This is a genomic window from Sporosarcina cyprini (assembly GCF_022048975.1).
Classification (GTDB): domain Bacteria; phylum Bacillota; class Bacilli; order Bacillales_A; family Planococcaceae; genus Sporosarcina; species Sporosarcina cyprini.
On record NZ_JAKMHX010000020.1, the window covers coordinates 1 to 43,483 of the forward strand.

The following is a 43,483-nucleotide window of genomic DNA, read 5'->3' on the forward strand; positions in this document are numbered from 1 at the left end:
GCAGGAAGAAACGAGAGGTTACAGGAATAAATGAGCGGTTGGCTGGTTATACGAGCGGTTAGCGAATGGATATGAGAGGTTGTGGAAATATACGAGCGGTTCGCCGCGATATACGAGCGGTTGACAGGGGTGCTTCTGGTTGGAAGAAGACAGGGGAGATCAGGGGCATGGTTGATTACAGGAAAAGAGGTTGATCGGATAAACGAGCGGTTTACAAGCAGATACGAGCGGTTAGCAGGAAGAAACGAGAGGTTACAGGAATAAATGAGCGGTTGGCTGGTTATACGAGCGGTTAGCGAATGGATATGAGAGGTTGTGGAAATATATGAGCGGTTAACCGGGATATACGAGCGGTTCCCGTCAATATGAAACTCGGTGAAATTGCGAGTGGCCAGAAGAGGCCGATTGAAGAAATACACAAGCGGTCAAATAAGATAACCAGGACAAATTAAAGTACAAAAAAATCAGGTGGAGAAAAACAATTCGTTTTTCTCCGCCTGATGTGATTTGACTTGGTTGATTAACTAGAAAATGATCTATCTAGCGAGAACCCCAGTTAAGGGATCATTCACCGCTATCCGTTCCATCCTCGGTACCTGGATTCCCTCCAGTTTCGTCAGTGCCTCCTGTATTCGAGTCGCTGCCGCCTTGATTGCCACCGGGATTTACATTCCCTCCGGTGTTGGATCCGGAATTTCCGCCGCCACCGGTATTGCCGTTTGTGCCGCCGTTATTTCCGGAGTTTCCGTTATTGCCGTTGTTGCCATTATTTCCGTTGTTCCAATTATTGTCGCTTCCGTTGTTTTCTCCTTCACCATTTCCTTGGTTGTCGGAGCCGTCTTGATTTTCATTGTAGTTTTCATCAGGGTTTTCGGTATTATCTTCTACTTGCTCTTGAATAAAGAGGGAAGTGGAAGCTGGATCACTTACTAGTTCACCCGCGATCGCCACTACAGAAAATTCATACGTTCTTCCAGCCTCTACACCCGTTAATGTGATAGAGTGATCCGATATCGTTTTCAATTCCTCCGCTTGGCTTCCATCTACGGAAACAGATACTTTAAATTGAACAGGCACATCGAGCAGCTCTGGGTCTGGCGGATTATGTGACCAGCTGAGAGCGATGGAATTGGAATTTGCATCATAATCTGCAGTCAACCCGTTTGGCGTTTCGAGTTCAGTCACTTGTTCTTCCACGACTTCTGTCGGCTTCGTGCCTTTGACGAACAGTTCCCGACTCGTCAAACTACTTGGCGTAGAAGCGGCTGCAAGCACAATCGGATTGGAGCCTTTGACAATGGTTGCTTCCTCAACAGAATTCGGCTGTTTGAAACGTGCTGTCTCTTTGCCGGATGACAATTCACCCATAACTGTACGGAAAAGATTTTGCGGTACATATCGCCCTTTATCGTACGTCTTGATCGGTGTATTGTAATTTTTGTAACCGCCCCAAACGGCGATCGTATAATTTGTCGTATAACCTGCAAACCAGGAATCAGGAACGTCTGTATTCTTCAGGTTATGCTTATTTTTCGTATCAGACGAATAGTTGGTTGTACCGGATTTACCCGCGATATCGAGTCCGCTGACATTTGCAGTTTTACCTGTACCTTGAGTAAGAACATCCCGCAACATATCCGTTACCATGTAAGCAGTCGAATCTTTCATTGCATTGACCGGATCCGGTGTCATGTTACGTTCTGTCTTGCCGTCACGCATAATGATTTTCTTCACGGCATGTGGTTTTGTATAAATCCCGCCATTGCCGAACGCTGAATAAGCACCTGCAATTTGAACTGTTGAAAAATCATATTCTCCGCCGCCGATTGAATGAGCGGAATTCAATTTTTCATAAGGGAGACCCAGCTTGCGGGCGAAATCTCCACTCTTTTGTGTTCCGACTTCTTCAAAGATTTTAACGGCCGGTATGTTCCGGGAGCGATAGAGCGCTTCGCGGATGGTAATCGGTCCCGCGTATTTTCCGTCCACATTTCGGATCTGTTTGTTAGTTCCTTTGTATGTGTACGGTTCGTCAACAACGATTGTACCCGTCGACCAGCTGAAGTTTTCGATAGCCGGGCCATAGGACAAAATCGGTTTGATAACGGATCCTGGTTGTCTCGGATTATCAGAAGTTGCAAAGTTCATATTTCGTCCAGAATAATTACGACCGCCGCCAACAGCAACAATTGCGCCTGTCTTTGTATCCAATACTGTCATGGCCGCCTGCATCTCTTCCGATTCATAAATGCTGTTGTTATTGATCGCATTTTCTACCGTTTCTTGCGCTTTCGGATCGAGAGCAGTCTGGATTTTAACGCCTTCGGAGAGCAGGCTCATCATGCCGGCAGATTCCAACTCATCTAAAACTAGATCGACGTAAGCCGGATACTTTGATTCGGCATAATCCTGGCGCTGGTCATCCGGCAAAAGGTTCGCAGTGACAGGAACCGCTTTTGCCGCTTCCATTTCTTCTTTTGTAATCTTTTTGTGCTTATACATAAGATGAAGCACGGTGTTGCGCCGTTTTTCCGCACGCTCTGGATTTTTGAGCGGGTTGTACCCATTTGGAGATTGCGGCATACCGGCTAGCAAGGCCATATCCGAGAGCTCTAATTCATTGAGATCTTTGCCGTAGAAATATTCGGCTGCTGTACCGATCCCATAAATACGGCCGGACATCAGGATTTTATTGAAATACATTTCAAAGATTTCTTCCTTGGAATATTCACGTTCTAATTTAAATGCGAGCCATGCTTCCTGCGCTTTCCGTTTTAATGTCTTTTCATCGGAAAGGAAAGAGTTTTTAATGACTTGCTGGGTTAAAGTGGAGGCGCCTTGTGATCCAAACCCGCCTCTGAAGTTAGCAAGAATCGCTCCGCCCAGCCGGTAAAAATCCATTCCGTGATGTTTGAAGAACCGGACATCTTCTGTTGCAAGAATGGCATCCCGCAGCTCAGCCGGAATTTCGTCGTAAGGAACAAATTCCCTCTTTTCCGCCCCAAACTTCAGAAAGACATTTCCGTCTTTATCAAGCAGTTCAGACGTCAAAGGATCCTTTAATAGAGCCTCATCGAGTTCCGGGGCAGTGCTTGCATAGTACGCGAACAACACAGCGCCTCCAAGGAACATGGCAAGCCCTACTGCGATCACAGCCAGAAAGATCTTTTTAATAATATGTTTTGGTCCTTTCGAAGGACCTTTTTTTCTGCCTTTTCTTTTTTCAGCAGATTGCTGCTGTCGTCGAGCAGATCTTGAATTCACATTCTCACTCATTCTATTTCCTGCCTTTCAGTTGCTTCCTTTTGAAGTCGATTTAACCACAGACGGACAGCTTGCAAATAATCAAGCCTAGGATTAAAACCTGCTTGAATTTCTATGGATATCTCTTCCATTTCTCCAAGCGTTATAGATTTTCTTCCGCCTGCTATCTTCCTTTCCCATTTTTCTACGAAATACTCATAGGGGACGACAAAATATCGATCAAGTGAGCTGAAATGAATGAGCAAAAAGGCAATTCCGCCTTGTTCATGCACTCTTTTCATATGTTCAACTTGATGTTCATGGATATTTTGCAGCGGGAAGGAAGTCAAACTCTTTGTTTCCTTCGCTTCGAAATCGATATGTTTTCCGTTCCAAACACCATTGTAATCGGTAGTGGATGGAGTACGAAAATAGGCTTCCGTAATAACAGCTGCGCTTCTCGCAGGATAGTTCACGTTGACGACTTGGATGGGCACCGGTTTTTTATGGATGACAGCAATGCCGTGGCTTACATAATATTCATTTGTCTCATTCAACTCATCCTCCAGCGTTTTACCGCGGTTCCCGAAAGAATGATTCACTTTCCGTGGTCCATTTGATTGGCTGGAAGGCGTATATTTTCTTCCATTCGGATAGCGTATTGTCAAACTTACCACCTCGCATTTCCTATCATACCACAATGATTGGACGGTTTTGTCGTTGAAAAGTTGCTGTTAAGTTCTAACTGTCGTGGAAAAAAGAATATGTGTTCGTTAGGAGTGGTGAATCGAACATGTTTTTGATAGACTGGAAGAAAAGGCTCAGATAGGATGAAAGCACATGACAAGTATCAAATCAAGGACTGAACAGCTCCTCACCGTATGTGAAGAATGTTTGGAGCGGCATGCCGAAATGAGAAGGCTGGACCTGGAGCCAGATTTTTTTAATGAAGTTAAACCTTATGCGGACAAGCAATTTGAGTTGCTTGATACGTGGAAAGAAGAAATTTTATCGTGGATTCGGCGAGATAGACCGAAATATATTCATTTGCAGCAAATCATTGCACTTGATGATATGATGAGGCAATTTATTGTCCAATCGTTTTATCAGAAGACAGGGAAAAAGCGTTTCGTCCAATCCATTCAATCGGCTCGTTATACATTGCAGACCGTAATGAATGCATTAGAAGAACGAGAGGAAGACCCATCATGAGGACGGAGAACAAGACAATTGCAAATGTTATAGAAGAGTTGAGGAAAGATCCGTCTTTCGGTGAAAATATCATTCATTACCGGAAGATTGAAGGGAAAGATGCCACGTATGCTGAATTTCCGGCGGATCTGCATCCTTCCATCGTAAAGGCGCTCGAAACAAGAGGCATTCGCAAATTATACAGCCATCAGAGGGAGGCGTTCGATATTGCTGCTGGCGGCCGCTCGATCACTGCCGTCACGCCGACCGCTTCGGGCAAATCATTATGTTATCACTTGCCTGTGCTCCAAAGCATTTTGGAAGATGAAGCATCACGGGCGCTTTACCTGTTCCCGACAAAAGCGCTGGCACAAGACCAATTAGCAGAATTGCACTCTTTAATTGAAGCGAGCGGCGAAACGATTTTAAGTTACACGTTTGACGGCGACACAGCGCCCGGTCTACGGACCAAGGTACGTAAGTCCGGCCATATCGTCTTGACCAATCCGGACATGCTGCATTCCGGCATTCTTCCTCATCATACGAAGTGGGTTTCCCTCTTTGAAAACTTAAAGTATATCATTATCGATGAATTGCACACATATAAAGGAGTGTTCGGCAGCCATGTGGCACATGTACTCCGCAGATTAAAACGGATATGCAACTATTATGGAGCGGACCCTGTTTTCATTTGCACTTCTGCAACGATTGCGAACCCGAAGGAACTGGCAGAAACATTGACAAACACCGAGATGAAACTCATTGGGAACAACGGTGCGCCTTCCGGGACGAAGCATTTTGTTTTTTATAACCCGCCTGTCATCCATCCGACGTTCGGGATTCGGAGAAGCGCCGTTTTGGAAGTGAGGGATTTGGGTGCCTTTTTATACAGAGAAGGAATCCAAACAATCATTTTCGCTAAAAGCAGGGTGCGTGTCGAAATGCTCGTCACCTATATGAAGGAATTAACAAAGAAAAAGCTGTTTGACGAAACAGTGATGGGCTACCGGGGCGGTTATTTGCCGTCCGAAAGGCGAAAAATTGAAAAAGGGCTGCGCAACGGGGATATCCGGACAGTCGTCAGCACGAATGCGTTGGAGCTCGGTATTAATATCGGCCAATTGCAGGCTTGTATCATGACCGGTTATCCGGGAAATATTGCGAGTGCTTTCCAGCAAGCAGGAAGGGCGGGGAGAAGGCAGGACGATGCGTTGATCCTTTATGTAGCGCAATCAATAGCGCTCGATCAGTACATCATTGATCACCCGGACTATCTCCTCGGTCAGACGCCGGAGGAGGCGCTCATCCATCCGGACAATATGCTCATCCTAATCGATCACTTGAAATGCGCCTCTTTTGAGCTTCCGTTCTCTTTGACGGAAACGTATGGAGAATTCGAAGTGCAGGACTTGCTCGCGTTTTTGGAGAGCGAAGGAATTCTTGTCCGGACGTCAGACAAGTGGCACTGGATGACCGACCGTTTTCCTGCCAGTGAAATCAGTCTCCGGTCTGCTTCCCAGGAAAATGTCGTCATCATTGATAAGACTGTGCCGAAAGGGACCAAAGTAATTGGAGAAATGGACCGCTATAGCGCCATGACATTGCTTCATGAGGAAGCGATTTATATTCACCAGGGGACCCAGTATCAAGTAGAGAAACTGGATTGGGAGGAAAAAAAGGCTTACGTGACTGAAGTAGATGTCGATTATTTTACGGATGCGAATTTGGCGGTCGAATTAAAAGTGATGAATGAGGATAAAACCGAAGCGGCCGGTGAACTGGTGACTTCATACGGGGATATCGCCGTGCTTGCGATACCGACCATTTTCAAGAAGATTCGTTTTGACACCCACGACAACATCGGTTCCGGTCCCATCTCATTGCCGGCGGAGGAACTACACACTTCATCTACATGGCTTTCGTTTGACGCACCGGAAGGATGGAAAGAATCCGATTTGACAGATGCCATGACGGGCGCTGCCCAAGCGATTCATTCTTTTATCCCGATTTTCGTCAGATGCGACCGAACGGACATTCATGTCGTCCCGCAAGTGAAAGCGACGCATACAGGAAAACCAACGTTTTTCATTTACGACAGCTATCCTGGTGGCATCGGACTGAGTGAAAAGCTCTATGATCGATGGGACGAGTTGCTGGATTTAGCTGCAAATCATGTCTCGTCTTGCCGTTGCGAAGCAGGGTGTCCGATTTGTATCGGAGCACAGGAGGCCGGTGTGAAATCAGGGAAGAGGCGTGTCGTTGGTTTGCTCGAGGAGCTGGCGCGTAAAGAGGAAGGGAAAAGTGGATTACGGCAGCATTGAGCAACTGGACAGCCATGTTCAGGGAATGGGGGATGTAGTTGAAGCAAATGATTATCACTATAGTATTTATGATGTTCTTCATCCCGTATGTTTACCTTTATCTTCGGCAGATCATTAAAATGAACCAAACGGCCGTTTTTCCTGTCACGGAAGAAGATGTTAAGGCTATTCGGAGACAACCGAAAGCTCCCATCGGTTTGATGGGCATCTCTCATCAAAAAATAGGTCTGTATTTAAATGGTAGTCTTATTGCTCTTGCTTTCCTATTAGAGATTTCCAAAAAACTTGGATATTTTATAGATTGGACTTCCCTCAGCTTTATTCTTCCTGGGCTGATTAACTATAACCAAACGTGGAACGTGTTTGCCATCATGGATGATGGGGTGTTATGTGGTGGTCGATTTGTTCCGTGGAAGAGGATGCAATCATATGAATTTGAGCCGATCAACAAGGATCATCGTTATTATGGATATGTTTCTGAAGTAAACAGCGGCTATGAGCTGGAAATTAAAACAAAGTTGACTTATGTCAATTGTATTGTGACTTCGGAAGAAGCTAAAGAAAAGTTATCAGCTCTATTGGATGCTCATTTAGTAAGCAAAAATAATTAATTCACTTAAAGAGTTTAATAAGAGGAAATCATGTTCACAAGACAAACATGATTTCCTCTTTTGTTGTATTTAAGCAATAACCTACTTTATTCCCGTTAAGATCGTATGGGGGAGTTGTCACTAGGCAAAATACTGGGCAAGGGCAGTTTTGCTTCGTTAGAAAGGTATTGGACAATGACGTAGAAGAGTTTCTCATATTGCCTACTATATAAGTACACTAATGCCGAAATAAAATTAGTCTTACATAACAGATGGAAACAATTTCTAAATAGTATCGTTCTATCTAATAGTGGGAGATCCAATCAAATAATAGGAAGCAGGTCATGTCCTTGGAATTTATTTCTTCACAATTACTCGTGATTGCATTATTTATCTTAATCATTCATTCAATTGAAACCTTAGCCTATTCCGTCCGTTTATCGGGAGCAAGAGTGAAACTGTTAGCCTCTGCACTTTCCTTATTTAATGTGATGATAATGGTATCCAGGCTGGCGAATATGATGCAGCAACCTTTTACAGGCAGCTTGATTGATAAGGCCCCGAAGGAAAATGCCCTAGAATTTGTTGAAAGTCAATACCGGCTGCTAATTGGTTCTGCCACCGTTGGCACGGTCATTGGTTTACTTTTGCTACCGACATTCATCGCTGTTTTTTCGAGAGCCATTATTCATTTAGCTGAAGAACGAGGTTCGATTCCAGCTTTGTTAAAAAAGGGATTTACATTTTCGTATATCAATCGTGCAAAAAAGCATATTCATTTCCCCAGGTTAGCTTATTTGAAAGATATGAGTTGGCGAGATATACCTATTCAATTATTTTGCGTTAATGTCTTGATCACGGCCATTTATACAATTGGTGTTTTGTCCGCCCTCTATGCAGCATTGCTGGCACCTGAACGGGCAACAACTGCTGTGATGGCATCTGGTTTAATTAATGGGATTGCTACCATCTTACTTATCGTGTTTATAGATCCGAAAATATCAATCCTGGCCGATGATGTCATCAATAAAAAAGGGAACTATGTTACTTTGAAAAGTGCCTCCGTTATGATGGTGACATCAAGATTGGCAGGAACCCTTTTAGCGCAAGTCTTATTCATACCGGGGGCAAAGTATATTGCCTGGTTTACGCAGTTTCTGATGTAGATTAAGAGTTATTGCATAGATTCTTCAACTACGAAATTAATTGGGTCTACAAAGTAAAACTCACCTTCATCACTGCAATAAGGAAGTAGGCACATTGAACATAAATGAGAATCATCTTAGCCGTTAGTGCTTGAAAAGATCCAAACAGTCTTTCCCCATAACTAACCTCACGAATAGAACCCATTAAAAACGATTCAATCTGCTCCTCTGATTTCAGTTTCGAATCAATACAAACAACCTGTCATTCCAATAGATTTGTCTCCAACATCCCTCTACTTTATAATAAATGATAATGTCCAATGCAATTTGGGCATTTATTAGAGGTGGTACTATTAAAATTCTACAAACTTTCATACGATATAGAGTTCCTTATGATCCTGGCTTTCAGATGGATGGCGCAGTTAGGGGGGAGATTTCATGTCATACGAACAAAAGTTGATGCAGATGAAGAAGCTGTTGAAAAAAAATGAGGTGGTTAAGGAGGAAGCACCCGCCAAGCCAATGCGGATCGTGCCCCCAGCCCCTGCATATGAAGATCAATGGCTGTCAGCAGGACTTGAAAAAGAACAAAATGACTTTGGAATCGTCTATAAACGTGTCGTCACATATGGAGCGCATCATTTGCATGGCAGTTACAAGCTTTCTGATTTGAGGCAGACGATGGCGCAATGGGGTACAGAGACCGCAAATCATCCGCTTTGTCCGGACCCTTCGAAACCGATTGTCTTTTTTGATACGGAAACGACGGGGTTGAAAGGGGCAGGAACGCTCATTTTCCTTCTTGGCTTTATGGAGGAGGCGGGGGACGGGTTCCGTTTGACGCAGTACGTGCTGCCGGGACCCGATCATGAAGCGGCCTTCCTTTACGCTTCCGGTCTTTGGGACAGAAAGCTTTCACTCGTTATGTATAACGGGAAGAGCTTCGACATGCCTCAAGTCGAGACGAGATGGACGATGAACCGGACTCATCTTCCGCCTCTTGTAAAGCACGATGCCATCGACCTTTTGCACGGATCGAGACGAATTTGGAAAGATGAGCTGGATTCCTTTAAGCTGACGGCGATAGAACAGTCGCAGCTCGGTTTTTTCCGGAAAGGGGACATTCCGGGCCATATGGCGCCGATCATTTATCAAGATGCGGTGAAAAGCGGCAATGCCGAGTTGTTGATGAAAATTCTTGCCCATAATGAATGGGATATTCTCTCGCTCGTCACGCTGTATATCCGCTCGACGGATCTCTTGCTTCAAGATTCACTATCCGAGAGCGCTATTTCTGCAACGAATATCGGGAAATGGTATGCCGATCTGAAGTCGTTCAGCAGAAGCAGGGATTTTCTTGAGCGAGTTGTGGCTGAGCATGGACTGCGCCATCCGCTAGCCCATTACCATTTCGGCTTTGCATTAAAAAGGGACGGCCACTTCGAAGATGCAGTGAAAGCATTTGAAGTCGCTGCGGAACATTTGCGAGGGCGGGAGCGAATTATTGCACTCGGCGAAATGGCGAAATTATTTGAACATCAAATACGAGATTTTGAGAGAGCACTGGCAAGTACAGAACGGGCTCAGCTATTATTAAATAAAGATCCGGAGCTCAGCAGGCGCTTTCGTGAACGCATGAAAGAGGATTTTGGGAAAAGGGAAATAAGATTGCTCGGGAAAATATTTCCCGGGCAAGCGCAGTAACCGACAAAATACGGACAACCATTACTTCTTCTTAGGACATGGATGTACAAATTATGCTATAATGTCCGTACGTAATCATGAATGGAAGGGCGTCGTCGCATGGAAATAAAATTGGATTCCAAAACGATTCTTGAAAAAGAATTCAAAACAGGAATGCGTGGTTATAATCAGGAAGAGGTCGATCTGTTCCTGGATCAAGTCATACAAGACTATGAAGCATTCAAGAAAACAATTTCCGAATTGCGTGTGGAAAATGAAAGATTAAAAGAGGAACTGGCATCGCAGCAAAAACGGCCTGCCACACAAAACACGGGTACGACAAATTTCGATATCCTGAAGCGGATTTCCAATTTGGAAAAGCATGTGTTTGGCAGCAAATTGTATGATCATGAGTAATCCCAGACAATGACATTGAAAAATAATGAGAAATGAAGTATACTAACGATACCATATGAAGAATTCAGGTAATCGCTGCAACATTTGTTGTAGAGGAAAGTCCATGCTCGCACGGTTCTGAGATGACCGTAGTGTTCGTGCTCGGCGAAAAAATAAGCCGGGGCAGCGTTTTTACGCTGACGGCGGGAAGAAATCCTAAGTTCCCTTTGGGAATATGGATGACATTTCCTGAAAAGTGCCACAGTGACGTAGCCGGCTTGGAAACAAGCCGGGTGGAACGAGGTAAACCCCGCGAGTGAGAAACCCAAATTATGGTAGGGGCGCTCTTCGAAAGGAATTGAACGGACGAAGGGACAGACCAGGTCTGTAGATAGATGATTACCACCCTAAGTACGAGGCGAGAGCCGTTTGAGTACACGGGAACAAAACATGGCTTATCGGATATTCTATGGGATTAGTTGTATACTCAATGCCCTCCTGTACTGGAGGGCATTTTCATTTTTCATGAAATGTTTCGGCCATATGCCAGCATTCAGTTTTTTATTCAGGTGAATGAAATCGTTGGCAATACATAATCACGGACATGCTATAATAGATAATTGGCGTAACGTGTATAATAATGACGAAGACGCTTTTGCGTCGGGAATGGAGCTGAACATGAATGAGTTTATATAATCTTGTCGCCACTTCTGCAATGGGACTTGAATCCATTGTTGCGGATGAAGTGAAGGCACTTGGATATGATACAAAAACGGAAAATGGAAAAATTTATTTTTCGGGTGACGCGACAGCGATCGCCAAGACCAATATGTGGCTTCGGGTAGCGGACCGCGTCCGTGTTATTGCCGGAGAGTTTACAGCCACAACGTTTGACGAGCTTTTTGAGAAGACGAAGTCAATTGCGTGGGAACAGTTCCTGCCGGTGGATGCTGCGTTTCCTGTTGCAGGGAAATCAGTAAAATCGACGCTGTATAGTGTGCCGGACTGCCAAGCGATTGTGAAAAAAGCAGTGGTGGAACGGTTGAAAACGGCTTATAAGCGTATCGGTTTTCTAGATGAATCGGGTCCGCTTTTCAAATTGGAAGTTTCCATTTTAAAGGATAAGGTGACGATCACCATCGACTCGAGCGGGGCAGGTCTTCATAAACGGGGTTATCGTGTTGGACAAGGGGAAGCTCCACTGAAAGAAACAATGGCTGCTGCGCTCGTTAAACTAACACGCTGGAATCCAGATCGTCCGTTTGTCGATCCATTTTGCGGTTCTGGGACTATCGCTATTGAAGCTGCAATGATTGGGCAGCAAATTGCTCCTGGATATAACCGAGAATTCAGCAGTGAACAATGGCCATGGATTGATTCAGCCATTTGGGACCGCATCAAGGAAGAAGCCGAAGACTTAGCCAAGTATGACCAGCCTTTATCCATAACTGGCTCAGACGTTGATCCGAAGATGGTCAAAATCGCAAAGCAAAATGCGATGGAAGCTGGATTTATGGACATTATCGAGTGGAAACACCGAGACGTAAAAGACTTGGAAGTTGAAGGATTGAATGGTGTTCTTGTGGGGAACCCTCCATATGGAGAGCGACTTGGCGAAATTGAGGAAGCGGAAGAATTGGCTCGCGTTGTCGGTCATTTAATGGAACGGTATCCGTCCTGGTCGGTCTATATGCTGTCATCACTCGAAAACTTCGAGGAGATGTATGGCAAGAAGGCGACGAAAAAACGGAAACTGTTTAACGGATTTATCCGTACTGATTTTTATCAATTTTGGGGTCAGCGCCAATAATGAAACATGTCTGGAAGGGGCCGTGCCTCTTCCTTTTCCTTGTACACGGAAAGGGGAAATCGAATGAACCGGAAAATACCGTTTTCATTAACAAAAGATAAATCTTTTTATGAATCACTGAATGACTGGATGGGCGACGTCCTGTACGACGAATTGACGGAAAAAGGTTTCGAATGCCGGGACGAACAAATTTTCATGGCATTTCAGATCGAGCAGGCATTAAAAGCGAAAAAAGTGCTTCTTGCTGAAGCGGGCGTCGGAACAGGAAAGACGATTGCCTATTTGCTACCGGCTCTTGCCTATGCCCGCTATACAGGAAAGCCGGCGCTCATTTCCTGTGCGGATGAAACATTGATCGACCAGCTCGTCAAAGAAGAAGGGGATATTCGCAAGATCAGCGATGCCCTGCAGGTGGAAATTGATGTCCGCCTCGCTAAAGCCCGGGATCAATATTTATGTTTGAAACGACTGGATGAAACCGTGAATACGTCTCTCGAAGATTATCCGGACGAAGTGGATGAAAGCTTGCCTTCCTTTGTTAGAGGCAATGCCTCCTTACAATCGGTTCATCCATATGGGGAACGTTCTTCATTTCCAGAGCTGGATGATGCGCAATGGAGCACGATCAATTTCCATCCGACTCAGCAATGCGAAGCGTGTGATATGCGGAATCGCTGCGGACAGATCATCCATCGGAACCATTACCGGGAAGCTACGGATCTGATCATTTGCTCGCATGACTTTTTCATGGAGCATATTTGGACGAAAGAGTCCCGAAAGCGACAAGGCCAGCTGCCGTTGCTTCCTGAAGTCTCTATGGTTGTGTTTGACGAGGGCCATCTATTGGAATATTCCGCACAGCGAGCTCTCACATACGAAGTACAAAAAAGTACGTTGCTTTCCTTGCTGGAACGGATTATGGTTGATGGCATTCGGGAGGAGACGCTCCAGTTGATGGAGAGGCTCTTTTCCACCCATGAGGAATTCTTTGACCTTCTGGAGCAGCATGCTTCATATGAAGGAGAACGAAAAAAGATCATCAAATCGAATCGTTTGCTGCAATCCGGCAAAGAGGCCATTGCCATTTCCAACAGCTTGCTGGAGGAATTCGTTTTTGAAGGTGAACTCTATGTTATCCCTGAATATGACCTGAAAATGGTAGAGGAATATTTGGAGCAATACATCTACTCGATGGGCTTGTTCCTTGAAGAGAGCGACGCGGTCGATTGGATGGAAGAGCGCAATGGTGAACCGACGCTTGTCATCATGCCGCGGCTTGTTACAGATATCTTGAGAGAGAACCTGTTCAGCTCACCGATGCCGATGGTCTTCTCCTCGGCAACCTTATCGGTCGGCCAGGACTTTACGTATTTATTGGATAGCTTAGGGATCGAGGATTTTCTATCGTTCTCTGTAGAATCTCCATTTGATTATGAGGAATCTATGAAAATTGAGGCCACGGAATTGTCTGCAAAGGACAAAGCAGAAACAGCCATGAAGATCCTCGACGATGAAGAACAAACCCTCATATTATTTAAATCGGAGCAATCAATGCTTCGGTTCAGGGAACAGCTGCCGGCATCCTATCGCGAATTCATCGAATTTGAAGGAGATCGTGAGCTGTCGGCTATGGTCCAAGACTTCCAGCAAAAACGGGCCCGTGTCCTTTGTTCCTATCATCTGTGGGAAGGTCTTGATATTCCTGGTGATGCGTTGACACGCGTCATTATTTATGATTTGCCTTTTCCTCCATCTGATCCGTTGTTTGATGCAAGGAGGCAGCACGCGGAAGATCCATTCAAAGAGGTCGACCTGCCTTTCATGTTACTCCGCTTGCGGCAAGGAGCCGGCCGGTTAATTCGTACCTCTGAAGATTACGGTACCGTTCATGTATTCATGGAGACGGAAGAAAAGCCGTTGCTGGAGGAAATCAGTAAAGTGTTCCCCGTTCAAGTTGAATTGGCTGTTAGATAAAAAAATGCTGTCCTGACTATCAAAGATACTTGATAGCAGGGCAGCATTTTTTATTCATTATCCACTGTCAAAATTACGTTGAGCGTGGTTTCGTCTTCAAATCGGACGGGCAGTTTGAAGGCGTGTTTGAACCCATAGAATTTTGTTTCCCCACGCATGACAGTCGGGGTGGAGATATCGATGATATAATCATCCTTTTCTAATGCCGTGCACAAGTTGCCGGCGATCATGTTGCCCAGTTCTCCCGTGAAGGATTCGATCATTTCCCCTTCGATGATCATGCCGAACATCGAGAGGCCGATTGAGCCGATCACATCAGATGTGGTGTCAATAATTAAACGTCCTTTGACTGCTCCAACGAGACCGATCAACACGCTTAGTTCTTTCTGTTCATAGGGCTGAACGGTCATCGCTGGAGCCAGTACATCAAATTTCATCGGCAAAACGGTTGTTAAAGATGAAATGGTTCCATTCAGGATCTTTTGTATATCACTTGCTGTATCCATATAAATTCCTACCTCTCACTACGGTGTATGTATAGTGCAATAATACCATAACAAAACAAGATGATATAGTACATTTTTCAATATTACAGATAATTAATTTATACTTTAAAGTAGACCTGCTATTTTACCGTTTCGCCAAAGTCTTCTGAAAAATCGTCATTGGACGGAAAAATGGTATGATAGGGAGAGACTTTAAGGAAGGATCGAAAACGAAATGTCACAGATGAATAAATACATACAACAAACTGCGTTATACGGGGAAATTTTTAAAAGAGATGAAGATGAGGAGCGTTATAAAAAAGCGAAGCTCCTAGCACATAAGTTGGACAAAGGCGAATTTACAATAGGCTTTGCCGGCCACTTCTCGGCAGGCAAGTCCTCAATGATCAATGCGCTCGTAGGCAATGATTTATTGCCATCCGGACCTATACCGACAAGTGCGAATATCGTAAAAGTCAGCAAAGCGGACACTGACCATGCCATTATCCATCAGACAGATGGCAAGGCGTACTTATATGAGGGACAGCATTTTGCAGAAGCTATCAAATCATTTAGCAAAGACGGACGATCTGTCGCACAGGTTGAAATCGGGTATACCGGCTCTCAGCTGCCGGAAGGGATAACCGTCATGGATACACCGGGAGTCGATTCAACGGATGATGCACATAAGCTGTCGACCGACTCCGCATTGCATCTTGCAGACCTTGTCTTCTATACGATGGACTATAACCATGTGCAATCCGAACTGAATTTCACCTTTACAAAAGAGCTGTTGAAATACAATGAAAATATGTACTTGATCATTAATCAAATCGATAAGCATCGCGATTCGGAGCTACCTTTCGCCGCTTTCAAAAAGTCTGTAGAGGATTCCTTCGCACTATGGGGTGTGAAGCCAAAAGGGATTTTCTACACATCATTGCGTACACAAGATATGCCGGATAATGATTTTTCAAAAGTGCAGGAGATTGTTAAAGGATCCATTGAGAATCGCCAGGATCGCATGGCAGACAATGCGTCTCACGCGCTACGCAAATTAATGGATGAGCATATTCTATTTCTGAAAGAGGAAATGGAAGAGCGTAAGGAAACGTATCGAGATATCGTCCTGGATGACGAGTGGAACCAACTGGGGGAACTCGAAAAGGAAGTACGCGAACAAGAGAAGGAATTGCATCTCTTATCAGGTGATGAGTTTGCCGCCAATTTCGAACAGGAACGCAAGAAACTGCTAGAAAGTGCAGCCATCACACCGTTTGAAACGAGGGAACTGTTGAAATCCTACTTGGAATCGAAATCTTCCCGTTTTAAAGTCGGGCTTTTATTCGGCGCAAAAAAGACTGCTGAAGAGAAGGCGCGACGGAAGGAAGCATTCTTTGAAAATCTGGATACGCTCGTACAGCCTCAGATCGGGGTTCATTTGAAATCGTTAATGAAAAAATCGTTGAAAGAGACCGGGTTGCTGAATGATGAGCGTTCGATCGAAATCGATACGATGGATTTCCAGCTGCCGATTGATGAGATTGATGCACAGCTGATTGCAACGGATGTCGTAACTGGAGAAACCGTCCTCAATGTGACAGAACATTTGAAAACAGCGATCTACTCGGCATTCCGGAAGATGACAGAGAGCTGGAAAAACGAGATGGCTGCACTCGCCTCCTCAAGAGGAAACGAAAAGGCCGAATCGATGATGCATTCAATTCGCGTCTTAGATGAGAAAGTGGCAGCCATCCAGCACGTGCAAAAATTGCAGAATGCCTTAGACCGCTTGGATGATGAACTTGCTACCCCTTCAGCTGAGATGGTGAAGGCGGCAGAGGCTCTGCTAAGTCAATGGAATCAACCGGAAGAACTTCGTACAATCGACTTTACGGAAGAGGGAAAAGTAGAGGCATCGGCAGCCACTGAACAGCAGGCAGTCGATTCGCCTGCTGAAGAGCAAGTGTTGGCAGATGGCACGCAAGTAATCAGCCGTGCCCTTGAAGTCGCAAACGCTGTAGAATCCATTCCCGGATTTTCTGAAACCGTTTCGTACTTGCGCCATAAAGCGGATCGGCTGGATGGACAGGAATTCACCGTGGCATTATTCGGTGCGTTCAGTGCGGGGAAATCTTCGTTCTCGAATGCGTTGATGGGGGATTCCATTTTACCGGTGTCGCCTAACCCGACAACGGCGGCGATCAATCGAATCCGTCCAGTCTCGGCAACAAAGAAGAACCGGACGGCTGATGTCCATTTGAAATCAGTACAGGAGATGTTCGAAGACATTTCATTTTCATACCAGGCGTTGGATATGCCTGTGAAGGATTTGGATGATGCCTACGCCAAAACGTCAGATATCCTGGCGAAGGAATTGCAAGAGGAAAGTCTGCATATCCATAAGACATTCATCAAGGCCTTTGCGAAAGGCTATGAGACCTTCCGGAATTCACTCGGTACTACACTGACTGTTGAAGAAGAGGAATTCACCCGCTATGTGGCGGAGGAGGAACGCAGCTGTTTCGTCCAATCTATCGATTTTTATTATGATTGCCCGCTCACAAGGGAAGGAATCACGCTCGTTGACACGCCAGGAGCGGATTCCATTAATGCTAGACATACGGATGTGGCATTTGAATATATTCGAAATGCGGATGCCATTTTGTTCATCACGTACTATAATCACGCGTTCGCTCGGGCGGACCGTGAGTTTCTCATTCAGCTTGGCCGTGTCAAAGATGCATTTGAACTCGATAAGATGTTCTTCGTTGTCAACGCGATCGATTTGGCAGCGAATGTGGAAGAAGCAGAGGCTGTCAAAACATATGTTGCCGAGCAGCTGACGACGTTCGGCATCCGTCACCCGAGGGTGCATGGCATATCGAGCTTGCGCGCACTGGAGTCTAAACTAGCTGGACAGACGGATGAAGAGATGGCTGAATTCGAATCGAATTTCCATCATTTCCTCCAGCATGATTTGCGGGGCATTGCCATCCAAGCCTTGCAAGAGGAAACATCCAAAACGGTTCAGCGCGTTGCGAACCTGATCGAACGTGTCGAGTCCAACCGTACGCGGAAAGCGGAACGGATGCAGGAATTGGATAAGCTAGAGCAGGAAGTCCGTATCCAATTTGCGGACGGCTTCACAGAAGTGATCGAACGTGCCTCCCGCAATGAATTGAATGAACTCATCTATTATCTATTGCAACGTGTGTTTTTGCGATTTGGCGATTTCTTCAAAGAAGGGTACAGCCCATCGACTTTCGCCAAATATCCAACCGATCGCGCTTTGAAGCTCGCGCTGGATGAAACCGTTCAAATGCTCGGCTTCGATATTACGCAAGAGCTGAAAGTCACCAACTTGAGAATGTTAAACTTCTTGAAAAAGCAGCTGACGGATCGGGAACGGGTCGAAAAACGCAAGTTGACTGAAAAGGACGCAGCTCTCAGCTTGTCTCCTTATGAGTCGAGCGAAGCGGACATGCTTACTTTCACAGCTCCTTTCGAAACGTCTGAGAAATACAAAGTGGTAAACAAATACTTTAAAAACCAAAAGGCCTTCTTCGAAAAAGGCGATCGCGATAAATTGCGCGCGGCTCTTGAAGAACTGCTCAAAACCGATGCATCCGATTACTTGGGGAATGAAAAGGAAAAGTTGGATCAATGGGCAGAGCGATGGATCGAATCGGAGGCGGAAGGATTGCGTCAGCATCTATTATCCGGAAGCTTGGAACAAATCCGTTCAGAACGATCCTTGCTAGATGACACGGAACAATTGGAAGAATGGCGCGCCATCTACACGGAAATCAAATAAGGGGTGAAGTAATAATGACAGCTGTTTTTGTGACAGGCGAAAGCTTGAAAGGTCAATCTGTAAAATGGATTGATACTCGGTTTTCTTTGCAAGATCCTAAAAAAGGACGAGGGGATTACGAAGCAGGACATATTAGCGGAGCCGTCTATTGGGATTTGGAGAAGGATCTCTCCGACATGTCCAAGCCTTCAGGAAGACACCCATTGCCGGATCAACAAGACCTGACGGAGTTATTCCGCAAGTCAGGTCTTTCGCTGGACGATCAAATTGTCATTTATGATGAGGGCGGCAGCCCATTTGCATCACGAGCTTGGTGGATTCTGCAATATGCGGGCTTCACCAATGCCTCGATCTGTTTAGATGGATTTAACAAACTGAAGGAAGACGGATTCCCGATCGATCAGGAGATTCCGGAGCCAGGCCGGACAGATGTGGAGCCGATTTGGCAAGATCAATTGTATGCTTCCAAGGATTTTGTGAAAGATACAGTCACTGGAAACACTGGTTATACATTGCTAGACGCCCGTTCGGCTGAACGGTACAGAGGAGAAATGGAACCGATTGATCCTGTGGCGGGCCATATTCCAGGTGCTTTAAATTTCGATTGGGAGAAATTAAAGCAAAACGGAATGTTCAACATACATGCAGACGTGAAAGAGCAGCTCAATACAGTAGCTGAAGCTGGCCAGCCTGTCATTGCCTATTGCGGAAGCGGCGTAACGGCTGCCCCTCTGTTCGCCATGCTGAAGCATAACGGCTATACAGATGCCCGGCTTTATGTCGGCAGCTATAGTGACTGGATTACGACAGAAGAGGTAGACAAAGAGGTGAAGTAAGTTTTGCGTTATGCAATCGTAGGTGATATCCATTCCTCCACGAAAGACTTAGAAGCCGTTCTAAAACAAGTGGCAGAAGTTGCCCCCGACGCCAAATTGGTCGGTACGGGGGATTTATTTGAATGTACGATAAGCAAAAGGAATATTACCGATTTCAAATATGAAAAAATGGAAGACGTCATGCAGTTACCGGAAGGCTTCCGTGATTTGTTAACTTTTCCGTCCATTCGTGGGAACCAGGAAGAACGGATAGTGTTTATTACAAATACTGATGACCCGCTGCGCATGGAACTGGAGAAGCTGCCGGAAACGATGCAAATCGGAGAGGCGGTTGTCATTCATGGCCATCAATGGCATTACGGGGACAATCCGTGGCAGAAACTCTCGCCAACCTGGAAGCTCGTCTTTTTCGGCCATACCCATCGCTCGGAAATCTTCCGAAACGGCCATTCCGAATGCATTCGGTTTGGTGAGGAGTATGAAGTTGGAAAAGAGCGTGTCATCGTCAATGTCGGATCTGTTATTGAGAATAGGGAATGGGTTCTTTACGACGAGTATAATGCGGTGATTCGTTTCATGAAAGCATAAAAAAGAGCTGCCAGGATGGCTAAAAACCATCAGGCAGCTTTTTTGTCACATCAAAAAATTAACGGGTGGCATACTAGCGTTGGATAGCCTGCCGGGCCAGTTCATCAGCCGCCCGATTTTCACTATCTGGTATCCATTTGATGAAAAAGTAATCAAAGGAATCTGCGATTTTTAGTATTTGTGCCAAGTAGCCTTTATGCAGATCGTTTTTAACGAATTGATTTTCAACTGCTGTCACGACAATTTTGGAGTCAGAACGGGCCGAGACGATTCCGGTTGTCAGCTTGGCTGCTTCCTCCATCCCGCGGAGAAGCGCTAAAAATTCTGCTGTATGATTATTCGTCGGTTCAATCGGTTCCGAAATCTTCAGGGCATGCCCTTCTCCTTTAATAAAGATCCCAATTCCACTCATCCCGGGATTCCCGGCACTCGCTCCATCCACGTATAATTCAATCATCGGCTCACCTCTTTACAATAGTTGCAATTGCTTGTGATGCGTACTAAAATATAGGAACCCATTCGGTTTCAAGTGAATATCGTATGGGCAGGCGACAGTTTTGTTGTCGCAATAAAGCTGGAGGTTCTTTATGAATAAATTAACTGTCATGACTGAAATAAATGAAATGCTGGATACGTATTGCGAAGGCTGCTTCATCAAAAAACAACTCGTAAAAGATTGTGGAAAGACAGGTGCCCATCAATTTTGCATTCAGACCTGCACGATCGGTGAACAACTGAAGTTTCTAGGAAACGAAATGAATAAATACACAGAATAAATCCCGCTGAAAGCACCTCAGCGGGATGATTGTTTTTATTCTTCGATTTTTAAGACATTCGCCGCTTGAGGCCCTCGGTTTCCTTCAATGATCTCGAAAGAAACAGATTGTCCTTCGTCCAAGGTTTTAAAACCTTCCGCAACTATACCTGTATAGTGGACAAACACGTCTTCTCCAGAATCCGTTTCGATAAAACCATACCCTTTGTCATTGCTGAACCATTTTACTTTACCTTGGTACATGATTTTTCCTCCCTAGGCGTTTCGATGTCTTTACCATTATATACATGGATGACCTAACTATACATGATTCGACAGACAACGTCAATGAATTGTCTGACACCATTGAAAACTCTTTGGATGTCCAACCCTTTCCCATGTTATGATTAAAAATAGGTTGGCATTCATTGGAAAGACCAAATTGCCCAGAAATAATGCCGGCTTGTTAAAATCATTTGAAAAAGGGGATTTGAATGGATCGGTTAATGGGGATCTTATTAATTTGTTTAACCATGCTGACGGCTGCTATTATGTTCGGACTGGATTGGTTACTGTTAATTGTTTTCCTAATCGGCGTATTATTAGTCGTGTTCGGCGGAGAGCGAAAAGAACAAAAACAAGAGATTGTTTCGGATGAAGAGATTGAGTCTGAATTAGTGGATTCTACTAAAGACTAACACTAATACAGATTGGGTGAATAAGAGCCATTAATAAGTTAAAAAAATTACTTTATTAGTTGAAATAAATAACATTTACCGTTGATTTCCGTTCCGAGCGGACGCTTTCGGCGGGCAGGGCTTAAGCCAATCGAACAACGAAGGGTTCGATTTGCCATATTTCTGGGTTTTGCAGAAATTAAGGCAGCCTTCACTTCCTGCTCGTAACGCTACGCTTTTACTCGCAAACACCGTTCTTCGTAACATAGTTCGCTGGAGTCGCCCCTTAGCACTCCAATCAACTTAGTGAATGGGTGGAATAATCAGTTCAACTTATATAAATTGTAAATGAAGATAGTTATGGTGATTTCAATTAGGAGGAAAACGTTGCGAAAATTAATAACCGATGGCTTGTTACTGTTAATAGCCTTGCTGCTGACTGGCTGTGCAGATAACAAAGCGAGATTAACGATTACACCTTATACGATGAGTGAAAAAGAACTCGAGCTCATAAGTAAAACAGATGTGGAGAAAATTGATTTCTTTCATTTGAATGGCAGTTTGGCGAAGGATCATGATCTTCGTTTTTCAGTAGAGGTATACAAAAACGGGGAACTCGCAGGTGAATTGTTGTCAACTCACAGTGAAGCTAAAACCGAATTTGATGATACTCTACTTTCATTTGCGATTGAAAGGTTTGAGGAAGATGAACAGCGTTTCCTAAAGCTTATTGCTGGCATTCCTTCGGGCAAAGTTACAACGAATTACGATAATACGATGACAGCCACAACTTCCACTAGCCTCATAAAGGAAAAAGTGCAATTGGAATTAGGTAAGCCGGTTTATTTGTCTGCATGGGCTGGAACGACAAAAAATGAACTTGAAGTAATTGGCAGCTGGAATGGCGGTTTTCCAAAGGGTATGGAAGATAAAGAACTCGCTTTTTTATATAAAGTGGTTTGGACTGATGAAATGACTGAATAACCACAGTATCATTGCATCTGTAAAGTTAACAACATACACATCTTTTTACTGTCATGTTCATTCAAAAAGGGGAATCAGTTGGATTGGATATTTACAAGCAATTTAACCGTTTGCTGCAAGATGATAAATTAGAAGAGATTGTTGAGTTACTTTATGATTTTAAGCATTCCAGAAGATTAACGACAGATGAAATGGGCTGGGTGTATTGGAATATTTCTGACGCTTATGCTGTTCAGAGAAAACCGCAGATGGTTTATGACAATCACATTCAATTTGTCAAATGGGGGGAAGAGGCGTTATTTCCCGATCGGCTCCATTGGTTTGTTTCAGACACAACGCAAGCTTTGACTCTTTCTTTAGGAAACTATTTCGAAGAATGGTTTGATTGGTATGTATATGCCTGTCAGCATTCTACCCGAACTGCAGAAAACAGGGCAGTTCGGTTTGAGAGTCATCGGGCTGCCATTGGGTCACTATTAAAACTGAAAAAGATTACACCGATTGAAGTTCCATTCAGCCATATGGACCAATTGTTACAAGAGGATCATGACTGGGAGAATCAAACCTTTGCTACGTTCACTTATTACACTCTATTGATAGAGAAAGCTTTTTTAGTGAATGAAGAGTATCTGCTACATGATGTGTCAATCAAGATAAAAGAGCTGCTTGAAAAAGAAGTAAAGGCGGTTCTTTTAAGTTCAATGGAAAACCAAAACTACTTTGCTTTAGGAAGCTGGGGTGATTTGAATAGCTCCCGGCAGGCGAAAGACTCTATGGCTGTCCTTCTGTACAACTTGGGATGCATGTACCATACAATTGGCAAGTATGAAGAAAGCATTGAAATGTTTCGGACAGCCCTCGGTTACAACACTACGGTTACAAAATACGGTTTGGCTTTATTCCTCTCATCCATTTGGAAAGTTGGCGGAACAAGTCGAGAGGTGATTGACACATTTGATATCTATTCATCAGATGGCACTGCACTCGTTGATTTATTTCAATACGCTCCGGATTTAAGAAGCGTCGTATCTCTTTCGTAGTCGGACAGGAAAATTTAGCTGAAAGAGAGGAGACAAGAGGATGGTATTCAACCATAAAATGAAGCAATCCATAGAATCGATGCAATCCACGCTTCGTAAACTAGAAAATTCGAAGAACCAAATGATGCAAAAAGGAGCCAGCACCACGTTGGTTTCAAAAAGACTTCAAGCAATCGAAATCGGCCTTGCCTTGCTCGAGTACAGGTGGGATTCCAAGCCTTTTCAAAGTTCCCGAGAAGAAATAATGGCTGCCCGGGAAGTGTTGGATGGTTTAATGCCATCACTTGAAAACATGTATGAGAAATCAAAACCGGGCAGTCCCCAAAGAACTCTTTTAGAACGAAGAATAAGAGCAATCGAACTATCGATAGAGGTAATGAAAGTAATTCTTAATGACTCAACTATCGACAAGTTCATAGATAATACTGAAGAATAATAAAAACGGCATCTCAGAAATGAAAGGTGATAATATATGGAACAGTTACTACTACAATGTGAACAACAAGTACGATCTATTTACGAGGAATTTGATGCAAGTCACGATTTTGATCATATCGAACGAGTAAGGAGAAATGCGGAAACGATCTGTAAAACGATGCCTGAGGCGGACACGACGATTGTTCAGCTCGCCGTTCTTTTGCATGATATTGATATCCGAAATATCGGACTGACGAATCTAGATCGCCACAAGATGTTTTGACAAGCATCGGCGCAAGTCCTGATACCATCCAGCGAGTCGTCGAAACGATTGAAAGTGTTTCATTCAGCGGAGGCCAGTCAAAAGAGTTGAAGTCAATCGAAGGGGCCATTGTCCGCGACGCCGACCGTCTTGATGCGATAGGAGCCATCGGTATTGCCCGGACATTTGCCTACGGCGGAGCGAAAGGGCGGAAGCTGTATGACAAAGCAGAATCAGCACGCCTTTCCATGACGGAAGAGGAATATAGAACAAAAAGCACCGCGTCTGTCACTCATTTCTATGAGAAGTTACTCTTGTTGAAAGATCTGATGGTGACGGGAGAAGGGAAGCGGCTGGCAGAAGAGCGACATGCCTTGATGGTGGAATTTTTAGCCCAACTTGATCGAGAAGTGGGATTACGATAATTTTAACTTGCAGGAAGGAGAGGATAAAGTGACTTCGACAAATACCATTTTTCATTTTGGAGATATCTTTTTTACAATTGTATTTTTATTGTTAGTCATTCTGTTCTTTGTATCGCTGACACTCTTCCTCAAGTCACGATCCGGAAATCAAAAAAAGCAAATCGTGCAAACCCAACAGATTGAACAAAAATTAGATCGAATCATCGATTTGCTTGAAAATGAGAAGAAGCTAAAATAGTAATGTACTATGGTTTAGAGATAAATCCTTTTCCAATTACGGTCTTTTTATCTGCACCAACAAATACGGAGAGTTCTTCTGAATCCGTTTCTTTATTGTGAAATGTTATGATATAAACTTCATCTTGCTCATAGTCTTCTGCAATAAATGGCTCAATTTCTTCTGTTACCGTAACTTTCCGCACGGTCGAATCTTTCGGGCTGGTAGGGATAAGCTGTTGTTCTTCTTCTGTTAGGCTCCCAAAGGCCACCATTTCAATCGGAACTTCATTTTTAGTACCTGCCAACTGGCAACCGGTTAACATGCTAACAAGGAAAATTAAAAGTAAGGGTTTTCTTAGGTGAAACAAAACATTCCTCCTCCTCTGAAATGGAAAGTCTTTGTAGATATATTCAACGTAAAAAAGCGGAAATCCTTCATTCCACGAGGATTCCCGCTTTTTTTAACTCCGCCATAGCATCCGCAATTTGTTCTTTCCGATCTGCGATGACAGTATGCAGATGGATACCGTCTTCAGATAGATTGGATAAGTAAGAGGCATTTGATTCTTCGATCCGCTGAAGGAACTCTTTAACGTCCCGCCGGTTGCTCACCATGATCGATGCACTCAAGTCACCGTAGACAGGGTGTTCCACTTTTACATCTTTCACTGTAATCCCGTGGTCGACAAGGATGTATAATTCCTCTTGCGTCTGTTCGGGTGCATGCCTACAGACAAGCACTTGCTCGATTTTTTGCCCTTCATGCGATTCCTGCATGTATATGTATCCTTGGCTCGTTGCCACAATGGGCTCGTTTTTTGCTTTCAACAACGTCATATCGCCTACGATGACTTGTCGGCTGACATTCGTCAACTCGCCGAGCTCTTTGCCCGTCAATGGCTTTTTAGATTTTTGCAGGGTCTCCAGTAGAAATTGCCGTCTTTCATCCCCGGTCATTTTATCATTTTGATTCATCGTTTTCCCTCCTTGCCCCATAGTGTAGCATAAAAGGGATGCATCCATCACTGGGAACTTTCATGATTTGACGTCTCGGCATTGCTTAGCCATACGTTTGCTGGTGAGCTTTCTTTCTCTTCAAATAGTCTTCGTCTTTCCGGATTTTGTCCCAGTAGACTTTGAATATGTCAGCCGATTTTGCTTTTTCCGGATCGATCTGCCGCTCTTTTATTGTACCATCCTCATTATATTTGCGACCGCCTTTATAATTGGTATACCGCCGAGCCCGTGTATATCCCATTTGGATGAATTTCCTCGCCATGTCCATCCCGACAAAATCATCATGTTTCCGGTAATTTTCGAACAGCTCCATAATTTTCTCAGCTGATTCTTGGGCAATTGGGGGTGTTTTAAATCGCCAAAAGGGCAAGATTTCACTTTTATATGGTTCTACTAATAAAACCCCTTGTTCGCCTTTTCCTACTCGATACAGCTCGGGATGCTTTCGTAAATCGAGATTGTCGTAGTCAAGATTATAATCAAACGGCATAGCAGGGCCACCTCCTCTTTGTAAAAGGAATTTACCCCTTTGCTATTAGTTAAAACGCGATGTAATATTGTCGATCCAAGAGAAGCATGACATAGTAAAGTACAGAGCCCTCGAAAGTTTTTCTTTTTCACAGTCTTTTATGCTGGAGAGTTCGTTAGATTAACCGACGTAGTTGTTGATGATAAGGATTTTTCTCTGTGTTACGTCAACAAGATTTTAAATTATGTAAGAAGGGAGAGTGAAGTCTAGTGAAAGATCGTACAAAAAAAGCAGTTGCTCATTCTGCATTGATACAAAGCTACGTGAGTTCGATAGAAAAACAACAGCAGTTATATAAGCGAACATTATTTGTTGTAGTTCTTTCCCAAATTTTTGGTGGTGCTGGTCTTGCTGCCGGCATCACAGTTGGAGCGCTTTTAGCCAAGAACATGCTAGGTACAGATAGTATGACTGGCCTTCCAACAGCATTATTTACATTAGGATCTGCAGGCGCAGCACTGCTAGTAGGACGCCTTTCTCAGCAATATGGACGCCGGTCAGGACTAGCAGCCGGCTTTTTGCTTGGAGGTGCCGGTGCCATTGGAGTCGTCCTTTCGGCATTGACGAATAATGTTTACTTATTATTTGTCTCCCTCTTAATTTATGGAGCGGGTTCAGCCACAAATCTACAGGCTCGCTATGCCGGGGCAGACTTGGCGACTAACAAACAAAGAGCCAAGGCGATTAGTGTGGCCATGGTGTCGACCACATTGGGTGCCGTTGCTGGCCCTAATCTGGTAGATGTCATGGGTGGGGTTGCTGAGTCAATCGGGATACTTCCTCTAGCTGGCCCCTTTTTGCTGGCCGCTGCGGCTTACATACTAGCTGGCTTAATACTATTAGCTTTCCTTCGACCGGATCCTTTGCTAATTTCGAAAGCAATCAATGCGCAAATAGCTGCTGACGAATCCAAGAAAGAGGGACAATCGAATCTATTTACTCTAAATAAAAGGGGTGTTTTTGCCGGAGCCTCCGTTATGATACTGACTCAATTTGTAATGACAGCGATTATGACGATGACACCCATCCATATGGGGCATCATGGACATAGTTTGCAAGCAGTGGGACTCGTGATTGGATTTCATATAGGAGCCATGTTTTTACCTTCGTTAGTTACCGGCTATCTTGTTGATAAAATTGGACGCGTAAAAATGGCGCTCGGTTCCGCTGTAACGTTACTTGTTACAGGTATTCTAGCAGCAAGCGGCTCTGGCGAATCAATGGCAATGCTTGTAACCTCCCTCATTTTGCTTGGTCTTGGATGGAATTTCGGTTTAATAAGTGGTACGGCCATGATTGTGGATGCTACTTCACCGTCCAATCGGGCAAAGACACAGGGCTCAGTAGATGTAGGAATTGCGTTATCTGGTGCACTTGGTGGAGGTTTGTCAGGAGTCATTGTAGCCCAATCAAGCTATGCTGCACTTTCAATTTTTGGCGGGTTATTAGCTTTACTGCTAATTCCTATTGTAATTAGGGCAAGCATCGATAGTAAAAAGAAATCCAGTCAATTGGACACGTCCGAGAAAACAATTTAATCTGCAGAGTTGGGAAGGCTACAGAGAAAGTTTAGGTATTCAAGTTCGTTCATCTAAAGTTAGAAAGAGGAAGGTATATGAAACATCCGATTATCATAATTGGAGCAGGTGTAAGCGGACTTTGGGCAGCCTCGCTGTTGACCCAGCAAGGCATTGCCTGCAGGTTGCTGGAAGCGAGGAACCGGATCGGCGGCAGGGTTCTAAGTATTTCAGATGCGAACAGACCAGACCTTGGCCGATTTGATCTCGGGCCGACTTGGTTTTGGCCGCAATACGAGCAGAAGATCAGTAGTCTGGTGAAGGAATTGAATGTTGCGACGTTTGATCAATATACGGAAGGTGCTTTATTGGCTGAACATTCTCTGAATGAAGCCCCAAAACGCTATACACTACCAGAAAACGGGAATGCAATGTCAGTACGTATTAGAGGTGGCGTGCAGACTCTCATTGAAGCAATATCGGATACAATCCCACCTGAAATTATTGAGCTGGGTACAACAGTGTCGGCAATCCGGCAATATTCAGCGAGCGAATTGTCAATTCAGACTCTCCTTGCTGATGGAACAAGTAAAGAATTTATGACGAGTGCTATCATCCTGGCGTTGCCGCCTCGAATGGTTGCTCGTCATATTGAATTTTCACCACCTCTTCCACCGAATCTGCTTGCAGACCTTGCAAGCAAACCGACATGGATGGCGAGTCATGCGAAAGTAGTTGCCGTGTATGAACGTCCTTTTTGGAGAGAAGTTGGCCTCTCCGGAAACGCTACAAGTTGGGTTGGCCCATTGCAGGAAATACATGATGCGTCCCCTGAAACCGGTTCAGGTGCATTGTTTGGCTTCTTTGGCTGGCCGGCAATACAACGCCAAGAGCTTGGTCAGGAGGAACTTCTCAAATTGGTAACGGGTCAACTGGTAAGGTTCTTTGGACCTGAAGCTCACAAAATGAAAGCCATGCTCTATAAAGATTGGTCAACAGACACAAAAACGGCAGTTAAGGAAGACTTGGATCGTCTCCATGACTTTCCTCAATACGGATACCCGCCCGATACAGGGATTTGGGGAAAGAACCTAATTTTTGCAGGAACCGAAACGGATCCACAGTTTGGTGGACATTTAGAAGGGGCATTGCAAGCAGCCGAGAAAGCAGTCGCTAAATTAATGAATTTAACTGATCAACTGAAGTAATCCAGTTGACCAAGCTCTCATTAAGCAGTTTCCAGCTGCAACGATGAGAGTTTTTTATTTTTAAAAACCAGTTGACAATACATAGATACAATCATATACTAAGTATAGATAGTAACAAAATATAACTAAGTAAAGGAGATGGAGAAGCATGGCGGAGAGAATGAAGGGGTACTTGGCGGAATGGTCAGTCTTCGAAAAAGCATGGGTAGTCATTTTCACAGGCATCACAGTCTATTTGTATTTTGCTTTTCAGGATACATTACTCGGATTGATCAGTTCGATAGCTGGCATGTTGTGCGTCGTACTAGTGGCAAAAGGGAAGGTGTCAAACTATGTTTTCGGAATCATCCAGACGGTAACATACGGCTATATCGCTTATGGATATGGATTATACGGTGAATCGATGTTGAACTGGTTGTTTTACTTCCCGATGCAATTTATCGGGATCTGGCTCTGGATGAAGCATTATAAGAAAAAAGAAGAGTCCGAACAAGGTGAGAACGTATATGTAAAGAGATTGAATCTGAAAGGTTGGATGATTGTTATCGGAGCTTTCGCAATCGGAGCATTTGTCTACGCTGAAGTGTTAACGTTGCTCGCGGCACAACAAGTCCGGATTGACAGCATGGCCGTCGTCCTGTCGGTAATCGCTCAAATACTAATGGTACAGCGATATGCCGAACAATGGGTCATCTGGATTTTAGTCAATCTCCTCACCATCTCATTGTGGGTCATCACGATGGTTCAGACGGGAGGCAACGATTGGAACATGGTCATTATGTGGACAGCATTTCTAGTCAACTCCGTCTATGGTTATAGAAACTGGCTGAAATTATCGAAGGTACAAGTTTCGGCAGACAAATAATTATTGATAAGGGAGAAGATAACGATGACGAATGTAAATAAAACAGCAGAGCAAAAAATAGGACACTATGGCGGGAAATTCATTCCGTTTCATAAAGGACATTTATATGCCATTACAAAAGCAGCTGCACAAGTAGACCATCTTTATGTGTTAGTTAGTTATCATGAAGAACGGGATAAAAAGTTATGCGAGGATGCGGGACTCGACTATATTGATTACCGCAGGAGGCAGCAGTGGATTATGACGTCTGTGAAAAACATGCCGAATGTTACGGTATTGGCGGTGGAAGATCCTTATACGGAGGACATGGAGTACATGTGGCTTGAGGGCGGGCGTCGCATGATTGAAGTGATCCCTGAGAAGATCACCCATATTTTCAGTTCGGAAAGCGAGTATGATTACTGGTTCAGGCAAATCTATGGAGAGGATATTCACCATGTGGTCATTGATGAGGCACGGGAGATTTTTCCGATCAGTGCAACAAAGATCCGGAATGAGGGAGTCTTTGCGAACTGGGATATGATTCCGGAGGCGGCGAAGCCCTATTATACGAAGAAGGTTGCCATAGTGGGAGTGGAATCATGCGGGAAATCCACGTTAACACGAAATTTGGCGCAGCTGTTCGGCACGGAATATGTAGAGGAATATGGACGCACAGTGAGTGAAGAGATTGGTGACGGTAGCTCATTGTTGACGGAAGAACATTACAAGGAAATTGTCTTTGGCCATAAACATATGGAGTACCAGAAAATTAAGAAAGCCAATAAACTATTATTTATCGACAGCGAAGCGGTTGTTTCCCAATACTACGCGAAAATGTACCTAGGGCAGGAACTCGAGTTCATCGAAGGGGTCATCCAGTCGCAGGATTATGATTTATATTTATTCTTGGAGCCTGACGTCAAGTGGGTAGCGGATGGATACCGGACATTCAGCGATCCGGAAGTGAGAAGAAAGACGAATGAGGTACTCAAGCAAATGTTTGATGACCGGGGAATCAAGTACGTGACGGTGAGCGGGAATTATGAGGAACGGCTTGACCGGGCGATTGAGCATATTACAAAGCTTTTGACGAAGTAGAGGGGTTCTATTGGGACCCTTCTTTTTTCGCTCAAAATACTAAAAGGAAGAGTATAATTAATATAAGTACTGCGACGAGATAAACACCTTCCGTAACAAACTGCCGTTATTAATTTTTCTGAGTGGGATGACAAAATGAATAGAGAAGAAAGAAAAAAGCGTTTAGAAGAAATGGTACGTGCTAGAAAAATGAACGAAGACAAATTGGAAAACGATCGGCGAATTAGCGAATTACGAGAACTGTTCCCTGCTGGAAAAGCAGTGGAGATTTTGGATGTGAAAGAAAGCGAACACGTTGAAACTGAAATGACCGACAGATTTCCGATTGCTTGGTATGGAAGAATTGATTGGGACAAAATGAGCAATAAAAGAGTTCTAGCTTATGAAGAACTTCAACATATTACGGATATTCTCTCGCGGCAAGGTTTGGATCATACGTTACCAGTCTATGTTATTGTCGGATTACACGGATACCCTCTAGTGAAGACTTCATTAACGACAACTATGGAAAGTATTGAAGAGATTATGTATATGGGGCCAGACCAGTATATTTACTGCCCCTTATCAAATTATGTGATTGAATTTTTCCACGATGATGTGATTACTCTGGGCTGGCTTTAACTTAATAACTAAGTTGCACTGTTAATTCCAAAATTGATTACAAGAAAGGTACCTACATTATGCCAATTATCAAATACGATATTTTTGTAAACGCACCTATCAATGTCTGCTTTGATCTTTCCAGAAACGTTGAGATCCACATGGAAACAACAAGTAAAACAAAGGAAAGAGCGATTGCTGGTGTTACATCTGGACTGATGGAACAAGGCGATACAGTTACTTGGGAAGCCACCCACCTAGGAGTAAGACAACAATTAACTGCTAAAATTATTGAGATGGACAGACCATATCAATTTACGGATGTGATGGTGAAGGGTGCCTTTCATTCATTTACACATACACATGAATTTATTGAAAGTGGAACAGGAACTATTATGAAAGATACCTTCTCATATAAATCTCCTCTTGGCATTCTAGGCGTCATAGCTGATAAATTGTTTTTAGAAAAGTATATGAGGAACTTTATTGTAAATCGTGCGAAAGAGTTAAAAAGGATTGCAGAAAAAGAAATAGGGAATCGCTTGTAATTAAATAAAGATAGTAATAAGATGCAACTAAGTAGTGTTTTGGAAAGGGGTAGACGTCGATGGAAGAAAAGGACTTACAGAATTTGAGTGAACGAGAATTTATTGAGCAGTATCGAAAGACGGAGAAGGACAAGTATGAGAAACCATCCGTTACAACAGATATGGCCATCTTCACGGTTGCGACGGAAAAGCCGACAGATAAAAGGAAAAAGGCGGAGAAAGAATTGCAGTTGCTGCTCATCCGGCGAGGGGGGCATCCATATAAAGGTGACTGGGCATTAGCAGGCGGCTTCATGGGGATCGACGAAGACCTGGATACAGCTGTGCAGCGGGAACTGAAAGAGGAAACGGGGGTAGACGGAGTCTATGCGGAACAACTTTACACCTGGAGTGCAGTAGATCGGGACCCTCGAATGCGTATTGTCAGCGTCAGTTATTTGGCGCTCGTCGATCAGGAAAAGCTACCGCCTCTGCAAGCTGGCGATGATGCGGAGGAGGTAAGATGGTTTACCGTCAGGGATCACGTAGTTGATATCCAGGACGAGCTCGATGGGGAAATCAGGAGGCGGACCGAAAAGATAAAACTGGAGCTGCTTTCTGGTACTGTTACTGTTTCTGCAATCGTGGAGAAAGTCACAGAGACGGATCAAGCAAATACAAAAACGACTACGACCATTATCGAACGGCAAGGCATAGCCTTTGACCATGCAGAAATCATCCTGTACTCGCTCGAGCGATTGCGCGGCAAAGTGAATTACACGAATATCGCATTCAACTTGGTGGGGAATGAGTTTACGCTGCCCGATTTGCAGCAGGTCTATGAAGTAATTTTAGGTAGGGAGCTAAACAAAGTCCAATTTCGCCGGCATGTAGAAGACATGGTTATAGATACAGGAAAGGAAATCAAGACAGGTGCCTACCGCCCATCCAAGCTGTATCGGTACAATGTTGGCTGGGTGTATGATCAGTGGAAATAAAGCGAAGCTGTTTATGAAATGCATACATCAGTTAGCAAAAAGCCAAAAGCGTAGCGAGTTAATTAACTTGCTGTGCTTTTTTTGTGTGGTTTTCGGTGCAGTTATGACAATTTCGGAAATAAAGGAGCGGTTGGCAAATGTATTAGAAGGAGAACAGAGATACGAGCGGTTTGCCAGGATATACGAGTGGTTAGCCGGCAGATACGAGAGGTTGCAGAAATATATGAGTGGTTGGCTGGTTATACGAGCGGTTGGCGAGTGGATACGAGAGGTTGTGGGAAAATACGAGCGGTTAGCCGTGATATACGAGCGGTTGCCGGCGGTACCAAATGTTGGCGAAATACCGGGGAGATCAGAGGCATGGTTGATTACAGGAAAAAAAGCACATACGAGTGCTCGATGGAGGCATGGCTCCTGACTAGTATTAATAAATTTTTTTATTGCCATAATGATCTGAATTTATGTTAGGATAGTTTAAGAGATATACATTTTTTACAGAAAGAGGGGATAGGTGATGGGAATTCTAGCAGTTCAGAACTTGACAAAAGTATATAAGAGTCATAAAGTGCTCGATGCGATTAGCTTGACGATTGACACGCCTGGTATTTGGGCTCTTGTCGGACCAAACGGAGTGGGAAAGACGACATTTCTCAATGTTATTACAAATATTCTTCCAGCAAATTCTGGGACGGTCGAACTTATGGGAAAGAGCAATAAAGACTCAACGGTTTTTAAGGAAGTCGCATTTCTTCAGGATAATACGGTGTTGTTTGATTATTTAACGGGATATGACCATTTGAAATATATTAGTGACGTACAGAAGATGCCTAAAGACCGAGTGAAAGAAGTGGCGGAATACGTGGGCATGGAAGGCTATTTGAAGAAGACCGTCGGCAATTATTCACTAGGGATGAAACAGCATTTGTTGCTGGCGATGTCGCTCATTAATCAACCAAAGTTATTGCTACTGGATGAGCCGTTGAATGGCTTGGACCCGACGAGCGCTATTTTAATGAGGAAAATCTTATTGGAGCTGGCCGATCAGGGCACCACCATCCTATTGTCATCTCATAATTTATCCGAGATCGACCGTGTTACGAAACAGATTTTGTTTTTGAAGGATGGAAAACTGACGCAAGTCGATATGCATCAATTTGAGGATACATACTATGACATTTTGCTATCCGATCCTGAGCGTGCCAAGCGTGTGCTTGTGGAAGGCGGATATCAGGTCGGTCATGAAAATGGAACGAGGGGTATCCGTCTTCATTTGGAAAGTGACCAGCTTGATCAAGTGATTGAATTAATTAAGTCGGAAGGGCTGCAAATCCTCGACATTCAGAAAGAAAAAACAGGGTCAGAGAAATTATACAAAGAAATTTTTTCAGGAGCTCCGCATGAAAAAAATCTTGTTTGAGTGGAAAAAAATCTCGCGTCTTAGAGTGTTTCCTGTTTTTTTGCAGCTGACATTCGCCTTTGTATTCGGCTTGTTTTTTTATAACCATATGTCACAGGGACAAATTGAAGTTAAGAAAATTGAGTATTTTACAGAGCTGCAAAATGACGTGAACCAGCAGCTTCTCAATGCAGAACAGGAGATGAAAAAGGGCAAGACCCAGAGTCTTAAGGGTCAACTGCATTTTGGTGCTGAGCTTTCCACCAGACTGCAAGAATTGATTTATGCCATCAAAAGCCGCAACTGGCAAAACGAATTGCAGAAAGAGATCGCAGTCTATGAATCAGCTATGGAATACACAAAGTTTGATGGCTCGTATTTTGGAGTCAGCATGATCGATATGGAAATTACGATAAAATTGAATGAGGAGCTCCTGAAGAGGAACCTGCCGAAGGAAGATTTTGACTTATCAATTCAAACTTCAATTTTTATGAAGAAAGTAATTTCGTTAGTCATGAACCCTGTTGGTTTTGTCATGCTGCTGTTTGTGTTGGGTCTCATCGTAACGAGAGAATTTGATGATAATAGCATCCGTCAAGTATTGACCTTGCCCATGACAAGAGTCCAATATATGTTCATCAAATTTGCAACCATTGTCAGTGGCGGAATCCTTTGGCTTGCCATCATTTTTGGCACTTCCTATGGGGTTGGTGAACTGCTTGGCCGATCAAAAGGGAATATTTTTCAATATCCAATATATACGAGCCAAGATACATTTATCAGTTCTGGTGACTATTTAGTAGAAGCAGCCTTGTATGGTTGTAGCTTTATGGTATTCTCAGTTGGCCTGTTTCTGTTGATAGCCTATTTATTTCAAAATACAATCATTGCGTTCTCGGCATTGCTTTTCATCATTGCGGGGGGGTGGCTCGTTGATAGTTATGGATTCCAAAGTCTTTATAATCCATTCACGTATCAAATGGTTGACCAGGCTATTTTAAGGACACCTCAGTTTTTCCCTGGCGGCATTGCAGTATTGTGTGTGGCTTTAATACTTATGCTGGCAGCTACAATGATGCTCAACCGAAAGCGAGGAATGTGAGATGAAGCACTTTCTCTTTGAATGTAAAAAGATAATCAAAAAAAGATCGATATGGATTGCCCTGATTCTTTCGGTTGTGGCGATGTCCGGCTACTATTTCTTTAACTATTCCGTTGCGGAGCGCATGCATATGAATCGCATGTTTGACCTGGAAAATAGCCAGATCGAGTTTCCGGAAAAGATTGCGGAAGACCGTCATGCGCTGGAAGAAGCCAATAAGGCAGGAGATAGCGCGAAGGCTCTTGATTTACAGTTGAGTATTGATATCTATGAAAAGATGCTTGCTGATAAAAAGTTTGATTTGGATCATATAGAAGCTGGTAATTGGGCAGCCATTACGCAAAAGCAATACGAACAGTTGGATCGTGATGTTGCCATTTCAAAGAGTCAGAACTATCCAGTGCATTCTATGATGGATCAGATGGTCTCGATGTTCACTGTGAGGGCCACAGCTGAGGAATTGAGGTTGCTGGCTGAAACGGGAGACGAACCCCTTATTCAAATGAATTCAATTACGCCTTTCCATCCGACATTATATGATCGATTTACAGGAAAGACGCTGGAATTATGGGAAGATACAACGAAACGCTATGGGATGCCTGGTTTTTATTTCTTGTATCAGATCATTCCTGCGTTCGTAATTCCATTTATCATTTTGATCGGGTGCTTTGTTTTCGGAAACAATGTTTCTTCCGAAGCGACCAAAAAGAGAAAAGGGCTGAACCTATATGCCGTCCTGCCAGTTAATCGGCCTGGGTTGTTTTTTGCTAAGTTTGGCAGCGGATTGTTATGTACTCTTCTTTTTGTTTTTTTGATTTTATGCGTGCCGCTTCTTTCAAGTCTTCTTACATCCGGTGTAGGCAGCTTGCAATTTCCTGTATTGATATACGATGGGCCAGGCGAAAGCCTGCTTGGATTAAAGAGTGCAAATATACTAAACGAATGGACAGATGAATTTCATTTTACTACGCTCGGGAACTACTTGGGGATGGTTCTGCTAATGACAGCGGCTCTCGTATTCCTGATGTATTCCGTCTATTTTCTGCTGTCGCTCTTTTTCAAAAATCCGAGTGTAAATGCTGCCCTCCTGCTCATTGTCACCTTTTTTGGCATGACTGTGTTGCCAAAGTCTCCGTTTAATCCATTTACCTATGTAGATCTACATCGGGTAATTAACGGTGAATTTGCTGTCTCCCACTTTAATGATGCGATCGATATTACGAATGGGCTTTTGTTAGTAGGGGCATTGGGATTAGTATTGACTATTTTCAGTTATGTGCGGTTCAGGCGTTATATTGTGGAGTAAGCTGGGGAGACGAGTGCGGGTTGGCATGTGAATAAAATAAGGTATTGCCAATAAGCAATGGAAAGTGTTAGGAGGGGAATGGTAATTTGGTTAAAACAGTGACTTTTTCGTTCGATAGTACCAAGTATCCTGGGGTAGCAGACACCGAAACTTTTACATTGGACCAGTTCGGGATTGACTTGAATATGGATAAAAAAGAAATAGAGACGCAGATGCAACGTCTACTGGAGATGTGGATTTGGCACAAACTGAATATCTCGTACAGTATAGTCTATGATTCATAACAAAATTGACGATCTGTAAGTGCGTATCAAAAAATGTGTTACACAATCTATGACCGAAATTGATGACTGGAGGTGATAGAAAAGTGAATCCTACGAAGATAACAAAGAGGATACTTCCTGTTTTTCTAATTGGTTGTCTGTTGGCAGGCGGGATTTTCATTAAGACAAAGGCACAGACGATTAAGGGCGACGGGGTCACTTTTAGCGAGTATTTTCATCCGTACGATGTTCTCAATGTAAGAGAACACGTTCGCTACTATGACCTTGCTGCAAGCGATGAGGTAACCTCTCCTTTATATGAGCAAATGAAGAAGGCCATCAATCAATTAGGTACGGATCAACTGCCTTTTGAAACCGCCAGGGAAACGGCGTATCTTGTTACCTCGTCTGCTAAAAAAGGAGAGCGGTTAAGCCAAGTTCAAATCGGTTTTTTTAATCAGGATGATGCAAGACCAGGAGATTTTTTTATCATCTCTGCAACCTAAAGTGATCGAAATCCTTTGGAAGGAGTAACGATAAACGACAACCGTGATACTGTAGGAAACGAGCTGAAAAAAGTAGAACTCTTGAAGGGTGTGCCGATGTACCAGCAAATACTCACGACGAATAGTGCATTGTTATACAGATATTATGACCTTGATGAAACGGAGAATCAGATCAGAGTTGTCGGAACACAAGCAAATGAGTTTTACGCTTATTATGATGGATACATTTATCATATTGGCTATTCGATCGATAGAGAAAAGAATGACAGTGACATGCAAGAAAAGATGCTCAACTTGGTCCGTGAGTATATGTTAGTAATTTCTGAATAAATATGATTCGCAGTATTTCTTTTGAAGATTGTATAGGAGTACGTTTATGATGACTCGATATGTTTAAGACCTTCATTTATAAGAGAGGAGACGTGTAATGATTCAACGGGATAAGGTTGTCTTACTACTTTTGCTGAGCCTCATGACCATATTATTACTATTCGATTTTTTTCCAGGCATCAGCGAAATCGTATTTGTTCCAAAACCAATTCTAGTTGGCAGCCTTCTCGTTGTCTATTGTGCCGGTATCTTTCTTACACCTACTAAGAAGGAGCAAAAATTCGATGTACTTTGGCAAGCCGTGTTCCCGTTATATTTACTTATTCTCATTGTTATCTTTACTCTACTTGGAGGGAACTCTCAATCAGGCATTTCTTTTTCCAATCCTATTCTTTGGGTTGTTTTATTAATAAGTGCTCTGGATATAAGGAAAAGTTATAAAAAGGGGATGGCGGATCAATCTGTTATGTAAGCAACCGCCAGGATTATCTTTAGTATATCTATTCTTCACATTCAAAAAGCCCAATCCTTTTTAAGCAATAGGGGATTGGGCTTTTCCAAGGTTTACACCGTTTGAATTTTATACTTTTTAATCTCCGGCGGAATCGGGCAAACATATTCCTCGCCGCCGCGCTGTTCAATCAATTCCGCCTTCGCTTTTTCCAAAATATCTGGATTATGAAGGACGTTGATCGCTGTTGCCGCCATGACTTTTCCTGCATGCAGCATGCCTTTATGCGCAACAGATGTCTTTCCAGTCGATACGACCTGCCAAGTATGAAGCGGTGTACCTATTGGTTCACATCCGACTAAAGCTTGAACTGTCGGTACGACCCAGCTTACGTCGCCGACATCGCTTGTGCCCGGCATGACACCATTCGAAGGAATAAATGGGTCGATGACATCGGCCATGTCTTTCCCTTTTAATTCTTTATTCACCTGCACGTCTTTTCTTTTATCTGCTTCTGAAAGTGTCGCCCGGATAGCTTTTGCGAATTCCAAATCCTTTTCATCATACTGAGGCACTCCTAGAGCGACAAAGTTGTCATACATGACCTCTTCGAGCGTATTGTTTGGCAGAATATCGGAGGCGGCGGAAGCAAAATCGATTTCTACTTCGGTGCCCGTCATGAGTGCCGCTCCTCTCGCGATGTCGCAGACACGTTGATAAATTTCTTCTGCTTGGGCAACACGTGGAGCCCGGATAAAGTAGAGGACGTCTGCCTTCTCTTGGACGACATTCGGAGAGTATCCGCCTGTATTCGTAATGGCATAATGGATCCTTGCTTCCGGGATGACATGTTCCCGCAAATAGTTGACACCCACATTCATCAGCTCGACAGCATCGAGTGCACTTCTACCGAGGTGGGGGCTATCCGCTGCATGAGCGCTTCTTCCTTTGAATCGATAAGAAACTTCATAGCAGGCGAGGGAGGACATCGACCATACAGCATGGCGCGACCACGGATGCCAGCAGACCGCAAAATCCACATCATCAAACAAGCCTGCCCGCACCATGAAGGTTTTTCCGCTGCCGATTTCCTCTCCAGGGCAGCCATAATATCGGACTGTTCCTTCGAGGTTATTCTCCTCCAAATAATGGCGAATGGCAATGGCAGCCGCTAAAGCACCGGTGCCGAGAAGGTTATGTCCGCACCCATGTCCGTTTCCGCCTGCTTCGACCGGATTATAACTTGTTTCCGCTCCAGCCTGGCTCAAACCGGATAGGGCATCGAATTCGCCCAGTACTGCAATGACCGGGTTTCCTTTGCCAAAGCTGCCGATAAAAGCGGTTTCTATATCGCCTACGCCTTTTTCAACAGCAAAGCCTTCCTCTTCTAAGGTTTTGCATAGTAAGTCGGCTGATTGAAACTCAACAAATCCTGTCTCTGCGTATTCCCAAATTCGGTCACTGACAGAAATTAATTTCTCCCGTTTCTCTTCAATCACATTGGATAACATTTCGCGGTAGTTCATTTCATTCACCTCTGCAGAAGATTTGTTTACTAAATGGCGGGTTTACACCTCCGCGGTCTATTTCTTTAAAATTAAAACGGGCCATATTGAATCGCTTGCGCAATCACTAAGAAAATCAAAACGACAGCCACTTGGATTAAGACGTACGGCAATACCCATTTCACCCATTTGGAATAGGGGATGCCCATCATCCCTAACGCCGCCAACAGCAAGCCGCCTGTCGGAATGATCAAGTTCGATACGCCTCCGCCCATGACGGTCGCAAAGGCGGCGGTTTGTCTTGTCACACCGACCAAATCCGCAAGAGGGGCCATAATCGGCATGACTAGGGAGGCATGTCCGCTTCCGGAAGGAACGATAAAATGGATAAAGAAATTCGCCGCGCCCATTCCTACTGCGGTTACACTTGGCGGAAGCCCTTCCAGCAAACCGGAAGTTACATATAAGATCGTATCCAAAAGCCCGCCTGCTGTAAGAACAACTAAAATGGTACTTGCAACACCGATGATCATAGCGCCGGGAACCATTTCTGCGCATCCTTTTAGAAATGCGTCCGTCATGTCGTTTCCTGAAAGCTTGCCGATGAGTGCCATGATGATGGCGCCTAACAAGAAAATTCCCACAATCTCACCGATATACCAGCCAAGGCTGATGACCCCATAAATAAGGGCGATGAAACAGCCTAAAAAGACAAAAAGTGAGATGGCATGTCTCTTGCTGATTTTGTAATTCGTATCAAATGTAATGCTTTCATTTGGATTAAATCTGCCGTATTCGGCCAGTTCAGGGTTTTTCTCGATTTTATTGACATGCCGTAAAATAAAGAGGACTGTCAAAATGTAGAAGATGACATAAATGGCGATTCGCAAGCCAATTCCTGAATACATTGGAAGTTCGGCAACAGTTTGGGCAACCCCAATAGTGAAGGGATTGGTTATTCCTGAAGTGAATCCAGCGCCGAGCATCCCAAGTACAACAATGGCAAGGCCTGTCAGTGCATCAAATCCGAGGGCAATGGTCATGGGAACCACAATAGTAATGTAGACCAATGTATCCTCAGCTGCTCCAATCAGCGTACCGAGCAATGAAAAAATGAGAACCATCACGGGGATGATCAGTTTTTTCCGGGCACCGAACTTCTGGGCAGTAAATCGGATCAGCGCATCAATGGAGCCTGTCGCCTGCATAATGCCGAGAGCGCCGCCGATGAGCAAGACGAATAGGATAATCGGAGCGGCGTTCACCATACCCTGGTGAAACGAATTAAACATCTCCAGCAATCCAACGGGTGTTCGATCGACAAATTCAAATTTGGACGGGTCAATCAATGTTCGGCCATTTTCCTCAAATCTGGCGTATTTGCCCGCAGGAACCACATAGGTTAAAACAGTAATGGCAGCAATGATGATAAACATCAGAACGTAAGCACTAATTCCACTTTTCTTCTTTGGCTTCTTTTCTTCATTGCCTGCATTCTTTAAAGGTTTGGCCATGCTCATCTGTAACACTCCCTAATCATTTGGTTTGTAACGCCTGCTGTGAACTATCCCTTCCTCCAACTAGTAGCGAAAGTCTTCCCCGAGTATTCAAATAGACCCCCAATTAATTGAATTCTGAAAATAGATTTGTCAACGCTTTCATTTTATCCTGAATTAAGGCGGATGATATTCAAAATAGGAATACTGCATATTATGATTCTGAATATGTTGGGTTATAATATTTTAGAGTGAGGTATCGTATAATTGAAGCTTTAGATCGTTGAAGGACAGGTGGAATCATCGTGGAGATTAGACATTTACAGACATTTCAAATTGTAGTGGAAGAACAGAATCTAATACAGGCCGCTATGCGTCTCAATTACTCACAACCGACTGTGACCAAACACCTGCAGCAATTGGAAGAGGAAATCGGTTTGCCGCTATTCGAGAAAGTGGACAATCGTAGAAGGTTAACGAAAGCCGGAGAATTTCTGTACGAGCATTCGAAGAATATCCTCAATGAGCTCTTCATCCTTCAAATGGGAATGGAAGATTTAAAAGGGGAAAAGCAAACAATTCGGGTATGTGGTTTAGATGAATATTGCGATCGTTTCTTTCTGCCATTCGTTCGAAGCTTTCAAAAAAAGAACCCCAATGTTCTATTTGATGTGCGAGCAATCAACAGCAGTGACGATTCCCTGCAGGCGGTCATCCTCGATGAGTCGGATTTCGCAATTGTTGCCGGGAGACCCCTCAGCACAGATATCTCCTCTCAAATTATTGACTATGATGACCTGGTGCTCTTCGCTTCAAGCGATGTAGCTGCTGACCCTGCAAGGACGGAGGAGTACTTGGAGAAATATCCTGTCCTCGTCGATCACAATGCTCCCTTTATTAAATTTGAGATTTTGAAAAAAGGAACCAACTTTTCAAATACCGTTCAATGCAACAGTGACGAAGCAATAAAAAATGCCGTTCTGCAGCATGAATACTTAGGCATTATCGGAACTGGACGAATTAAAGAAGAAATCCGTTCCGGGACTGTCACCGTTTTGGAAACGTATGCATCTAATAACCCCGTCAAACTCATTGTGTTGACAAAAAAACTGGGCAACCCGGTATTTCAAGACTTTTTCACTACGTTTGGCAAGGCAAATCGGCTGTAATTTATAAATGGAGCCAGGTATATATACTTAAAAGCTAAGTGCAGAGACAAAAAAATTCATAGAATTATACGGTAGCTGAATATAAAGGGGAAATTTGAATGGAAGAGGAACTTGCGGAAAAAGTAAAAGAGGAACTTGCAGATCGGTTAGGATTAGATAAACCTGAACAATTGAAAAGTACTATGTTTCAAGGTGACTTTGGTTTTAGCATTGATTTATCTCTACTCATTCCCTTATTGTTAGTAGTTGTACTAGCCGTTTTTCTACTTAAAAGCAAAAAAAAGAGCAGTAAATAATAGGCGCATCTCCCTACAATGGATTTGCGCCTTAGAGCGTAGGCAAAGTCACTTTGAGATGAATAAAAATGCATAACCAACCGGCAGGGAGCGCAACTTCGCTTTCCATGGGCTTGGCTTCAGCCTCCTCGTCACTCCGTTCCTGCGGGGTCTTCAGCTCAAGCTATTCCCATAGGAGTCTTCGTTGCGCTCCCTGCCTTTTGATACAATTTCTTTATGGTTGAGTAATTAAACTTCTTGTATACGAGGTCTACATGTTGATTATTACCAACATTATACCTTATTAGCAGAACATCCGTTGATTGGAGCGGAAGGCGTCGACTCCTGGGGGATGAGCGGGATAGGTGAGACCCCACAGGGAAAGCCGTAACACCGAACGGCTTTTGCGACAAAAAGCAGAGCGTTTGGAGCAAGCTTGAATCGCTAATCAACAGGAAGAGGATGCCTTAATTTCTGCAAAGAACG

At 43.9% G+C, this 43,483-nt stretch carries 44 protein-coding genes, 1 other RNA gene and 1 pseudogene; 36 read left to right on the forward strand and 10 right to left on the reverse strand.

Features of this window, described 5'->3' with window-relative positions:
* Positions 1-81: 81 nt before the first annotated feature.
* Positions 82-264, forward strand: coding sequence for a hypothetical protein (locus L7D49_RS07060; RefSeq protein WP_238080144.1), 183 nt, complete (start codon positions 82-84; stop codon positions 262-264).
* 300 nt (positions 265-564) lie between these two features.
* Here the strand turns inward: L7D49_RS07060 and L7D49_RS07065 are convergent, their stop codons facing one another.
* Both L7D49_RS07065 and recU read right to left on the reverse strand, forming a co-directional pair.
* Positions 565-3,276 (reverse strand): penicillin-binding protein 1A, encoded by a 2,712-nt coding sequence (locus tag L7D49_RS07065; protein ID WP_238080145.1) that lies wholly within the window; start codon positions 3,274-3,276, stop codon positions 565-567.
* Complete coding sequence (recU, locus tag L7D49_RS07070; protein ID WP_238080146.1) at positions 3,273-3,911, reverse strand: Holliday junction resolvase RecU; 639 nt, start codon at positions 3,909-3,911, stop codon at positions 3,273-3,275. The genes L7D49_RS07065 and recU overlap by 4 nt, the downstream gene beginning before the upstream one ends.
* 172 nt (positions 3,912-4,083) lie before the next feature.
* Here recU and L7D49_RS07075 point away from each other — a divergent pair, with 172 nt between their 5' ends.
* The 9 genes from L7D49_RS07075 to L7D49_RS07115 all read left to right on the forward strand — a co-directional run bounded on the left by L7D49_RS07075 (position 4,084) and on the right by L7D49_RS07115 (position 14,353).
* Positions 4,084-4,455, forward strand: a complete 372-nt coding sequence (locus tag L7D49_RS07075; protein WP_238080147.1) for a YppE family protein — start codon at positions 4,084-4,086, stop codon at positions 4,453-4,455.
* Complete coding sequence (locus tag L7D49_RS07080) at positions 4,452-6,755, forward strand: DEAD/DEAH box helicase (protein WP_238080148.1); 2,304 nt, start codon at positions 4,452-4,454, stop codon at positions 6,753-6,755. The genes L7D49_RS07075 and L7D49_RS07080 overlap by 4 nt, the downstream gene beginning before the upstream one ends.
* 38 nt (positions 6,756-6,793) lie before the next feature.
* The gene (locus L7D49_RS07085; RefSeq protein ID WP_238080149.1) at positions 6,794-7,366 is read left to right on the forward strand and encodes a hypothetical protein; all 573 of its coding nucleotides are present in this window, start codon (positions 6,794-6,796) and stop codon (positions 7,364-7,366) included.
* Between the two features lie 323 nt (positions 7,367-7,689).
* Complete coding sequence (locus L7D49_RS07090; protein ID WP_418895859.1) at positions 7,690-8,511, forward strand: lipid II flippase Amj family protein; 822 nt, start codon at positions 7,690-7,692, stop codon at positions 8,509-8,511.
* A gap of 417 nt (positions 8,512-8,928) precedes the next feature.
* Positions 8,929-10,194, forward strand: coding sequence for a ribonuclease H-like domain-containing protein (locus tag L7D49_RS07095; RefSeq protein WP_238080150.1), 1,266 nt, complete (start codon positions 8,929-8,931; stop codon positions 10,192-10,194).
* 99 nt (positions 10,195-10,293) lie between these two features.
* Entirely contained in the window at positions 10,294-10,590 is a 297-nt protein-coding gene (gene gpsB / locus L7D49_RS07100) for a cell division regulator GpsB (protein ID WP_207961772.1), read from the forward strand.
* Between the two features lie 60 nt (positions 10,591-10,650).
* An RNA gene (gene rnpB / locus L7D49_RS07105) (RNase P RNA component class B) lies at positions 10,651-11,032 on the forward strand.
* Positions 11,033-11,251: 219 nt separating this feature from the next.
* Complete coding sequence (locus tag L7D49_RS07110; protein WP_238080151.1) at positions 11,252-12,379, forward strand: THUMP domain-containing class I SAM-dependent RNA methyltransferase; 1,128 nt, start codon at positions 11,252-11,254, stop codon at positions 12,377-12,379.
* Positions 12,380-12,442: 63 nt separating this feature from the next.
* Positions 12,443-14,353 (forward strand): ATP-dependent DNA helicase, encoded by a 1,911-nt coding sequence (locus L7D49_RS07115; protein WP_238080152.1) that lies wholly within the window; start codon positions 12,443-12,445, stop codon positions 14,351-14,353.
* A 50-nt stretch (positions 14,354-14,403) separates the two neighbouring features.
* Here the strand turns inward: L7D49_RS07115 and L7D49_RS07120 are convergent, their stop codons facing one another.
* Complete coding sequence (locus tag L7D49_RS07120) at positions 14,404-14,859, reverse strand: chemotaxis protein CheX (RefSeq protein WP_238080153.1); 456 nt, start codon at positions 14,857-14,859, stop codon at positions 14,404-14,406.
* A 214-nt stretch (positions 14,860-15,073) separates the two neighbouring features.
* On the opposite strand from L7D49_RS07120, the gene L7D49_RS07125 reads away from it, so the two are divergent.
* From L7D49_RS07125 to L7D49_RS07135, 3 genes are read left to right on the forward strand one after another with little or no spacing between them, the layout of a single operon-like run.
* Positions 15,074-18,655, forward strand: a complete 3,582-nt coding sequence (locus L7D49_RS07125) for a dynamin family protein (RefSeq protein WP_238080154.1) — start codon at positions 15,074-15,076, stop codon at positions 18,653-18,655.
* A 14-nt stretch (positions 18,656-18,669) separates the two neighbouring features.
* Positions 18,670-19,491 (forward strand): sulfurtransferase, encoded by an 822-nt coding sequence (locus L7D49_RS07130; protein ID WP_238080155.1) that lies wholly within the window; start codon positions 18,670-18,672, stop codon positions 19,489-19,491.
* Between the two features lie 3 nt (positions 19,492-19,494).
* The gene (locus L7D49_RS07135) at positions 19,495-20,079 is read left to right on the forward strand and encodes a metallophosphoesterase family protein (protein WP_238080156.1); all 585 of its coding nucleotides are present in this window, start codon (positions 19,495-19,497) and stop codon (positions 20,077-20,079) included.
* Between the two features lie 73 nt (positions 20,080-20,152).
* On the opposite strand, the gene L7D49_RS07140 is transcribed toward L7D49_RS07135, so the two are convergent.
* The gene (locus tag L7D49_RS07140) at positions 20,153-20,536 is read right to left on the reverse strand and encodes a reverse transcriptase-like protein (RefSeq protein WP_238080157.1); all 384 of its coding nucleotides are present in this window, start codon (positions 20,534-20,536) and stop codon (positions 20,153-20,155) included.
* A 130-nt stretch (positions 20,537-20,666) separates the two neighbouring features.
* Between L7D49_RS07140 and L7D49_RS07145 the strand changes: the two genes are divergently transcribed.
* Positions 20,667-20,855: a zinc-finger domain-containing protein gene (locus L7D49_RS07145; protein ID WP_238080158.1), complete on the forward strand. Its 189-nt coding sequence runs from the start codon at positions 20,667-20,669 to the stop codon at positions 20,853-20,855.
* A 35-nt stretch (positions 20,856-20,890) separates the two neighbouring features.
* Here the strand turns inward: L7D49_RS07145 and L7D49_RS07150 are convergent, their stop codons facing one another.
* Positions 20,891-21,097 (reverse strand): cold-shock protein, encoded by a 207-nt coding sequence (locus tag L7D49_RS07150; protein ID WP_238080159.1) that lies wholly within the window; start codon positions 21,095-21,097, stop codon positions 20,891-20,893.
* Between the two features lie 230 nt (positions 21,098-21,327).
* On the opposite strand from L7D49_RS07150, the gene L7D49_RS07155 reads away from it, so the two are divergent.
* The 6 genes and pseudogenes from L7D49_RS07155 (at position 21,328) to L7D49_RS07180 (ending at position 24,876) form a co-directional block, all read left to right on the forward strand.
* Complete coding sequence (locus L7D49_RS07155) at positions 21,328-21,531, forward strand: hypothetical protein (protein WP_238080160.1); 204 nt, start codon at positions 21,328-21,330, stop codon at positions 21,529-21,531.
* 366 nt (positions 21,532-21,897) lie between these two features.
* A complete protein-coding gene (locus L7D49_RS07160) occupies positions 21,898-22,494 on the forward strand; it encodes a hypothetical protein (RefSeq protein ID WP_238080161.1) in 597 nt (198 codons plus the stop codon).
* Between the two features lie 83 nt (positions 22,495-22,577).
* The gene (locus L7D49_RS07165) at positions 22,578-23,534 is read left to right on the forward strand and encodes a tetratricopeptide repeat protein (RefSeq protein ID WP_238080162.1); all 957 of its coding nucleotides are present in this window, start codon (positions 22,578-22,580) and stop codon (positions 23,532-23,534) included.
* A gap of 40 nt (positions 23,535-23,574) precedes the next feature.
* Positions 23,575-23,970 carry a hypothetical protein gene (locus tag L7D49_RS07170; protein ID WP_238080163.1) on the forward strand — a complete coding sequence of 132 codons (396 nt, stop codon included), beginning with the start codon at positions 23,575-23,577 and terminating at the stop codon, positions 23,968-23,970.
* A gap of 36 nt (positions 23,971-24,006) precedes the next feature.
* Positions 24,007-24,638 (forward strand): annotated as a pseudogene (locus L7D49_RS20425) (HD domain-containing protein).
* A 28-nt stretch (positions 24,639-24,666) separates the two neighbouring features.
* Positions 24,667-24,876, forward strand: a complete 210-nt coding sequence (locus tag L7D49_RS07180; RefSeq protein ID WP_238080164.1) for a DUF4083 family protein — start codon at positions 24,667-24,669, stop codon at positions 24,874-24,876.
* Positions 24,877-24,883: 7 nt separating this feature from the next.
* Here the strand turns inward: L7D49_RS07180 and L7D49_RS07185 are convergent, their stop codons facing one another.
* The 3 genes from L7D49_RS07185 to L7D49_RS07195 all read right to left on the reverse strand — a co-directional run bounded on the left by L7D49_RS07185 (position 24,884) and on the right by L7D49_RS07195 (position 26,364).
* A complete protein-coding gene (locus L7D49_RS07185; RefSeq protein WP_238080165.1) occupies positions 24,884-25,225 on the reverse strand; it encodes a hypothetical protein in 342 nt (113 codons plus the stop codon).
* A gap of 67 nt (positions 25,226-25,292) precedes the next feature.
* A complete protein-coding gene (locus L7D49_RS07190) occupies positions 25,293-25,832 on the reverse strand; it encodes a transcription repressor NadR (protein WP_238080166.1) in 540 nt (179 codons plus the stop codon).
* A gap of 85 nt (positions 25,833-25,917) precedes the next feature.
* Positions 25,918-26,364, reverse strand: coding sequence for a DUF4385 domain-containing protein (locus L7D49_RS07195; protein WP_238080167.1), 447 nt, complete (start codon positions 26,362-26,364; stop codon positions 25,918-25,920).
* Between the two features lie 248 nt (positions 26,365-26,612).
* Between L7D49_RS07195 and L7D49_RS07200 the strand changes: the two genes are divergently transcribed.
* The 14 genes from L7D49_RS07200 to L7D49_RS07265 all read left to right on the forward strand — a co-directional run bounded on the left by L7D49_RS07200 (position 26,613) and on the right by L7D49_RS07265 (position 38,573).
* On the forward strand, positions 26,613-27,941 hold the full coding sequence (locus tag L7D49_RS07200; protein WP_238080168.1) for an MFS transporter: 1,329 nt from the start codon (positions 26,613-26,615) through the stop codon (positions 27,939-27,941).
* A gap of 77 nt (positions 27,942-28,018) precedes the next feature.
* The gene (locus L7D49_RS07205) at positions 28,019-29,128 is read left to right on the forward strand and encodes a flavin monoamine oxidase family protein (protein WP_238080169.1); all 1,110 of its coding nucleotides are present in this window, start codon (positions 28,019-28,021) and stop codon (positions 29,126-29,128) included.
* Positions 29,129-29,276: 148 nt separating this feature from the next.
* Positions 29,277-29,993, forward strand: a complete 717-nt coding sequence (gene pnuC, locus L7D49_RS07210) for a nicotinamide riboside transporter PnuC (RefSeq protein ID WP_238080170.1) — start codon at positions 29,277-29,279, stop codon at positions 29,991-29,993.
* 24 nt (positions 29,994-30,017) lie between these two features.
* Entirely contained in the window at positions 30,018-31,073 is a 1,056-nt protein-coding gene (gene nadR, locus L7D49_RS07215; RefSeq protein ID WP_238080171.1) for a multifunctional transcriptional regulator/nicotinamide-nucleotide adenylyltransferase/ribosylnicotinamide kinase NadR, read from the forward strand.
* A 135-nt stretch (positions 31,074-31,208) separates the two neighbouring features.
* Entirely contained in the window at positions 31,209-31,694 is a 486-nt protein-coding gene (locus L7D49_RS07220) for a CDI toxin immunity protein (protein ID WP_238080172.1), read from the forward strand.
* Positions 31,695-31,753: 59 nt separating this feature from the next.
* Positions 31,754-32,221, forward strand: a complete 468-nt coding sequence (locus tag L7D49_RS07225) for an SRPBCC family protein (protein WP_238080173.1) — start codon at positions 31,754-31,756, stop codon at positions 32,219-32,221.
* A 59-nt stretch (positions 32,222-32,280) separates the two neighbouring features.
* Positions 32,281-33,198, forward strand: coding sequence for an NUDIX hydrolase (locus L7D49_RS07230; RefSeq protein ID WP_238080174.1), 918 nt, complete (start codon positions 32,281-32,283; stop codon positions 33,196-33,198).
* A gap of 130 nt (positions 33,199-33,328) precedes the next feature.
* On the forward strand, positions 33,329-33,616 hold the full coding sequence (locus L7D49_RS07235; RefSeq protein WP_238080175.1) for a hypothetical protein: 288 nt from the start codon (positions 33,329-33,331) through the stop codon (positions 33,614-33,616).
* A 96-nt stretch (positions 33,617-33,712) separates the two neighbouring features.
* The gene (locus L7D49_RS07240) at positions 33,713-34,615 is read left to right on the forward strand and encodes an ABC transporter ATP-binding protein (RefSeq protein ID WP_238080176.1); all 903 of its coding nucleotides are present in this window, start codon (positions 33,713-33,715) and stop codon (positions 34,613-34,615) included.
* Positions 34,596-35,696, forward strand: coding sequence for an ABC transporter permease subunit (locus L7D49_RS07245; protein WP_238080177.1), 1,101 nt, complete (start codon positions 34,596-34,598; stop codon positions 35,694-35,696). The genes L7D49_RS07240 and L7D49_RS07245 overlap by 20 nt, the downstream gene beginning before the upstream one ends.
* Position 35,697: 1 nt before the next feature.
* Positions 35,698-37,002: an ABC transporter permease subunit gene (locus L7D49_RS07250; protein WP_238080178.1), complete on the forward strand. Its 1,305-nt coding sequence runs from the start codon at positions 35,698-35,700 to the stop codon at positions 37,000-37,002.
* A 367-nt stretch (positions 37,003-37,369) separates the two neighbouring features.
* A complete protein-coding gene (locus L7D49_RS07255) occupies positions 37,370-37,771 on the forward strand; it encodes a hypothetical protein (protein WP_238080179.1) in 402 nt (133 codons plus the stop codon).
* Between the two features lie 15 nt (positions 37,772-37,786).
* On the forward strand, positions 37,787-38,101 hold the full coding sequence (locus L7D49_RS07260) for a hypothetical protein (protein WP_238080180.1): 315 nt from the start codon (positions 37,787-37,789) through the stop codon (positions 38,099-38,101).
* Between the two features lie 97 nt (positions 38,102-38,198).
* Positions 38,199-38,573, forward strand: coding sequence for a hypothetical protein (locus L7D49_RS07265; RefSeq protein ID WP_238080181.1), 375 nt, complete (start codon positions 38,199-38,201; stop codon positions 38,571-38,573).
* Positions 38,574-38,665: 92 nt separating this feature from the next.
* Here L7D49_RS07265 and L7D49_RS07270 read toward each other — a convergent pair whose 3' ends face one another.
* Both L7D49_RS07270 and L7D49_RS07275 read right to left on the reverse strand, forming a co-directional pair.
* On the reverse strand, positions 38,666-40,078 hold the full coding sequence (locus L7D49_RS07270; protein ID WP_238080182.1) for a M20 family metallopeptidase: 1,413 nt from the start codon (positions 40,076-40,078) through the stop codon (positions 38,666-38,668).
* Between the two features lie 71 nt (positions 40,079-40,149).
* On the reverse strand, positions 40,150-41,577 hold the full coding sequence (locus L7D49_RS07275) for a YfcC family protein (protein WP_238080183.1): 1,428 nt from the start codon (positions 41,575-41,577) through the stop codon (positions 40,150-40,152).
* A 281-nt stretch (positions 41,578-41,858) separates the two neighbouring features.
* Between L7D49_RS07275 and L7D49_RS07280 the strand changes: the two genes are divergently transcribed.
* Entirely contained in the window at positions 41,859-42,722 is an 864-nt protein-coding gene (locus L7D49_RS07280) for a LysR family transcriptional regulator (protein ID WP_238080184.1), read from the forward strand.
* A gap of 98 nt (positions 42,723-42,820) precedes the next feature.
* A complete protein-coding gene (locus L7D49_RS07285; RefSeq protein ID WP_238080185.1) occupies positions 42,821-43,018 on the forward strand; it encodes a hypothetical protein in 198 nt (65 codons plus the stop codon).
* Positions 43,019-43,483: the final 465 nt, after the last annotated feature.

Bases quoted from the DNA above. Each gene is read 5' to 3' on its own strand.
- L7D49_RS07065 (WP_238080145.1), bottom strand. From the start codon at position 3,276: ATGAGTGAGAATGTGAATTCAAGATCTGCTCGACGACAGCAGCAATCT.
- L7D49_RS07075 (WP_238080147.1), top strand. From the start codon at position 4,084: ATGACAAGTATCAAATCAAGGACTGAACAGCTCCTCACCGTATGTGAA.
- L7D49_RS07080 (WP_238080148.1), top strand. From the start codon at position 4,452: ATGAGGACGGAGAACAAGACAATTGCAAATGTTATAGAAGAGTTGAGG.
- L7D49_RS07090 (WP_418895859.1), top strand. From the start codon at position 7,690: ATGTCCTTGGAATTTATTTCTTCACAATTACTCGTGATTGCATTATTT.
- L7D49_RS07095 (WP_238080150.1), top strand. From the start codon at position 8,929: ATGTCATACGAACAAAAGTTGATGCAGATGAAGAAGCTGTTGAAAAAA.
- gpsB (WP_207961772.1), top strand. From the start codon at position 10,294: ATGGAAATAAAATTGGATTCCAAAACGATTCTTGAAAAAGAATTCAAA.
- L7D49_RS07110 (WP_238080151.1), top strand. From the start codon at position 11,252: ATGAGTTTATATAATCTTGTCGCCACTTCTGCAATGGGACTTGAATCC.
- L7D49_RS07115 (WP_238080152.1), top strand. From the start codon at position 12,443: ATGAACCGGAAAATACCGTTTTCATTAACAAAAGATAAATCTTTTTAT.
- L7D49_RS07120 (WP_238080153.1), bottom strand. From the start codon at position 14,859: ATGGATACAGCAAGTGATATACAAAAGATCCTGAATGGAACCATTTCA.
- L7D49_RS07125 (WP_238080154.1), top strand. From the start codon at position 15,074: ATGTCACAGATGAATAAATACATACAACAAACTGCGTTATACGGGGAA.
- L7D49_RS07130 (WP_238080155.1), top strand. From the start codon at position 18,670: ATGACAGCTGTTTTTGTGACAGGCGAAAGCTTGAAAGGTCAATCTGTA.
- L7D49_RS07140 (WP_238080157.1), bottom strand. From the start codon at position 20,536: ATGATTGAATTATACGTGGATGGAGCGAGTGCCGGGAATCCCGGGATG.
- L7D49_RS07145 (WP_238080158.1), top strand. From the start codon at position 20,667: ATGAATAAATTAACTGTCATGACTGAAATAAATGAAATGCTGGATACG.
- L7D49_RS07150 (WP_238080159.1), bottom strand. From the start codon at position 21,097: ATGTACCAAGGTAAAGTAAAATGGTTCAGCAATGACAAAGGGTATGGT.
- L7D49_RS07155 (WP_238080160.1), top strand. From the start codon at position 21,328: ATGGATCGGTTAATGGGGATCTTATTAATTTGTTTAACCATGCTGACG.
- L7D49_RS07170 (WP_238080163.1), top strand. From the start codon at position 23,575: ATGGTATTCAACCATAAAATGAAGCAATCCATAGAATCGATGCAATCC.
- L7D49_RS07190 (WP_238080166.1), bottom strand. From the start codon at position 25,832: ATGAATCAAAATGATAAAATGACCGGGGATGAAAGACGGCAATTTCTA.
- L7D49_RS07195 (WP_238080167.1), bottom strand. From the start codon at position 26,364: ATGCCGTTTGATTATAATCTTGACTACGACAATCTCGATTTACGAAAG.
- L7D49_RS07205 (WP_238080169.1), top strand. From the start codon at position 28,019: ATGAAACATCCGATTATCATAATTGGAGCAGGTGTAAGCGGACTTTGG.
- pnuC (WP_238080170.1), top strand. From the start codon at position 29,277: ATGGCGGAGAGAATGAAGGGGTACTTGGCGGAATGGTCAGTCTTCGAA.
- nadR (WP_238080171.1), top strand. From the start codon at position 30,018: ATGACGAATGTAAATAAAACAGCAGAGCAAAAAATAGGACACTATGGC.
- L7D49_RS07220 (WP_238080172.1), top strand. From the start codon at position 31,209: ATGAATAGAGAAGAAAGAAAAAAGCGTTTAGAAGAAATGGTACGTGCT.
- L7D49_RS07225 (WP_238080173.1), top strand. From the start codon at position 31,754: ATGCCAATTATCAAATACGATATTTTTGTAAACGCACCTATCAATGTC.
- L7D49_RS07230 (WP_238080174.1), top strand. From the start codon at position 32,281: ATGGAAGAAAAGGACTTACAGAATTTGAGTGAACGAGAATTTATTGAG.
- L7D49_RS07240 (WP_238080176.1), top strand. From the start codon at position 33,713: ATGGGAATTCTAGCAGTTCAGAACTTGACAAAAGTATATAAGAGTCAT.
- L7D49_RS07245 (WP_238080177.1), top strand. From the start codon at position 34,596: ATGAAAAAAATCTTGTTTGAGTGGAAAAAAATCTCGCGTCTTAGAGTG.
- L7D49_RS07250 (WP_238080178.1), top strand. From the start codon at position 35,698: ATGAAGCACTTTCTCTTTGAATGTAAAAAGATAATCAAAAAAAGATCG.
- L7D49_RS07265 (WP_238080181.1), top strand. From the start codon at position 38,199: ATGATTCAACGGGATAAGGTTGTCTTACTACTTTTGCTGAGCCTCATG.
- L7D49_RS07270 (WP_238080182.1), bottom strand. From the start codon at position 40,078: ATGAACTACCGCGAAATGTTATCCAATGTGATTGAAGAGAAACGGGAG.
- L7D49_RS07275 (WP_238080183.1), bottom strand. From the start codon at position 41,577: ATGAGCATGGCCAAACCTTTAAAGAATGCAGGCAATGAAGAAAAGAAG.
- L7D49_RS07285 (WP_238080185.1), top strand. From the start codon at position 42,821: ATGGAAGAGGAACTTGCGGAAAAAGTAAAAGAGGAACTTGCAGATCGG.